The organism is Streptomyces sp. NPDC057616 (assembly GCF_042800575.1).
Taxonomy (GTDB): Bacteria; Actinomycetota; Actinomycetes; order Streptomycetales; family Streptomycetaceae; genus Streptomyces.
Genome location: NZ_JBHVGU010000026.1, coordinates 1 through 57,671 on the forward strand (window position 1 = coordinate 1; position 57,671 = coordinate 57,671).

The 57,671-nt window shown below is 72.3% G+C and carries 45 protein-coding genes and 1 pseudogene (1 of these 46 running past the window's edge); 22 read left to right on the forward strand and 24 right to left on the reverse strand.

Features of this window, described 5'->3' with window-relative positions; all coding sequences use genetic code 11:
- Positions 1 to 483: 483 nt before the first annotated feature.
- Complete coding sequence (locus tag ACFU97_RS29265; RefSeq protein ID WP_384262404.1) at positions 484 to 1,332, reverse strand: hypothetical protein; 849 nt, start codon at positions 1,330 to 1,332, stop codon at positions 484 to 486.
- Positions 1,333 to 1,820: 488 nt separating this feature from the next.
- Here ACFU97_RS29265 and ACFU97_RS29270 point away from each other — a divergent pair, with 488 nt between their 5' ends.
- The 4 genes from ACFU97_RS29270 to ACFU97_RS29285 all read left to right on the forward strand — a co-directional run bounded on the left by ACFU97_RS29270 (position 1,821) and on the right by ACFU97_RS29285 (position 5,401).
- Entirely contained in the window at positions 1,821 to 2,402 is a 582-nt protein-coding gene (locus tag ACFU97_RS29270) for a hypothetical protein (RefSeq protein ID WP_384262406.1), read from the forward strand.
- 249 nt (positions 2,403 to 2,651) lie between these two features.
- Positions 2,652 to 4,316, forward strand: coding sequence for an energy-dependent translational throttle protein EttA (gene ettA, locus ACFU97_RS29275; RefSeq protein ID WP_384262408.1), 1,665 nt, complete (start codon positions 2,652 to 2,654; stop codon positions 4,314 to 4,316).
- 6 nt (positions 4,317 to 4,322) lie between these two features.
- The gene (locus tag ACFU97_RS29280; RefSeq protein ID WP_384262411.1) at positions 4,323 to 4,736 is read left to right on the forward strand and encodes an acyl-CoA thioesterase; all 414 of its coding nucleotides are present in this window, start codon (positions 4,323 to 4,325) and stop codon (positions 4,734 to 4,736) included.
- Positions 4,733 to 5,401 carry a hypothetical protein gene (locus ACFU97_RS29285; RefSeq protein ID WP_384262413.1) on the forward strand — a complete coding sequence of 223 codons (669 nt, stop codon included), beginning with the start codon at positions 4,733 to 4,735 and terminating at the stop codon, positions 5,399 to 5,401. Before ACFU97_RS29280 ends, ACFU97_RS29285 begins: the two co-directional genes overlap by 4 nt.
- 38 nt (positions 5,402 to 5,439) lie before the next feature.
- On the opposite strand, the gene ACFU97_RS29290 is transcribed toward ACFU97_RS29285, so the two are convergent.
- The 4 genes from ACFU97_RS29290 to ACFU97_RS29305 all read right to left on the reverse strand — a co-directional run bounded on the left by ACFU97_RS29290 (position 5,440) and on the right by ACFU97_RS29305 (position 13,033).
- A complete protein-coding gene (locus tag ACFU97_RS29290; protein ID WP_384262415.1) occupies positions 5,440 to 6,417 on the reverse strand; it encodes an ABC transporter ATP-binding protein in 978 nt (325 codons plus the stop codon).
- Positions 6,418 to 6,499: 82 nt separating this feature from the next.
- Complete coding sequence (locus tag ACFU97_RS29295) at positions 6,500 to 9,235, reverse strand: FtsX-like permease family protein (protein WP_384262417.1); 2,736 nt, start codon at positions 9,233 to 9,235, stop codon at positions 6,500 to 6,502.
- A gap of 4 nt (positions 9,236 to 9,239) precedes the next feature.
- Positions 9,240 to 12,482, reverse strand: coding sequence for an FtsX-like permease family protein (locus ACFU97_RS29300; RefSeq protein WP_384262420.1), 3,243 nt, complete (start codon positions 12,480 to 12,482; stop codon positions 9,240 to 9,242).
- 146 nt (positions 12,483 to 12,628) lie between these two features.
- Positions 12,629 to 13,033: a globin gene (locus ACFU97_RS29305; RefSeq protein ID WP_384262422.1), complete on the reverse strand. Its 405-nt coding sequence runs from the start codon at positions 13,031 to 13,033 to the stop codon at positions 12,629 to 12,631.
- A 185-nt stretch (positions 13,034 to 13,218) separates the two neighbouring features.
- On the opposite strand from ACFU97_RS29305, the gene ACFU97_RS29310 reads away from it, so the two are divergent.
- The gene (locus ACFU97_RS29310; protein WP_384262424.1) at positions 13,219 to 14,214 is read left to right on the forward strand and encodes a methyltransferase domain-containing protein; all 996 of its coding nucleotides are present in this window, start codon (positions 13,219 to 13,221) and stop codon (positions 14,212 to 14,214) included.
- A 105-nt stretch (positions 14,215 to 14,319) separates the two neighbouring features.
- Here the strand turns inward: ACFU97_RS29310 and ACFU97_RS29315 are convergent, their stop codons facing one another.
- The 14 genes from ACFU97_RS29315 to ACFU97_RS29380 all read right to left on the reverse strand — a co-directional run bounded on the left by ACFU97_RS29315 (position 14,320) and on the right by ACFU97_RS29380 (position 33,148).
- On the reverse strand, positions 14,320 to 15,657 hold the full coding sequence (locus ACFU97_RS29315; RefSeq protein ID WP_384262427.1) for an FHA domain-containing protein: 1,338 nt from the start codon (positions 15,655 to 15,657) through the stop codon (positions 14,320 to 14,322).
- Between the two features lie 81 nt (positions 15,658 to 15,738).
- Positions 15,739 to 17,085, reverse strand: a complete 1,347-nt coding sequence (locus ACFU97_RS29320) for a VWA domain-containing protein (protein WP_384262429.1) — start codon at positions 17,083 to 17,085, stop codon at positions 15,739 to 15,741.
- Positions 17,086 to 17,184: 99 nt separating this feature from the next.
- On the reverse strand, positions 17,185 to 18,525 hold the full coding sequence (locus ACFU97_RS29325) for a protein phosphatase 2C domain-containing protein (protein WP_384262432.1): 1,341 nt from the start codon (positions 18,523 to 18,525) through the stop codon (positions 17,185 to 17,187).
- 3 nt (positions 18,526 to 18,528) lie between these two features.
- Positions 18,529 to 21,024, reverse strand: a complete 2,496-nt coding sequence (locus ACFU97_RS29330) for a tetratricopeptide repeat protein (RefSeq protein WP_384262435.1) — start codon at positions 21,022 to 21,024, stop codon at positions 18,529 to 18,531.
- 25 nt (positions 21,025 to 21,049) lie between these two features.
- Complete coding sequence (locus tag ACFU97_RS29335) at positions 21,050 to 22,381, reverse strand: hypothetical protein (RefSeq protein WP_384262437.1); 1,332 nt, start codon at positions 22,379 to 22,381, stop codon at positions 21,050 to 21,052.
- 76 nt (positions 22,382 to 22,457) lie between these two features.
- Positions 22,458 to 23,501: a glutamate ABC transporter substrate-binding protein gene (locus ACFU97_RS29340; protein WP_384262439.1), complete on the reverse strand. Its 1,044-nt coding sequence runs from the start codon at positions 23,499 to 23,501 to the stop codon at positions 22,458 to 22,460.
- A gap of 14 nt (positions 23,502 to 23,515) precedes the next feature.
- A complete protein-coding gene (locus tag ACFU97_RS29345; protein WP_384262674.1) occupies positions 23,516 to 24,925 on the reverse strand; it encodes a hypothetical protein in 1,410 nt (469 codons plus the stop codon).
- Between the two features lie 232 nt (positions 24,926 to 25,157).
- Positions 25,158 to 26,129: an N-acetylglucosamine kinase gene (locus ACFU97_RS29350; protein ID WP_384262441.1), complete on the reverse strand. Its 972-nt coding sequence runs from the start codon at positions 26,127 to 26,129 to the stop codon at positions 25,158 to 25,160.
- On the reverse strand, positions 26,120 to 27,385 hold the full coding sequence (locus ACFU97_RS29355; RefSeq protein ID WP_384262443.1) for a 6-phospho-beta-glucosidase: 1,266 nt from the start codon (positions 27,383 to 27,385) through the stop codon (positions 26,120 to 26,122). Before ACFU97_RS29355 ends, ACFU97_RS29350 begins: the two co-directional genes overlap by 10 nt.
- A gap of 6 nt (positions 27,386 to 27,391) precedes the next feature.
- Positions 27,392 to 28,285: a carbohydrate ABC transporter permease gene (locus ACFU97_RS29360; RefSeq protein WP_384262446.1), complete on the reverse strand. Its 894-nt coding sequence runs from the start codon at positions 28,283 to 28,285 to the stop codon at positions 27,392 to 27,394.
- 2 nt (positions 28,286 to 28,287) lie between these two features.
- Positions 28,288 to 29,229 carry a carbohydrate ABC transporter permease gene (locus ACFU97_RS29365; RefSeq protein WP_384262448.1) on the reverse strand — a complete coding sequence of 314 codons (942 nt, stop codon included), beginning with the start codon at positions 29,227 to 29,229 and terminating at the stop codon, positions 28,288 to 28,290.
- Positions 29,229 to 30,590: an ABC transporter substrate-binding protein gene (locus ACFU97_RS29370; protein ID WP_384262450.1), complete on the reverse strand. Its 1,362-nt coding sequence runs from the start codon at positions 30,588 to 30,590 to the stop codon at positions 29,229 to 29,231. The genes ACFU97_RS29365 and ACFU97_RS29370 overlap by 1 nt, the downstream gene beginning before the upstream one ends.
- A 73-nt stretch (positions 30,591 to 30,663) precedes the next feature.
- Complete coding sequence (locus ACFU97_RS29375; protein ID WP_384262452.1) at positions 30,664 to 31,875, reverse strand: ROK family protein; 1,212 nt, start codon at positions 31,873 to 31,875, stop codon at positions 30,664 to 30,666.
- 178 nt (positions 31,876 to 32,053) lie between these two features.
- Positions 32,054 to 33,148: a mechanosensitive ion channel family protein gene (locus tag ACFU97_RS29380; protein ID WP_384262677.1), complete on the reverse strand. Its 1,095-nt coding sequence runs from the start codon at positions 33,146 to 33,148 to the stop codon at positions 32,054 to 32,056.
- Positions 33,149 to 33,466: 318 nt separating this feature from the next.
- Between ACFU97_RS29380 and ACFU97_RS29385 the strand changes: the two genes are divergently transcribed.
- From ACFU97_RS29385 to ACFU97_RS29400, 4 genes are all read left to right on the forward strand, one after another.
- The gene (locus ACFU97_RS29385) at positions 33,467 to 34,003 is read left to right on the forward strand and encodes an HNH endonuclease (RefSeq protein WP_031476758.1); all 537 of its coding nucleotides are present in this window, start codon (positions 33,467 to 33,469) and stop codon (positions 34,001 to 34,003) included.
- Positions 34,004 to 34,313: 310 nt separating this feature from the next.
- Positions 34,314 to 34,547: a hypothetical protein gene (locus ACFU97_RS29390; protein WP_384262455.1), complete on the forward strand. Its 234-nt coding sequence runs from the start codon at positions 34,314 to 34,316 to the stop codon at positions 34,545 to 34,547.
- On the forward strand, positions 34,548 to 36,635 hold the full coding sequence (gene malQ / locus ACFU97_RS29395) for a 4-alpha-glucanotransferase (protein ID WP_384262457.1): 2,088 nt from the start codon (positions 34,548 to 34,550) through the stop codon (positions 36,633 to 36,635).
- A gap of 106 nt (positions 36,636 to 36,741) precedes the next feature.
- Positions 36,742 to 36,993 (forward strand): hypothetical protein, encoded by a 252-nt coding sequence (locus tag ACFU97_RS29400; RefSeq protein ID WP_384262459.1) that lies wholly within the window; start codon positions 36,742 to 36,744, stop codon positions 36,991 to 36,993.
- A 118-nt stretch (positions 36,994 to 37,111) separates the two neighbouring features.
- On the opposite strand, the gene ACFU97_RS29405 is transcribed toward ACFU97_RS29400, so the two are convergent.
- Complete coding sequence (locus ACFU97_RS29405; RefSeq protein ID WP_384262461.1) at positions 37,112 to 37,708, reverse strand: TetR family transcriptional regulator; 597 nt, start codon at positions 37,706 to 37,708, stop codon at positions 37,112 to 37,114.
- A 142-nt stretch (positions 37,709 to 37,850) separates the two neighbouring features.
- Here ACFU97_RS29405 and ACFU97_RS29410 point away from each other — a divergent pair, with 142 nt between their 5' ends.
- The 5 genes from ACFU97_RS29410 to ACFU97_RS29430 all read left to right on the forward strand — a co-directional run bounded on the left by ACFU97_RS29410 (position 37,851) and on the right by ACFU97_RS29430 (position 43,440).
- Positions 37,851 to 39,287, forward strand: coding sequence for an FAD-dependent monooxygenase (locus ACFU97_RS29410; RefSeq protein ID WP_384262464.1), 1,437 nt, complete (start codon positions 37,851 to 37,853; stop codon positions 39,285 to 39,287).
- Between the two features lie 123 nt (positions 39,288 to 39,410).
- Positions 39,411 to 40,403: a DMT family transporter gene (locus ACFU97_RS29415; RefSeq protein WP_384262466.1), complete on the forward strand. Its 993-nt coding sequence runs from the start codon at positions 39,411 to 39,413 to the stop codon at positions 40,401 to 40,403.
- Complete coding sequence (locus ACFU97_RS29420; protein WP_384262468.1) at positions 40,340 to 41,266, forward strand: LysR family transcriptional regulator; 927 nt, start codon at positions 40,340 to 40,342, stop codon at positions 41,264 to 41,266. Before ACFU97_RS29415 ends, ACFU97_RS29420 begins: the two co-directional genes overlap by 64 nt.
- 41 nt (positions 41,267 to 41,307) lie before the next feature.
- Positions 41,308 to 42,603, forward strand: coding sequence for an RNA polymerase subunit sigma-70 (locus tag ACFU97_RS29425; protein ID WP_384262679.1), 1,296 nt, complete (start codon positions 41,308 to 41,310; stop codon positions 42,601 to 42,603).
- 78 nt (positions 42,604 to 42,681) lie between these two features.
- Positions 42,682 to 43,440 (forward strand): SDR family NAD(P)-dependent oxidoreductase, encoded by a 759-nt coding sequence (locus ACFU97_RS29430; RefSeq protein WP_384262470.1) that lies wholly within the window; start codon positions 42,682 to 42,684, stop codon positions 43,438 to 43,440.
- A gap of 72 nt (positions 43,441 to 43,512) precedes the next feature.
- Here ACFU97_RS29430 and pepN read toward each other — a convergent pair whose 3' ends face one another.
- Positions 43,513 to 46,083: an aminopeptidase N gene (pepN, locus tag ACFU97_RS29435; RefSeq protein WP_384262472.1), complete on the reverse strand. Its 2,571-nt coding sequence runs from the start codon at positions 46,081 to 46,083 to the stop codon at positions 43,513 to 43,515.
- Between the two features lie 137 nt (positions 46,084 to 46,220).
- Between pepN and ACFU97_RS29440 the strand changes: the two genes are divergently transcribed.
- A complete protein-coding gene (locus ACFU97_RS29440) occupies positions 46,221 to 46,694 on the forward strand; it encodes a DUF1203 domain-containing protein (RefSeq protein ID WP_384262474.1) in 474 nt (157 codons plus the stop codon).
- Here ACFU97_RS29440 and ACFU97_RS29445 read toward each other — a convergent pair.
- Entirely contained in the window at positions 46,691 to 47,707 is a 1,017-nt protein-coding gene (locus ACFU97_RS29445; protein WP_384262477.1) for an aspartate-semialdehyde dehydrogenase, read from the reverse strand. The genes ACFU97_RS29440 and ACFU97_RS29445 overlap by 4 nt on opposite strands.
- A 224-nt stretch (positions 47,708 to 47,931) precedes the next feature.
- Between ACFU97_RS29445 and ACFU97_RS29450 the strand changes: the two genes are divergently transcribed.
- Positions 47,932 to 48,453, forward strand: a complete 522-nt coding sequence (locus ACFU97_RS29450; RefSeq protein ID WP_384262479.1) for a sigma-70 family RNA polymerase sigma factor — start codon at positions 47,932 to 47,934, stop codon at positions 48,451 to 48,453.
- 1 nt (position 48,454) lies between these two features.
- Positions 48,455 to 49,177 carry a hypothetical protein gene (locus ACFU97_RS29455; protein WP_384262481.1) on the forward strand — a complete coding sequence of 241 codons (723 nt, stop codon included), beginning with the start codon at positions 48,455 to 48,457 and terminating at the stop codon, positions 49,175 to 49,177.
- 79 nt (positions 49,178 to 49,256) lie between these two features.
- Here ACFU97_RS29455 and ACFU97_RS29460 read toward each other — a convergent pair whose 3' ends face one another.
- Together ACFU97_RS29460 and ACFU97_RS29465 are read right to left on the reverse strand one after the other, a co-directional pair.
- A complete protein-coding gene (locus ACFU97_RS29460) occupies positions 49,257 to 52,559 on the reverse strand; it encodes a S8 family serine peptidase (protein WP_384262484.1) in 3,303 nt (1,100 codons plus the stop codon).
- A gap of 162 nt (positions 52,560 to 52,721) precedes the next feature.
- On the reverse strand, positions 52,722 to 53,264 hold the full coding sequence (locus ACFU97_RS29465; RefSeq protein WP_384262486.1) for a CGNR zinc finger domain-containing protein: 543 nt from the start codon (positions 53,262 to 53,264) through the stop codon (positions 52,722 to 52,724).
- A 108-nt stretch (positions 53,265 to 53,372) separates the two neighbouring features.
- On the opposite strand from ACFU97_RS29465, the gene ACFU97_RS29470 reads away from it, so the two are divergent.
- From ACFU97_RS29470 to ACFU97_RS29490, 5 genes and pseudogenes are all read left to right on the forward strand, one after another.
- Positions 53,373 to 53,816, forward strand: a complete 444-nt coding sequence (locus ACFU97_RS29470; protein WP_384262488.1) for a VOC family protein — start codon at positions 53,373 to 53,375, stop codon at positions 53,814 to 53,816.
- Positions 53,816 to 54,706 (forward strand): pyridoxamine 5'-phosphate oxidase family protein, encoded by an 891-nt coding sequence (locus tag ACFU97_RS29475; RefSeq protein WP_384262491.1) that lies wholly within the window; start codon positions 53,816 to 53,818, stop codon positions 54,704 to 54,706. The genes ACFU97_RS29470 and ACFU97_RS29475 overlap by 1 nt, the downstream gene beginning before the upstream one ends.
- 9 nt (positions 54,707 to 54,715) lie before the next feature.
- Entirely contained in the window at positions 54,716 to 55,177 is a 462-nt protein-coding gene (locus ACFU97_RS29480) for an NUDIX hydrolase (RefSeq protein ID WP_384262493.1), read from the forward strand.
- A gap of 261 nt (positions 55,178 to 55,438) precedes the next feature.
- Complete coding sequence (locus tag ACFU97_RS29485; protein WP_384262496.1) at positions 55,439 to 57,199, forward strand: TIGR03767 family metallophosphoesterase; 1,761 nt, start codon at positions 55,439 to 55,441, stop codon at positions 57,197 to 57,199.
- Positions 57,200 to 57,257: 58 nt separating this feature from the next.
- Positions 57,258 to 57,671 (forward strand): annotated as a pseudogene (locus ACFU97_RS29490) (RNA-guided endonuclease InsQ/TnpB family protein); it runs 659 nt beyond the window's last position.

The following is a 57,671-nucleotide window of genomic DNA, read 5'->3' on the forward strand; positions in this document are numbered from 1 at the left end:
CCATGCGCCCAATCCAGGCGCACAGCCAAACCGAGGCAAGCGGTGTCAAGCATCAGGTGAGGCCACAGCGTCAATCATCAACCGAGACAAGACACAAGCGCCTCATCCCGGCGGGATAGGACTTTCCCTACTTCATCAAGGCCCGCGCGCGGCGCGGGCGCGCGCCGCCTCGACGGCGCGGCCTGCCTCTGTCTTCGCCCCGGCTGGCCGCGCCAAGGCGGCGCGCTTGCGAGCTGCGGGCATGGAGTGGGAGACACCCTCTGTGGCTGGGGCGGTCGGCTCCACGGCTTTAGCCACCTCCCCGGTCAGGGTCCCGCGTCGAGCAAGATCAGGGGGCCACTCGCGCTAATTGCGGTCAGGCTCAAAGCCTGCCCGAGTTGCCAACCAGCGTACGGCCCCCTGATCATGCTCGACCCCAGACCGGGCAGGCCACCGGCCAAACCCGCTCCGTCGACCTAATTTTCTGCCTTCCTTGCAGTGGTTTCATTCGGCAATGTAAAGCGGATATGCAAGTACATCATTTACCCGGAGTACCCCACTATCTGTTGGAATACACTGCTCGTCTGACATGTAAGCAATTCTGTATACGGTTTCTATTCTCCGGGGGCGTCCCGGCATTCCGCCGACAGACTTCAATTTCTCAATCGGATGACGCTCATCATTCTCGTCGCCCCACCCATTTGGCATCTCAAACTGGTCTCGCGTCGCTTGCATGACGCGATGCAGTTCACCCTCGGTTCGGTAATCCGCGCCTCCGGCCATAAAATTGGCGACCATTCGAAGGGCTGAGATGCCGGACATGAACCAGCGCATCGGCCACTTCAGTTCCCCCATCTCCTGCACCAGAAAAATGAAGGATCCTACGATGTCATATTCCCATTCGGCGGGATTTTGGGGCGGCGTCGGATCGCTTATCCAAACCGTAACGGCTTGTGGAACCTGAAGCCCTTCGAAATGCTGCTCCAGCGGAACGATGACTGGCGTAGCGATCATCTGCTCGTGTACGTACCACCCGGCATGCTCTCCGTGCCAAAAATCTCCAGCTCGATCCGGGCGAAACGCGTGGAGCTGTCCTGTTTCCCTCAGTGATTCAACGACAGCCTCGATCACGTCATGGTCGTGAGGGGTAGAAGTCTTCGCGCTAGAAGATCTGAGATGCCTTAGACTGAGAAACTTTAGAGATGCCGAGACTTCATTCTCTGACGAACTGGGACCTTGCTGCATTTCGGCGAATTGCCGATAAAGCCCCTCGATAAGCCTTTCGTTTACAACGATATACTCTTTCAATGGTCCCATGTAGCCACCTTCGTTATGGATGGTTTGTATCACCACCCTGCCATGGGCTCTCCCTCTGCGCGCCGGTTTCCTTGAAACCGTTTATGCCCTCCCTCTAGCCCTCAGTACGCGCACGTACGAGTCAGTAGTGACCGTCTGGGTCTGGCTGTCAAGACACCAGGACGCATGACTCATATGGGCGTCGGTCGAACAGCCCTGGAAAGACGGCGCGTGCCACGGCCGTGCCACATCAGGCGGTCAGCCACGGTCAACGACGGTTCGCCGCTGTCGAACCACACCGCTGAGCCGGACCTCTCCGAACCAGGGGGACCTGCACACCCTCGCTTCCTCGCACAGCCGCCCTTACAAGGCGGATGTCCCTCGTCCTGTATGGCGCCGCGGGAGCGTCTCGCCCCGTGTGGCCGGATCGCTCCCTTGTGGGTACTTCGTGTACGTGTCAAACAGTTGAGAGGCGGAGTGATCGGGGGAGGGGACGCTTCATGTCTGCGCTAGGTGACGATCGGGTTGTGCCTTCGGATTGGGCGGTGGAGCGGTTCGGCCAGCATGCCGGCAGGCTTGCCGCGGCAGTTCCGTCGCAGCTGGCCAGGGCTCACGCGCGAGCTCACGCCGTGCACCTGACGGCCCGGTTGAAGAAGCGCAGTCCCTACGGCGCAACCCTGGCCGAGGCGGTGCGCGAGAACCTGGCGGATACGGCGCGGGAGCTGGAGGAAGCCGTGCGGGACGTGCGCGGCTACGAGTACGCCGTCATCAACGACCACGCGCTCTTCCCCTTCAAGTACGCCGACCGTCCGAAGCCGCTTGATCGTGCTCGGTTGGCTGCCAATGCTTCCCCTACACGCCGCCGGATGCTCCTGGGGCACGGTCCGCAGCCTCAAGAAGGGCTGTTCCCCCTCGATGACGACCTGACGACCGAGGAGTACGAGGAGCTGCACGAGACGTTCGAGGCCCTGGGTGCCTCCACGAAGCTCGTCTGTCTCTTCTTCACGGCCGACCCTGAGAACGGCATCCACTCCATCCACTGGGGAGACGCCCACCTCGAACCTGACCGCACCTTCACCTGGCTCTACAGCGAGCAGCTCCCGGTCGCTCCCCAACCGCTTGAGTGACGGCCGAGGCCGGGCGTGACCTGCGTCATGTCGGCGACGGGCGGGTAGCTCCTGGGCCGTCCCTGGGCCGTGCGAGGCCCCTCGGCAGCGACCGACAGCGACAACCAGTGACAGGTCAGCTACCGGGGCGGTCGGCGAACGTCCAGGTCACGGACCCTCAGCCATACGGGTTTCCCCCCAGGGGTGGCGGTCAGGCAAGATGGGGTGTATCTGCCCACTGCCAGATTTCAAGCTGCCGGACGGTTTCTCTTGGCTGAGTTCATTTACACCATGCGCAAGGCGCGCAAGGCGCACGGCGACAAGGTGATTCTCGACGACGTCACCCTGAACTTCCTCCCGGGTGCCAAGATCGGCGTCGTCGGTCCGAACGGTGCCGGTAAGTCGACCGTGCTGAAGATCATGGCGGGGCTGGAGCAGCCGTCCAACGGCGACGCGTTCATCTCGCCCGGTTACAGCGTCGGCATCCTCATGCAGGAACCCACGCTGAACGAGGAGAAGACCGTCCTGGAGAACGTCCAGGAGGGTGTCGCCGAGGTCAAGGGCAAGCTCGACCGGTTCAACGAGATCGCCGAGCTGATGGCCACCGACTACTCCGACGCGCTGCTCGAGGAGATGGGCAAGCTCCAGGAGGACCTCGACCACGCCAACGCCTGGGACCTCGACGCCCAGCTCGAGCAGGCCATGGACGCGCTGGGCTGCCCGCCCGGCGACTGGCCCGTCACCACCCTCTCCGGTGGTGAGAAGCGCCGCGTCGCGCTCTGCAAGCTGCTGCTCGAAGCCCCTGACCTGCTGCTTCTCGACGAGCCCACCAACCACCTCGACGCCGAGTCCGTGAACTGGCTGGAGCAGCACCTGGCCAAGTACGCGGGCACCGTCGTGGCCATCACCCACGACCGGTACTTCCTCGACAACGTGGCCGAGTGGATCCTCGAGCTCGACCGCGGTCGCGCCTACCCCTACGAGGGCAACTACTCCACGTACCTGGAGACCAAGCAGACCCGTCTCAAGGTCGAGGGCCAGAAGGACGCCAAGCGCGCCAAGCGGCTCAAGGAAGAGCTCGAGTGGGTCCGCTCCAACGCCAAGGGGCGGCAGGCCAAGTCCAAGGCCCGTCTGGCGCGGTACGAGGAGATGGCCGCCGAGGCCGAGAAGATGCGGAAGCTGGACTTCGAGGAGATCCAGATCCCGCCGGGCCCGCGGCTCGGCAGCATCGTCGTCGAGGTCAACAACCTCAACAAGGCCTTCGGCGACAAGGTCCTCATCGACGACCTGAGCTTCACGCTGCCGCGCAACGGCATCGTCGGCGTCATCGGCCCGAACGGCGCCGGCAAGACCACCCTCTTCAAGATGATCCAGGGTCTCGAGACCCCGGACTCCGGCGACATCAAGGTCGGCGAGACCGTCAAGATCTCGTACGTCGACCAGAGCCGCGAGAACATCGACCCGAAGAAGACCCTCTGGGCGGTCGTCTCCGACGAGCTCGACTACATCAACGTCGGCCAGGTCGAGATGCCGTCGCGGGCGTACGTCTCCGCGTTCGGCTTCAAGGGACCCGACCAGCAGAAGCCGGCCGGTGTGCTCTCCGGCGGTGAGCGCAACCGCCTCAACCTCGCGCTCACCCTCAAGCAGGGCGGCAACCTGCTGCTCCTCGACGAGCCGACCAACGACCTGGACGTCGAGACCCTCTCCAGCCTGGAGAACGCGCTGCTGGAGTTCCCCGGCTGCGCCGTGGTCGTCTCCCACGACCGGTGGTTCCTGGACCGGGTCGCGACCCACATCCTCGCCTACGAGGGTGACTCCAAGTGGTTCTGGTTCGAGGGCAACTTCGAGTCGTACGAGAAGAACAAGATCGAGCGGCTCGGCCCGGACGCGGCGCGTCCGCACCGTGCCACCTACAAGAAGCTGACCCGGGGCTGATCGATCTTGCGGCACATCTACCGCTGCCCGCTGCGCTGGGCGGACATGGACGCGTACGGCCACGTCAACAACGTGGTCTTCCTCCGCTACCTGGAGGAAGCCCGTATCGACTTCCTGTTCCGCCCGGACAAGGATTTCCAGCAGGGGTCGGTGGTGGCGCGCCACGAGATCGACTACAAGCGCCAGCTGGTCCACCGGCACGCGCCGGTGGACATCGAGCTGTGGGTCACGCAGATCAGGGCGGCGTCCTTCACCGTCTCCTACGAGGTGAAGGACGGCGACGAGGTCTATGTACGGGCGTCGACGGTGATCGTGCCGTTCGACTTCGAGACCCAGCGCCCGCGCCGGATCACCGCGGAGGAACGGGACTTCCTCGAGGAGTACCGGGACGACGACAAGGAGGAGGCCGTCGCGGCATGACGGTGCTCCATCTCGCCGACGAGGGGGAGGCGGCGGATCTCGCGGCCTTCCTCTCCCGGCTGATCCACTACGACCGTTCGGCTGCGGTGCGACTGCAGGCCGCCGGGACCGCGCTCGCCGTCTTCGGGCGGCCGCCCTCCTTCGAGGTGCTGGCCGTCCGCGCGGTGCGGCTCGCGAAGCCGTACGAGAACGGCCTCGACGTCACGCTGGACGTGACCGTCTCCGCCGGTGAACTCCTGGAGTCCGTCGACGAGTCGGCGGCCACGGCGCAGGTGCCGGGTGCGGTGACGGGGCCGCCGTGGGCCGGGGTGCTGCCGCCGCGGGGCGGCTGGCGTGGCGAGCCCGGGCTGCCGGCGCCGGACGCGCTGCGGGCGACGGTGCAAGCGGCTGTCGCCGAATTCCGGTCCCGTACGCAGGAGTTGGCGGAGGAGCGGCGTACCCGCGCCGAACTCGACGCGATCGGGCGGGAGATCTGGTCCCGCACCGTCGGCGACACCCGGCTTCCGGTACGGGCCGCGCACGCGGCGCAGTCCCTGGGGTTCCTGCGGGCCGGAGTGCCCGTGGACCTGTTCTCGTCCGGGGCGTGGCTGCGGCTGCGCACGCCCTTCGGGTCGGTCGCCGTGCGGCGGGCGGGACTCGGGGCGCTGGACGTCAGCGTCCGCTGAGCCCTTGAACCTTTGAGCCTTCGGCGGGTGGCCGGCGGTCAGTCGTGGTCGCTGTCGTCCGGCCATACGGCGATGTGGTCGGGCTCCAGTTCCAGGGCGACCCGGTCGCGCATGCCCAGGGTCTCCGTGTACTCGGCGGGCAGCTGGAGGCGGCCCGCGCGGTCGAGCATGGCGTACTCGCGCGCCACCACCGTCTCGGCACCCGTCACCTCGTCGACCTCGCTGCGCCGCAGGACCTCGGTGGAGGTGCGGCCGTCCCGGATGGCCACCGTACGGCGGACCTCGCCGGCCACCGCCTGGTCGTGGGTGACGATCACGACGGTCGTGCCCAGCTGCTCGTTCGCGGTGCGGAACGCGGCGAAGACCTGTTCCGCGGTGTGGGAGTCGAGTTCGCCGGTGGGTTCGTCCGCGAGCAGGACGGCGGGGTCGTTGGCGAGGGCCACGGCGATGGCCGCGCGCTGCTGCTGACCGCCGGACATCTGGTGCGGGCGGCGGTCCCGGCAGTCGGGGATCTCCAGCAACTCCAGCAGCTGCAGGGCCCGTTCGGTCTGCTCCCGGCGTGACCTCCGCGGGCGGAGGGCCGTGCCCCGGCCGGTGAGCTGCATCGGGAGGGCGACGTTCTGGGCCGCGGTGAGGTAGGGCAGGAGGTTGCGGGAGGTCTGCTGCCAGACGAAGCCGACGGTGGTGCGCCGGTAGGCGAGGCGGTCCTTCGCGGACATGGTGAGCAGGTCGCGGCCGGCCACCCGGGCCGCGCCCGCGGTGGGGGTGTCCAGACCGGCGAGGATGTTCATGAGGGTCGACTTGCCGCTGCCGGACGCGCCGACGAGGGCCATGAGCTCGCCCTTGCGGACCAGGAGGTCGAGGCCCTGGAGGGCCTGCACCTCGATGCCGTCCGTGGTGAAGATGCGGACCAGGCGGTCGCAGGTGATGAGCGCGTCGTGGCCGTAGGAGGGACGAGCACGCCTCTCGGTGGCGCGGTGGGCCAGGTCGGCGAGGGTGGGGTTCGGTGCCGTCATCGGGCGCCTCCTGGGGCTCGGAGCGTGGGCGGTGGCCCTGATGGGGCGGTGGCAGGGCTGCCGGGTGCGGCCGTACGGGGGCTCATCGCGTATCGCCCGCCCTCAGCTCGGCCACGGCTCCCCGGCGGCCCGTCCACCACGCCTGGACCGCCGAGACCCCCACCGTCAGCAGGACGATCGCGGTCGCCGGGACCGCCAGGGACAGCGCGTCCGTGTGCAACGCGGCCTCGCGCGTGGGGGATTGGGCCGTGGCCAGGGCGATGGTCGCCAGGTCGACGCCCGGGGACAGCAGGCGGATCGTGGCCCAGCCCGTCAGGGCGCCGCCCGCCGCCGCGAGGGCCGCCTGGGGGAGGGACTCCAGGACGAGCAGGCGGCGGCTCTGCGGGCGGGTCAGGCCCATGGTGCGCAGACGGGCGAGGAGCGCCGTGCGTTCGGGCGCGGTGCGCAGCAGCGAGAGCAGAAGGGCCAGGACGGCGTAGCCGGCGCCCGCGGCGACCGCCGCCGTGTAGACGCGTTCGGCGCCCGACTGGAGGGGCGAGTCGACGTAGCCCGCGCGTTCCTCGGAGCGCAGCTGTACGTCCGCGGAGGCCGGGGCGGTGCCGCGCAGGGCCCGCGCGTCGAGGTGGCCGCCGGTGAGCAGCAGCGCCGTCGTGCGGGAGGCCGGGCCGTGCAGGCCGGCGCGGTCCACCACCAGGAAGTTGTCGCCGGTCACGGCCGGCGTGCGGTCCCGTACGGCCGCGATGCGCACCGTGATGGTCGTGCCGTCCTCCAGGCGTACCGGGAAGGGCCGGGTGCCGTACGTCCTGGCGGCCGACGGGGAGGCCAGCGCCGGGAGCGCGTCGCGGGCACCGCCTCGCCTCAACTCACCGGCGGAGAAGGCGCCGATGCGGGTCTCGCGCGTCAACTCGGCGTACTGCGCGGGGTCCACGCCCGCCAGCGGCACCGACTCCCGCAGGTCGGTCGGCTTGGCCTGGTACGTGATGCTCACCTGCGTCACCGCCCGCACGCCGGGTGAGCGTCGGATCCGGTCCGCCAGATCCGACGGCAGCGCGCCCGTCGCCTCGATGCGGGCGTCGGCGCCGACCGTGAGGAGGGCCGCCTGGTCACGGGCCTCGCGCACCCCCGCCAGGACCGAGCCGCCGAAGGCCGCCGTGGTGAGGGCGGTCAGCAGGGCGAGGAGCGGCAGGACCGCGGAGGCGGAGGTGCGGCCCGCGCGGGCCAGCGACAGATGGCCGATCGCCCCGCGCAGCCGGGCGGCCGGACGGGCCAGGCCGCGCAGCGGGAAGGGGTAGAGGCGGACCAGCAGCAGGGCCGCGGCCACGCCCACCAACACCGGTGCCAGAGCCGTCAGTTGGTCGTCCGAGGTGCCCTGCCGGCGCAGGGTCACCACCGCGCCCAGGGCCACCACGACCAGGGTGAGCTCCGCGACCGTACGGCGCCGGGAGGGCCGTACCGTGGCCAGGTCTCCGCGGGCGGCGTGCAGCCGCACCACCCGGTGGGCGGCCGCGGCGCGCAGGGGCAGGGCCGCGCAGGCGACCGCCGTGGCCGTCACCGCGGCCGCGATCGCGTAACCGGCGCGCTCGCTCGGGAGCGCGAGCAGGGCCGCGCCCAGGCCCAGCGCTCCCGCGGGCAGCGCCACCACCGCCGTCTCGGCGAACAGACGGCCCGTCAGGCCCCGCAGGGACGCACCGCGTGCGCGCAGCAGCGCGAGTTCGGTGCGGCGGCGGTCGGCGGCGAGGCCGCCCGCCAGCAGCAGGACGACGGCGGCCACGGCCGCGGTGCCGAAGGCGGCGACGGCGACCAGCGGGCGGACGCCGCCGCGGAGTTCGGTGAACACGGCCACCACGTCGTCGAGTCCGGTGCTCACCGTGGTGGACGGATCGGTCGCCGTACGGATCCTGTCCAGGGCCGGGCCCGCTTCCAGGGAGGCGATCGCCGACCTCAGGCGGTCCGCCTGATGGGCCTGGAGCACGGTGGACGAGGGCGCCAACTGCCAGTAGCGCCACAGGTTTCCGGGCGTGCCCAGCAGCGCCGGGGCGGCCTCGGGGGCGAGCAGCAGGGTGGCGCGCCAGTACTTGTCGCGGTCGGGGCCCGGTGCCACGACCACGCTCGGGCTGCGCAGGAGGGGCACGGTGGACCAGTAGGCGCCGCCGGGATCGCGCGGGGCGACGACGCCGGTGACCCGGACGGCGAGCGGGGGGCGTTCCACGCCGGGCACATGGACGACCGAACCGACCTTGAGATGCAGGCTTTCGGCGGTCGCCACGGTCACGGCGGCCTCCACCTCGGCCGTCTCGGCGGTGACCCGGTCGCCGGCGCGCGGCAGGCGTCCTGAGCGGAGCGTCGCGTGCCGCGCCAGCCCCTGCTGCGCCGCGAGGGTGAACTGCGGCGGCAGCGCGCTGAGCCACGGCAGCCAGCGCTCCGGGGCCGGCAGCGAGTCGGCCGTGCGCACCCCGTACGTCGACTGGCCGCGATCGACGGCGAGCGAGCGCGGGACGGCGGCGAGGACCTGCGCGTACTGCGGGCCGAGCGTGCCCGGCCGCAGCGCCTCCTCGCGCTGCTCCCGGGTCATGAGCAGGCCGGGCTGCTCGGCCGACACGTCCAGGCTGGTGCTCGCGGGCCGCGCCCGCTCCACGGCCCGGCGCAGGCCGGCGTCCTCGTACCGGTCGACGGCCCGCGGGAACGCGGCCGCGAGACAGGCGGTCAGCGCCACGAGCACCGCCAGTGCGCAGGCGGCACCGGGCGCGGCGCGCAGCCGCGTCCGGATCCACGGAGCCCGCACCGGGTTCGTCCCGCTCAGCCCTCTCACTCCCCTCATCGCCTCACTCCCCCTGCTCCCGCAGCGACACCGCGGGGTCGCCCCGGCGCAGCGCCGGCACCGCGGTCACGAGCAGCGGCGCCAGGGCCACCGCCGCCAGCAGTACGGCCACGTCCGGAAGGGGGAGTTCGACCCGCACCTCCGGCACCGGCCGGGTGGCCTGCGCGGTCAGCACGATCAGCGGGATCACCGCCCGGGCGAGCACCGTGCCCAGCGCCGCGCCCACCACCAGCGCGAGCGCCACCAGGACGCCCTGCTCGACGGCGATCATGCGGGCCAGCCGGCGGCGCGGGGCGCCCAGGGCGCGCAGCACCGCCAGTTCCGCGCCCCGCTCGCGCAGGGAGCCCGCCGCGCTCACCGCGAAGCCGACCGCGGCCAGCGCGGCCGCGACCCCGGCCGCCGCCGCGAACGCCGCCTCGGGGCCCGCGCCGAACGGGTCGTCCCGCAGCTGCGCGGCCGTCTCGTCCCGCACCAGGACCTGCGACGGATCGAGGTCGGGCAGCGCCCGCAGGGCGGCGGCGACACCGGCGGACTCGCCGGGATCGGTCCGCAGCCACCACTCCGTGGGCGTGACGCTCTCCCCGTGCCGGGCCTCCAGCACGCGGTTCACCGCTCGCAGGTCGACCAGCAGGCCACCGCCGGTCGAGTCGCCGGTCGTCGGCAACTCCCGTACGGCGCCCACGATCCGCACCGGCACGCTCTCCCCGCCGACGGTCACGTCCAGCCGCTGGCCGGTGCGCGCCCCCGCCGACGTGAGGAACCGGTCGGTCGCCACCGCCGTGATCCCGGGCGGAGCCGGCTGCCGGACCTGCATCCGCACCGTCAGCGACGGGCTCGCCCAGGCCTGGTCGGCCGGCACGTACCCGGTGCCGTAGGAGAAGGCCGGCGGACCCGACGAACTCGTGCCGTGCGCCGCCGGGTTGGCCGCCTTGTCCGGCGACGCGACCTGCCCGTCACCGGCCACGGTCCCCTTCCAGCCGCCCGGCAGGGCGATGTTCCGCGCGGTGCCGTCCGCGCCCGTCGCGGTCAACCCGGAGACGCGGAGCCGGTGTTGCTCGGGATGCCTGACCGGCTGCGCCATCACCAGCTGCACGGCGGTGAGGGTCAGCGGCCCGCCGGACACGGGCACGTCCAGCGCGTGGGCCCGCCCGTCGGCGGGCAGCTGACCGGCCGGCACGTCGTACGGCGTCCCGTACGCGTCCTCCAGCGTGAGCGTCACGTCCGCCGTCGTGCCCGCGCCCGCCGAGCTGTCCAGGGCCGCCGTCAGCCGCAGCCGGGCGGTGTGCGCGGGCACCTTCGCCCCGGCCGCCGTGCCCTTCGGGCCGAGCGCCCTGAGCAGCGGCCCCACAGGCTGCGACGCCAGGTCCCGGCGCATCAGCACCGTGTCCGCGGCGTGCGCGGTGTCCACGGCCAGCAGCGTGGCCGTACGGCTGCCGGACAGCGGGAGTTCGGTCCGCAGGACCGGGGCCGCCTGCCGTACGTGGGGGACCGCCGCGTACCGCTCCGTGCGCCCGAGCCCGCCCACCCCCTCGGCGAGGACGCGCACCGGCGCGCCCGCCGCGAAGTCCGCCTGGTCGTCCTGCGAGCGGTTCCAGGAGGCGCCCTGCCCGATGGCGAGCATGCCGAGCGCGACCGCGAGCACCAGCAGCAGCACCGGGCCCGCGCCGCGCATCGGGCGGCGGCTCAGCTGCCAGCCCGCCAGCGCCGCGGTCAGCCCGCGCCCGCCGGCCGCCCGGCGCTCGGCGAGCCGCGCCACCAGGGGCAGCAGCCTGAGGGTCACCGCCGTGCCGGCGAGCAGCGCGAGGGCGGGCGCGGCGACCAGCAGCGGGTCGATGCCGAGGGTGCCCGAGGTGTCGCCGGTCACCGCGCCGGAGGTCTGCCGGCCGAGCTGCCAGTACGCGACCGCGGCCACCGCCAGCAGGCCCAGGTCCGCGCCCGCGCGCACCGGGGCGGGCAGGGAGCGGGCCCGCACCGGCCCGAACCCCTCCACGGTGAGCGCGGGCAGCGTCACCGCCAGCGCACAGCCCAGTGCCACGCACCCGGCCACCAGCCACACCCCGGGCCGCCCCGCGGCCGGCACGTCCAGGCGCAGCCCGATCCGGGCCAGCGCCCCGTGCCCGGCCAGCAGCCGGGTCAGCGGCCCCGACAGCAGGGGCGCGCAGACCAACGCGGGCACCGCGAGGAACAGCGCCTCCAGGGCGGCGAGCGCCCCGACCCGGGCCCGGGAGGCGCCGCGCGCCCGCAACAGCCGTACCTCGCCCGCCCGTTCGGCGCTCAGCAGCCGTGCCACCAGCAGCAGCGCACAGCCGGCCAGCAGCGCCAGCTGCAGGGCGACGATCAGCAGGGTGGAGCGGGAGACCAGCAGCGAGCGCTCGATCCGCCCGAGGACGTCGGGCAGGGCGGTGTCCGCGACCGTGGTACCCCTGAGCGCGGGCTGCTTGCGCAGGGCCGCGCCGCCCGCGCGGGCCGCGTCGCGCAGCTCGCCGATCCGCCCGGTCGTCAGGGACGAGTAGTCGGCCGTCGCCAGCCACGCGGAGGGGCCGGTGCTCACCCGGCCGTCGCCGAGGACTCCGGGGGCGGAGAGCAGCGGGCCGTACGTCGTGAAGCCGATCGTCTTCACGCCCCGGCCGCCCAGGTCGTCCAGCCGCCAGTAGGGCGCGTCCGGGTCGACGGGCCGGTACAGGCCGGTGAGCGTGACGCGCACCTTCGGGCCGTCGAGCCGGTCGGTGAGGGTGAGCCGGGAGCCGGGCCTCAGCCCGAGCCGCCGGGCGGCCGACTGCGGCAGGGCGGCCTCGACGCGGGTGCCGTCCCGGGGTGCGCGTCCCTCCACGATGCGCACCTGCGTCGGGTCCAGCGCCGCGAGATAGGTCAGATCCGGCTCCCCTGACCGCTCGGCGGGCGGCTGCAGCGCGCGCGGAAGGGCGTACGGGCCCGAGCGCAGCAGGCTCCGCACCGTCACCGGCAGCCCGTCGAACGTCCGCCGGGCCCCCTGCCGTACGGCGCTGCCCGCAGCGGCGCGGCCCTCGGCCGGCACGTCGGCCTTGACGATGAGGGCGGCGTCGGCGGCGTTCTGGGTGGAGCGCAGCGAGTGGCGCAGGGCCGCGTCGCCGATCGCGCCCGAGTAGGCGGTGAGCGTGGTGAGGACGGCCGTGGTCAGCAGGACGGTGAGCAGCGCGGCGGTGAGCAGGAGGCGGTGCGCGCGGGCCCGCAGCAGGACGAACCGTGCCACCGCACCGAACGCCGTCACACCCAACCCCCCGTGGTTGTCCAGACCTCCGGGCGATGCTGTCAGAGGGGACGGCTCACGGGTAAGCGCTTGTACGGCGGGCTTGACCGGATCGTGACCGGATTCCGGCGCACCGCGACCGGAATCCGTTCGTCACGTGGTGCGTCTCAGTCAGGGGTGTTGATCATCGACGCGGCGGCGTACGTCAGGTACTTCCACAGCTGCTGCTCGTGCTCCTCGGACAGGCCCAGCTCGTCGACCGCGTCGCGCATGTGCCGCAGCCAGGCGTCGTGCGCCTCGCGGTTCACGGTGAAGGGGACGTGGCGCATCCGCAGCCGGGGGTGGCCGCGGTTGTCGCTGTACGTCGTCGGGCCGCCCCAGTACTGGATCAGGAACAGGGTCAGGCGCTCCTCGGCCGGGCCGAGGTCCTCCTCGGGGTACATGGGCCGCAGGACCGGGTCCTCGGCCACGCCCTCGTAGAAGCGGTGGACCAGGCGGCGGAAGGTCTCCTCCCCGCCGACCTGCTCGTAGAAGGTCTGCTCCTGCACCGTGCCGCGCCGAATCTCATTCACCCGTCCATGCTCTCAGACCGGGGGACCGAGGACTTGAGGCTTAGGGCCCGTCTTCCGGATCAGCTCGGCGTCGCGGGCTCACCTGATCCGAAACCCAGGCCCTGGGTCCCCCGCGGAAGGGACGAAATCCGGATCGGGGCGTTCCGGTGCTCGCCTCGTGCGCCGGGCCGCAGGACAGTGGACGTATGGGCGCGCATGCTCTCGACGAGAGCGACAAGGACCTCGGCGGCCTCGCGGCCTCGGCGCGGGCCGGGCTCGTGCGGGAGATCGAGGCGTCGGGGGCCTGGGCGGACGACCCGGTGTGGCGGGAGGCGTTCGAGGCGGTCCCGCGCCATCTCTTCGTGCCGTACTACTACGTCGCCGTCGTCGGCGGCTACGAGCGGCGCTGGGGCGAGAGCCCCGATCCGCGGGCTCGGGAGACATGGGTGCGCGGCGCCTACGCGGACGCCCCGCTGGCCACCCGGCTGCGCGACGGTGAGCTGCTCTCCTCCAGCAGCCAGCCGTCGCTGATGGCGATGATGCTGGCCGAGCTGCGGGTCGAGGACGGCAACCGGGTCCTGGAGATCGGCGCCGGCACCGGCTACAACGCGGCCCTGCTGGCCCACCGGCTCGGCGACGACGGCCTGGTCACCACCGTCGACCTGGAGCCGGAGATCACCGAGTCCGCCCGGCGGCACCTGGCCGCCGCCGGACACCATCCGGCCGTCGTCAGCGGCGACGGCGCGCGCGGGGTGCCCGAACGCGCCCCCTACGACCGGATCATCGTGACCTGCGCGCTGAGCTCGGTGCCGCGCGCCTGGCTCGCCCAGTGCACCCCGGGCGCCCGCATCCTGGCGCCGTTCGCCACCGGCCTGATCGCCCTGACCGTGCGGGACGCCGGTCATGCGGAGGGGCGCTTCCTGCACACGCCCGCCTACTTCGTCCCGCTGCGCGGCGCGGGCCGCCCCGAGCGGGATCAGGACGACCTCGCCGGGATTCCGCGCCGGGTCAGGGAGCACGAGGGGTTCCGGTTCCTGCTCGCCCTTACCCGCGGCACCCTCGCCCCGCAGGAAGCCCTCACCCTCTGGGAGCGCGAGGAAGAACCCCTGCGCGAGCGCTACGGCATCACGGTCGACGGCCAGCGGCAGTGGGCTTGGCTGGACGATCCGGAGGGGCCGTGCACGTGGCCCCTCCCGGGCTGAGCCGGCAGTTCGGCAGCGCCCTTGAGGGGCGCGGGGAACTGCGCGATCGGCCGCGACGGTGCCGCGGACGGACGACGGCACATCGCGGCACGTCCGGCGGGGCCTCTAGCCGCGGCGGATCGTGATCGTCGTCCAGGCGCCCACGTGCACCCGGTCGCCGTCCTGGAGCGGCACCGGCACGAAGGGCTGGATCGGCTCCTCGGAGTTGTTGACCGTCGTGCCGTTCGTCGAGTTCTGGTCGACGACCGCCCAGCTGCCGTCCGGCTGCTGGACCAGCACCGCGTGCTGGTGCGAGACGCCCGGGTCCTCCGGCGGCACCGCCAGGTCGATGTCCGGGGTGTCGCCGGTGGAGTGGCGGCGGCGCCCGATGGTGATCTGGTTGCCGCTGAGCGTGCGCTGCTGCTCGGGCGAGTACGCGGGCAGGTTCAGGCCCGCGGCCTCGGGGCCGGAGCGCTGCATCATCGCCATGAAGTACTCGCGGTCCGGGCCGATCGTCGCCATCCAGGTGGCCGGGCCGGCGGGCGGCTGCCCGTAGCCCTGGCCGGGCGGCGGGGGCGGGGCCTGGGTCGGGCCCGGCTGCTGCGGGTAGCCGTAGCCACCGCCCTGGCCGGGGCCGCCGGGACCACCGGGGCCGCCCTGACCGCCGGGGCCGCCGGTCGGCGGGGAGATCACCCAGTCGTCGTCACCGCCGCCGAAGGACGGGCCGCCGGGCTGCGGCGGCCGCCCCGTCTCCTGCGGGAAGCCGGGCGGGGCCGGCGGACCGGGCTGGTGGAACGCCTGCGGGGCCCCACCGGGGCCACCGGGACCGCCGGGAGCACCCGGGCCACCGGGACCGCCCTGTCCGCCGGGACCGGCGTGCGGCGTCGGGCCGGGCGGCGGCGGGACCGGGCGCGAGGGGTCCTGGCCGAAGCCGGACGGGTCGCCGAAGGGGCCGCCCGGGCCGGCCGGGTCCGAGCCGTAGGGCGGGCTCGGCGGGATCGGCTCGGCGGGACGGTTCATCTGCGACGGGCGCGAGCCCTGGTACTCGTACGAGTCACCGGCCCCGCCGTACGACGGGCCGGGGCCGCCCGGACCACCGGGACCACCGGGGCCGCCGGGCGGCTGCTGGAAGCGCACCGCGGGGCCGGGCGCCGGCGGGCGCGGGGCGGCGGGGGTGTAGGAGGTCGCCGTGTTCGTCAGGAAGTTCCACCGGCACTCCTCGCAGAACGGCGCGCCGCCCTCACGGGGCGTACGGCACTGCGGGCAGAGCTCCGGCTCGGGGTCCGGCACGGAGGACAGGTGGCCACGGCCGGGCTGCGGGCCCTGGCCGGGCGGCGGGAAGCCGTAGCCGCCGCCGGGCGGGGGCGGCGGAGGGGGCGGAGGCACGGCACCGGCCATGCGGTGACCGCAGACCTCGCACCAGTCGTCGGAACCCGACTGGTGTCCGTTCGGGCAGGTCGGCATGTCGGCGCTTCCCCCTCTCCTTTTCCGGCCGTATGGCCGGGTTTCTCCAACCCCGGGGGGTCGGGCTCGCTCGTTACCAGGTCACTTCTTTACACGAACAGTCTTTGTCGACCGAGTTTCGAGCGTCATCTCGTCGGCCTCCTCGACCTTCGCCTTCAGTCGCACAGTACCGGTCGCGGCGTCGACCACGTCCACCACCTTCGCAAGCAGTTTCGCAGTATCCGCGTTTCCGGAGGCGCTGGCGAGTTGAACGGCCCGGCCCAGTTTGGCCGTTGCTCCGTCGAAATCTCCCGCTTTGCGCAGGTCGAGCCCCTGCTGGATGGCCTGTGCCAGTTCGGCCTGCCCGGTGTAGTGGGCGACCTGCGGGTTGATCGACGTGGAGGCGGCCATGTCGTCGGTCCACACGGCCCGGACGAGGCCCTGGGCGCCGAGGTTCTGCGCGCTGCCGTCGGGCTGCGGGATGACCAGCGAGACCCGGGCGGCCAGCATCTCCTGGCCGATGCCCGCGGAGGGCACCTCGACGCATACGTGGTAGTCACGGGACTCGTCGCCCCAGGAGCCCGTGGGGTAGTCCCCGGCGCGCGGGCCGGCTTCCGTGCGGCGGTCGGTCAACTCCTCGACGGTCGGGGCGACTTGCTTGACGAATTTGATGGCGGTGCCCACCGGGATCCACAGCCTGAGGGTCACGTCGGCGACCTCCTTGCCCATGGCCGTCTCCATCATGTGCGTGAAGTCGGCGGCGAGGCCGGCCGGGTCGGCGACGATGTCGGCCGTGCCCAGCAGCGCGGAGGCGATCCCTGTGACTTCTTTCACTTCCCAGTCGGTGCCCACGCCCCGTGCGTCACAGGTGAACCGTCCGGCACAGGCGTCCAGGGCGGCCTTGAGGTCCTCGGGCGACTCGTGCTCGTTGCGGCCGTCGGTGAGCAGGATGCCGTGGCGGATGGCGACGTCGGCCGAGGCGAGCAGGCGGTCGGCCAGGCGCAGCCAGGTGCCGATGGCCGTGCCGCCGCCCGCGCTGAGCTTGCGCAGCGCCTGCTTGGCCTGCTCGCGGGTGGTGGCGTCGGCGACGGCGAGGCGGCCGCCGCCCGGGTAGACCTCCTTGGCGACGTGGGTGCCGCCGATCACCGCGAAGTGCACGCCGTCGCGCAGGGTGTCGACCGCGGCGGCCGTCGCGTCCCGGGCGTTGCGCATCTTCGTCGGCGGGTAGTCCATCGAGCCGGAGCAGTCGACCATGATCGCCACGGCCGCGGACGGGCCCTGTCCCGGCGCGTAGAGGTGGGGTGCGGCCACGGCGCTGCCGACCGTGCCGCCTCCGGTGGCGGTCACCGTGACGATGGCGTTGACCTCGCGACCGCCCTCCGGCAGGTACTCGTTCTGGTACACGTCCATCGAGAACTGCGGCACGTTGGACTTCGAGAAATTGGCCATGCCTACTCAAATCCCCCTTGAAAACCTCACAGTCGCGAGGTGATTCCTGGAAGTGGACCGGTCCCCTCCGATCCGGGGAGACCGCCCCCGTACGCGGCCTCAGGCCGATCCTGCCCCCTGAGGCACGGCCGGGAACGGGACGACGGCCACTGTTACGTTGTCGTGGCCCCCGCCGTCCAGGGCATGGCCCACCAGGACGCGGGCGCTGTGCAGCGGCCGGGTCGCGGCGTCCGGCGGGACGATCTCGGCCATCTCCTCCGCCGCCTCGGCGTAGTTCCACAACCCGTCCGTGCACACCACCACCACACCAGGCCGGTCCGGCTTGAAGGAAGCGGTGTGCGGCTCCAGCTCGTAGGCGTCCGCGCCGAGCCAGCCGGTGATCGCGTGGGCGCGCTCGTCGGCGTACGCCTCGGCCTCGTTCATCAGGCCCGCGGAGACCATCTGCGCGGCCCAGGAGTCGTCCTCGGTGAGCCGGGCCGGGGGCGAGCTGCGGTCCACCGGGACCCAGTAGACGCGGCTGTCGCCGACCCAGCCGACGACCAGCAGCCCGGGCGTCACGATCGCGCCGACGATCGTGCACGCGGGCGCGTTCTGGTGCGGGCTGTGCTCGCGGGCGGTGGCGGGCTCGTCGGCCAGGGCGTTGACCGCGTGCGAGGCCGTCACGATCGCGTCGTGCATGGCCTGCTGCGGGTGGGTGCCGCGCGGCAGGGCGGTCAGCAGCGACTCGCTCGCGGCCCGGCCGGCGGCGAGCGAGGCGTCGTCGGGGCGGGTCGCCGAGGAGACGCCGTCGCAGACCACGGCCACGGACGCGGGGGAGCCGTCCGGGAGGGTGGCCTGGCCGATGCCGAACGCGTCCTCGTTGCGGTGGTGGCGCAGTCCGCGGTCGCTGACCGCGGCGATCGGTCCCGCCTCCTGCTCCATGTGGTCGCGCTCGCGGGGCTGGGCGTGCCCGCAGTTCTCGCAGTATCCGTCGCTGTCGACCCGGCCCGCGCGGCAGGCCACGCAGAGCTTGGCCGTCCCGGCGGAGCCGGAGAGGTCGGCGATGCGCGGGTCCGGTGCCTGGAGCGGGTACTCGTCGGGCTCCGGCGGCCGGTCGAAGCGCACCCCGGAGGCCGGGGAGACCGGCGAACCCGTGGGCGGCTCCGGCGGCAGCGGGGAGTCGCCCGAGTCCGTGCCGGGCAGGTCCGCCGAGCGGTGCGTGGCCGCCGGGGTGTCGGAGCTGTCCGGCTCGGCGGCGAGCGGCCAGGCCGCACCGCGGTCGCCGCCGTCGGCCGGAGGCGGCACCGAGCCGTTCAGGGCGATCGTCGGGTGGTCGTCCGGCGGCGCGGGCACCGCGGACAGGTCGTATCCGCACGCGCCGCAGAAACGGTCGTCCGACTCGAGCGGCCACTCGCAGCTCGGGCAGTTCGACAGGGCGGCCTGCTGGGGCATCTGCGACATCAACTACACCCACGTCCGGGGGCGGTAACGGTTGGCACGTTCCACCAGGTCGATCCTCTCCTCGCCGCCGGGCGCCAGCCGGGCCAGCGTGCGGTACGAACGCTCCAGGCCGAAGCGGAGGCCCCGCTCGTCCAGATCGCTGCCGAGCAGCACCCGTTGAGCGACGGGCGCGGAACCCTGCCCTCCGGAGAGTATCCAGTCCAGCGCGCAGCCGAGGACCTCGGCCGACAACTGCTCCCGGCGCGCCGGGTCCAGACCGTAGGCGTCCAGCGCCTCCACCTGCCGCGCGGCGGCGGTCAGGTCGTCCAGGAACGCCGTGTCCCCGGCGGTCGCCGTACGGCCGCGCAGCCGCGCCCGCACCGCGGCCACCCGGGCGGCCGTGTAGTGGATCGACGACTCCGGCACCGACTCCAGCGTCCGTACGGCGCTCGGCCGGTCCCCGGTGGCGAGCTGGACGCGGGCCAGGCCGAAGGCGGCGCTGACGTAGCTCGGGTCGGTCGCCCACACCAGGTGGTAGTACTCCGCCGCGTTGTCCAGCTGGCCCAGCACCTCGGCGCACAGGCCGAGCGCCAGCTTGGGCGCGGGCTCGCCCGGGAAGGCGTCGTAGATCGCGTCGAAGGCGAGCGCCGCGCCCTCGTGGTCGCCCGTCACCAGGGCCGCGACGCCCCGGTACCAGACGACCCGCCAGTCGTCGGGCCGCTCCTCCTCCAGGTTGAGCAGCGCCTCCAGCGCGGTGTACGAGTCGCCGTTCTCCAGCCAGGCGCGGATCTGCCGCAGCCGGGTCTCGATCGACGGCGACGGCGCGGCGGCCAGCGCCCCGAGCAGCTCGGCCGGCGCGGTCGTCATCAGGCCCGCGAGGAAGCCGGCGTTCGGGTCCGCGGGGTCGACGCGGGGGACCGGCAGGGCGAGGGCCGCGACGGGGGAGTTGACGGTCTTGACGATCGCCGGGGTGCCGTCGGGCGAGGCGGGCAGCCGGGGCTGCTGCTTCGCCCGGGGCAGCGCCCGCGTCCCCAGCAGCGACACGTCCCCCTCCAGCTTGGGGAACAACTCCGTGTCGGTGACTCTCAGTTCGGGCCCGAACAGCGTCGACAGCGCGGGCCGTGCCCGCCCCGACTGCAGGGAGACGACCTCGCGCAGCACGCCCGTCAGCTGCTCCGCCATCTCCTGCGCGGAGGCGAACCGGCGGGCCGCGTCGGGGTCGGTGGCGCGCACCAGCAGCCGGTAGAAGGACTCGTACCGGCGGAAGACCTCGATGTTGTCCGGGTCGGGCAGGGAGTCCACGAAGACGTTCGTGTAGCCCTGGAAGTCGAAGGTGAGGACCGCGAGCGTGCGGGCGACCGTGTAGAGGTCGGACGCCACCGACGGGCCGACCTCGGCGACCTCGGGCGCCTGGTAGCCCACCGTGCCGTAGATCGCCGACTCCTCGTCGTCCATGCGGCGCACCGCGCCCATGTCGATGAGCTTGAGCTGGTCCTCGGTCTGGATGGCGTTGTCGACCTTGAAGTCGCAGTACAGCAGGTTGCGGCTGTGCAGATGGCCGAGCGCCTCCAGCGCCTCGATGCCGTACGCGCACGCCTGCTCCACCGGCAGCGGATCACGCTTGCCCGCGGCCGTACGGCGCGAGTTGGCGATCTCCTTCAGCGACTTGCCGCCGACGTACTCCATGACGATGTAGCCGTCCAGGGAGCCGGTGCGCTGGTCGAGGTGCTCGACGAAGTTGTAGATCCGCACGATGTTGGAGTGCTCGATCTCGGCCAGGAAGCGCCGCTCGGAGATCGCCGCCGCCATCGCGTCCTGGTCGCCGGTGTCGAGCAGGCCCTTGAGGACCACCCAGCGGTCGGAGACCGCCTTGTCGACGGCGAGGTAGACCCAGCCGAGCCCGCCGTGCGCCAGACAGCCCACGACCTCGTACTGGCCGTGCACCACGTCGCCGGTCTTCAGCTTCGGCACGAAGGAGTACGGGTGGCCGCACTTGGTGCAGAAGCCCTCCGTGCGGCCCGGCCGCTCACCGCGCGCCCGGCCGACCGGCGCACCGCAGTCGGAGCGCGAGCAGAACCGCTTGCGCTCGGGCACCTCCGGGTTCTCCAGGACCATCGCGCGCGGGTCGGGGCGCGGCACGTCCGGCACCTGCACCAGGCCCACGCCCAGCCGGCCTCGGGCGCTGGTGTTGGTGCTGGAGCCGGAGCTGCGCACCGACACGGAGCGGCTGGAGCTGCGGCCCGACAGGGAGCGGGAGAGCCGCCCGGAGACCGAGCGCCGCGACTTCGACGACTGCGAGGACGTACGAGAGCTGCTACGGCTGCTGGAGCGCGAACTGCCGCTGCCGCGCGAACCCTTGTTGCCGCCCGTGATGCCCGTGGCGGGCGAGCTCACCATGCCGTTCTGCGAGACCACCGGCGCCAGGCCGCAGGTGTCGCAGTACAGCTCACCGCCGCCCACGTCCTCGTACGTGCCCTCGCAGTCCGGCCGCTGGCACTGCTGCTGTGCCTGACCACTCATGACGTCACAGCACCCCCTTCGTCACTCACGCTCCCGGCCCCCTGCGGTCGGCGGGTCCGCTCTGACCCGGCACCCGCGGGGTGCTCAGCGCTTCGGCGGCCGCGTGCTGGTAGCGCAGCACGGCCTGTTCGGCGACGCGCAGGTCGCAGGGCGCACTCCACAGCATGCGGCGCGCCGCGTCGTACCGCTCGATCAGGAACGGGTCCTCGGCGAGCCCGTGCCGGGCCACCTTGGCCTTGTACGCGTCGAGGCGGCCGCGCAGCTCCGCGCGGACCGCCAGCGGTGCGGTCACCGCGGTCAGCGACTCGCGGGCCCGCAGCAGTTCGTCCTCCGCCTTCTCCTCCAGGGACTCCAGGAGCGGGGAGAGCCGGTGCCACTGCGCGTGTCTGCGGTACTCGGCGGCCGTCGCCAGCTGCTCCTGGAGCTGGGTCGGCGGACCGCTGACGACCGGCACCTCCGTGGCGGCGATCTTCGCGAGGACCTCCCCGCGCGCGGTGCGCGCCTCGGCGAGCGTGCGGTCCGCGCGGCTGAGCACGTCCCGCAGCCTCACCAGCCGCTGCTCGGCGTCCTGCCGGACGGTGAGCACGGCGTCGATCTCCCGGCGCACCTCCTCCAGGGCGCGCGCCTCGCGGTCGTAGACGGTGGTGTCCGGACGGCCGCCGCCGGGCGCCGAACTGCCCTGTGCGGGCAGCCAGTAGGCGAGCGGGTCGGAGACCACCTGTTCGCGCAGGGAGGTCAGGGTGCGCGTGATGCGCTCGAGGTCGTCGCCGGCCGGGTGCTCCCCGGGGCGCACGCCGACGGAGTGGGCGAGCTTGCGGGTGCGCTGGAGCTCCGCGGCCAGTAAGTCGATCCGCGCGGGCAGCGCCGACCAGACCGCGTCGGCGGCGACGACCATGTCCAGGCTCGTCGCGTACAGCTCGTTCATCACGTCGACCAGGGCGGCCAGCGAGAAGCGCCGGCTGAGCTTGCCCGAACCGCCGTGCAGCGTGGGCGCGTTCGCCGTGGCCATGGCGGAGTCCGCGATGGTCACGGCCTCGCCGCGCAGCAGCTCGGTCAGCTCCACCAGGTCCTCGTGGCTGGACCAGCGGCGGCGGGAGCGGATGTCCCGGGCGGAGCGCAACGCGTCCGTGTAGGCGTCGAAGTAGGTCCACAGCAGCGTGATCGACGCGTCCGCGGCCGTCCAGCGCTCCTTGGTGACGCCGGTGAGCTCCGCGCCCTCCAGGAGCCTGCGGCCCGCGTGGTCCTGCAGGGCGAGGAGCGAGGTCTCGATCGCCTCGTGCTCCGCGCCGAGCCGCGCCAGCGCACGGTCCACCTCGTCCCGGTCCATCACCGGCCCGGCGGGGTCCGTGGCGCCCATCGATCACCTCTCGCTGCTGTCGTGTGCCGTCGTGTGGTCCCTGACGTCCGTTCGCCGGCGTCCGTCCGATGATCGGTCACTTGTAGTGGGCGGTGGGAGGGGTCGCCGACGTCGACTTCTTGTCGCCCTGGTCCATGGTGGGGTGCAGCCACTTCGCGTACGAGGCGGCCCATCCACCGTTCTTGATGTAGTTCTGCAGGGTCCGGTTGACCTGGCGTACCAGATCGTCCGAACCCCGTTTCATCGCCACGCCGTAGTACTCGTCGGTGAACAGGCCGCCCTTCAGTTCGACCGTCGGGTCCTGCGCGGCCTGGCTCGCGGCGAGCGCGCCGTCGGTGACCACCGCGTCGACCTCGCCGAGCTGCAACTTCACCAGGCAGTCGAGCTGGTTGGGGACGACCGTGCCTATGTCGGTGGAGGCGGGGATCCTGCCGCCCTTGTCCGCCTTGAGGTTGTCCAGCGCGGTGGAGCCCTCGGCCGAGCAGACCTTCCGCCCGGCGAGGCTGCCGTCGTAGCCCTTGATCGTCGACTTCTTGGGCGCGAGGACCTGCTGGCCGGTCCTGAAGTAGGGGGCGGAGAAGGCGACGTCCCTCAGGCGGTCGCAGTTGATGGTCATGGTGCGCACCACCATGTCGACCTCGCCGCTCTGGATGGCCGGAATGCGCTGGTTGGTCGGGATGGCCTTGAAGGAGACCGCGTTCGGGTCGCCGAGGAGGTCCTTGGCGATCTGGTGGACGAGGTCGATGTCGAAGCCCTCCAGCGCGCCGGAGGTGTTGTTCGGGTTGAGGTAGCCCCAGCGGTAGCTGTTGGTGTCGACGCCGACGATCAGCCGCCGGTCCTTGCGGGCCTTGATCTTGTCGACGACGTCGGTGCCGCCACCGCCGGACGGCGACAGGCTCTGGTCCTGCGGGGCCAGGCCGTTGTCGCACTTCGTGTCCGCCCTGGCCTGGGTGCCGTGGGCGAGGCGCCGGCCGCCGGTGTCCGGGGCACCGCCCGACTGGGTGTGGGGCAGCAGCAGCACGAAGGCGAGGGCCAGCACGCAGACGGCCGCCATCGCGCCGACCCCGCCCCAGCCCCGCAGCCCGGCTCGCAGACGTCGGGCCAGACGGTGTGCATCCATCTTCACGCCCCCTCTCACCGGTACTCCGACAGCCTGCGCCCGATGCCCAGCACCGCGCCGGCCGCGCCCAGCACGGCCAGGACCGCGGCGCCGTAGGGCAGCCCGGTCAAGGCGTCCTTGCCGTTGCCCGCGGCCTGCTTGAACTCCGCCTGCTCGTGCAGGAGCGCCGTCTGCAGGGCCTTGTCCACGTTGTCGAAGCACACGCTCGTGGGATCCTTGCCGACGCCGATGACCTTGTCACGGGCCTGCTGGTACTCGCCCTTGTCGTTGAGTCCCTGGGCGACGCCGTGCCGGTCCTTCCACGCCTGCATGAAGCTGTTCGCGTCCTTCACGGGCTTCCTGCCCGCCGAGTCGTCCGCGAGGCCGCCGGCCTTGGTCAGCGACGTGGCCAGCCGGCCGATCTGGTCGTCGTAGCCGAACGCGTACGCGTCCACGGGCTTGCCGTTGACGTCCTTGGTGTCCGCGCCGCGGCGGATCAGACTGAGGTTCTCGTCGCTGCGGGCGGTCAGGGACGCGATGCGGGCGTCGTGCAGGACGTTGAGCGAGCGGACGCCGTGGTCGTAGGAGTCGTTCAGCCCGGCGCGGGCGACGGTGTGGCCGACGGCCAGCCAGAGCAGCACCACCGCGGAGGCCGCCGAGGCGGTGACCAGGCCGTGGTTGAGCACCCGGTTGGTGCGCAGGTAGTTGCGGCGCTGGACCCAGGCCAGACCGCCGAGCGCGACGAGGCCGAGGCCGATCGCGGGCCACGGGAAGGACTTCGCGTCGGCGTAGTCGGACTGGAGCCGCTGGTTCTCCTTCTGGTACAGGTCCTCGGCCTTGGGCAGCATCTGCTGCTGCATCTGCTCGTTGGCCGCGCGCAGGTAGGCGCTGCCCACCGGGTAGCCCTGGCGGTTGTTGGCGCGGGCCGTCTCGATCAGGCCCTTGTACTGCGGCAGCAGCGTGTTGAGGTCCTCGATGGTCTTCGCCGAGTCGGAGCCCGCCTTGGAGTTGGAGGCGGCGGTGACCAGCTTCTGCGCGGCCGTGCGGATGTCGTCCTCGTACCGCTTGCGCATCGCCGGCTTCTCCTGCGGGCCCGCGAGATAGCCGCTGGCCGCCGCCGTGTTGGCGTCGGCGAGCGAGCGGTAGATGTCGGCCGCGTCCGAGCTGAGCGGCTGGCTGCTGGTGAGCACGTCGTCGGCGGCCGTCGCGCGGTCGGTCATCTGCCAGGCGGTGACCGCGCCGAACGCGACGACGAGGAGGGCGACGAGCGCGCCGATGATGCGCAGCCGGCCCGGCTCCGTCGTGGCCGCGTCCCGCAGCCGGTCGACGCCTTCGGCGAAGGCCGTGCGGCGGGTCGCGGCGGGCTCGGACGGGACGGTGGGGTTCGGGGGCGGCGGGGGAGCGGGCTGCTGCCCCTGCTGCTGTTGCGGCGGCACGGCCGGCATCGTGGGCACGCCGGATCCCGGTGGCGCCGCACTGCTCTTCGGCGGATGTGTCACTTCGACCTCCCCCATGGTCATCCGTCGCCGCAAGTATCCCTGGCGGGTCCTGCCGGCGGCAGGGCAGGGTTCCGCATCACCCTGCCCATGAATACGCCTGGGGAATCAGTTCGGTTCCGGTCCGGGGCCGACGCCCCGGACCCTTGCTGCGGCCCGGTCGATTATGGCTCGCCGAGGCTCAGGATTCGAAGTGGGCGCGCACCCTTTCGTGCACCTCCGCCGACGCGTCCACCCGGTCCAGGCCCAGCAGCGCCGCGCCCAGCACCGGACTCGCCGTCACCACCCGGGGCACCGCCTTCGGCGCCCGCACGGCCAGCAACTCGCGGATACCGTCGCTGAGTTGGGGATGCTGTGCGGCCAGGACGCCGCCGCCGAGCAGCACCGGGGTCTCCTCCTCCAGCAGGTCGAGGCGGGTCAGGGCCACCGTCGCCATGGTGACCACCTCGTCGGCGAGCCGGTCGACGATCGCGCGGGCGATCGGGTCGCCGCCCGCCGCCGTCGCGAAGAGCACCGGCGTCAGTTCGTGGCGGCGCTCGTGCGGCACCTGTTCCAGGTGCAGCGCCTCGATCAGCGTGAGCATGGTGGGGAGGCCGAAGTGGGCCGGGAGCGTGCGGGCCAGTTCCGTGGGTTCGCCGCGGCCGTCCTCCGCGCGCGCGGCGAACCACAGCGCCTCCTCCGCCAGGCCCCATCCGCCGCCCCAGTCACCGGAGATGCGCCCGATCGCGGGGAAGCGGGCGGTGCGGCCGTCGGGGCGCATGCCGACGCAGTTGATGCCCGCGCCGCAGACGACGGCCACGCCACGCGGCTCGGTGATGCCCGCGCGCAGGATGGCGAAGGTGTCGTTGCGGACCTGGACGGCCGTGCCCCACGCGCGCGCGTGCAGCGCGGCCGCCAGCTGCTCCTCCTCGACGGGGAAGTCGGCGTTGGCCAGGCACGCGGAGACCTGGTCCACGGCGCTCACCCCCGCCGCGGCGAACGCGGTGTCCACCGCCGTGGCGAGGGCGTCCACGGCCGCCTGCACGCCCACCACCGGCGGCCGGAACCCGCCGCCGCGGGCGGTGGCGAGGACGGTCCCGTCGGCCGCCACGACCGCGACGTCGGTCTTGCTGTTGCCCGCGTCGACGGCGAGGACACGTGCGGTCATGCCCACGCGAGATGCTCCCGGTTGTGTGCGATCAGCTGGTCGGTCAGGGCGTCCGCGTACGCGTACTGCCCGATGAGGGGGTGGGCGAGCAGGGCGCGGAAGACCCGGTCGCGGCCGCCGCGCAGCGCCGCCTCCAGGGCCAGGTCCTCGTAGGCCGTCACGTTCGCCATCAGGCCCGCGTACAGCGGGTCGACGGACGGCACCGCCAGCGGGAGCGCTCCCTTCGCGCCCACGGCGGCCTGCACCTCGATGACCGCGTCGTCGGGCAGGAAGGGCAGCGTGCCCCGGTTGTAGGTGTTGACCACCTGGTACGGGCTGCCGCCACCGCCCAGCAGCGCGGCCGCCAGGTCCACCGCGGCCTCCGAGTAGTAGGCGCCGCCGCGCTTGGCGAGCAGCCCCGGCTTCTCGTCGAGCGCCGGGTCGCCGTACATCTTCAGCAACTGCCGTTCCATCTCGGCGACTTCGGCGGCCCGGGAGGGCTTGGTGCGCAGCTCGCGCACGACCTCGTCGTGGGCGTAGAAGTAGCGCAGGTAGTACGAGGGGACCACGCCCAGGCGGTCCAGCAGGGCCCGCGGCAGCCGCAGGTCGCCGGCGATCGTGTCGCCGTGCTCGGCCAGCAGCTTGGGCAGCACGTTCTCGCCCTCGGGGCCCTCCAGGCGTACGCCGGTCTCCCACGTGAGGTGGTTGAGGCCGACGTGGTCGAGGTGCACGTCGGAGGGGGAGACGCCCAGCATCCCGGCGAACTTGCGCTGGAAGCCGATCGCCACGTTGCACAGGCCCACCGCCTTGTGGCCGGCCTGCAGCAGGGCCCGGGTGACGATGCCGACCGGGTTGGTGAAGTCGATGATCCAGGCGTCCGGGTTGGCGCGGTGGACGCGTTCGGCGATGTCCAGGACCACCGGGACGGTGCGCAGCGCCTTGGCCAGGCCGCCCGCGCCGGTGGTCTCCTGGCCGACGCAGCCGCACTCCAGCGGCCAGGTCTCGTCCTGCTCGCGGGCCGCCTGCCCGCCGACGCGCAGCTGCAGCAGCACGGCGTCGGCGCCGTCGGCACCCGCCTCCAGGTCGGAGGTGGTGACGATACGGCCGCCGTGGCCCTGCTTGGCGAAGATGCGGCGGGCGAGGCCGCCGACCAGCTCCAGGCGCTCGGCGGCCGGGTCGACCAGCACCAGCTCCTCGATGGGCAGGGTGTCCCGCAGGCGCGCGAAACCGTCGATGAGTTCGGGGGTGTAGGTCGAGCCTCCGCCGACCACGGTGAGTTTCATACGGGGTTAACCCTTCACTCCGGTGAGCGTGACACCTTCGACGAACGCCTTCTGGGCGAAGAAGAACACGAGGATCACGGGGGCCATGACCAGCACGGTCGCGGCCATGGTGAGGTTCCAGTCGGTGTGGTGCGCGCCCTTGAACGACTCCAGGCCGTAGGACAGGGTCCAGGCGCCGGGGTTCTCCGAGGCGTAGATCTGCGGGCCGAAGTAGTCGTTCCAGGCGTAGAAGAACTGGAACAGGGCCACGGCCGCGATGCCCGGCTTCGCCATCGGCAGGACGACCCTCAGCAGGGTGCGCAGCTCGCTGCAGCCGTCCACCTTCGCCGCGTCCAGGTACTCGTTCGGGATGGTCATCAGGAACTGGCGCAGCAGGAAGATGGAGAACGCGTCGCCGAACGCCATCGGGATGATCAGCGGCCACAGGGTGCCGGCCAGGTCCAGCTGCTTCGCCCAGAACAGGTACATCGGGATGATGACCACCTGGGGCGGCAGCATCATCATCGAGATCACCAGCATGAGCGCCAGATTGCGGCCGGGGAAGCGGAACTTGGCCAGGGCGTACGCCACCGGGATCGAGGAGACGACGGTCAGCACCGTGCCCAGCCCGGCGTAGATCAGCGTGTTCCGCCACCAGGTCAGGAAGCCCGGGGTGTCGAAGACCTTCTTGTAGTTGGACCACTCCCAGGTGTGCGGGATCAGGTCGCGGCTGAGTGCCTGGGTGTCGCTCATCAGCGAGGTCAGGAACACGAACACGAAGGGGAGCACGAAGAAGAGCGCGGCCGCGACGCCGAGGGAGTGGATCGCGACCCACTCCAGCAGCGACCTGCGGCGGGCCGTGCGCTCCGCGGGCGAGACCGGTGCCTTCAACTGCACCGGCTTGTCCAGGACTTGGGCCATGGTCAGTCACCTGCCAGGTTGAGACCGCCCCGGCGCCGCATCAGGAACGCGGTGAACACCATGGACAGGGCGAACAGGACCAGGGCGACGACGCACGCGGAGCCGTAGTCGAAGCGCTGGAAGCCGAGGTTGTAGACGAGCTGGGGGAGGGTCAGGGTCGACTTCTCCGGGTAGCCGGGCTCGAACTGGGTGCCCGCGCCCTGGATCACGCCCGAGGCGACCTTCCCCGCGATGAGCGGCTGCGTGTAGTACTGCATCGTCTGGATCACGCCGGTGACGACGGCGAACATGACGATCGGCGAGATGTTCGGCAGCGTCACGTAGCGGAACCGCTGCCAGGCCGACGCGCCGTCCAGCTCCGCTGCCTCGTACTGCTCGGTGGGCACGTCGAGCAGCGCGGCCATGAAGATGACCATCAGGTCGCCGATGCCCCACAGGGCGAGCAGGGTGAGGGCGGGCTTGGACCACTGGGGGTCGTTGAACCAGCCCGGGGCCGGGACGCCGACCTTCTCCAGGATCGAGTTGACCGGACCCGTACCGGGGTTGAGCAGGAAGGCGAAGGCCATCGTCGCGGCCACCGGCGGAGCCAGGTAGGGCAGGTAGAACAGGGTGCGGAAGACGCCCGTGCCCGTCTTGATCTTGGTGATCAGCAGGCCGACGCCGAGGCCGAACACGACCCGCAGCGTCACCATCACCAGCACCAGCCAGAGGGTGTTGCGCAGGGCCGGCCAGAAGAAGGGGTAGTGCTCGAAGACGTAGGTCCAGTTCTTCGTCCCGCTCCACGTCGGCGGCTTGAAGCCGTCGTAGTGCATGAAGGAGAAGTAGACCGTGGAGATCAGCGGGTACGCGAAGAAGACCGCGAAGCCGATCAGCCAGGGCGACATGAAGGCGAGGGTGCGAAGCGCCGACCTGCGGCGCTTCGACGCCAGGGTGATCGTGGCCATTACTTCGCCTGCGCGATGTCCGTGTCGATCTGCGCGGCCGTCTTCTTCAGGCCCGCCTTGAGGTCGGTGACCTTGCCGCTCTCGTAGTCGTAGCCGAAGTTCTGGATCGTGGTCAGGTAGACGCCGCCGTTGACGGAGGCGGGAGACGTCGTGGAGTTCGGGTTCGCGGCGATGTCCAGGAACGTCTTGAAGCGCGGGTCGTACTTGAGCTTCGGGGACTTCAGGGCGGCCAGCGTCGAGGGGACGTTGTGGATGGCGTTGGAGAAGTTCACCACCGCGTCCGTGTCCGTGGTCATGTACTTCACCAGCTCCCAGGCCGCGTTCTGCTTGTGGCTGTTGGCGGCGATGCCGGTGATGGTGCCGGTGATGTAGCCCTTGCCGTACTGGGCGGCCTGGTCGTCGGGGACGGGCAGCGGGGCCACGCCGATGTCGAACTTGGGCTTGGCGTCCAGGGCCATGCCCAGGCGCCACTCACCGTCCAGCTGCATGGCCACCTGGCCGGTGTGGAAGGGGTGCTTGACGCCCCATTCGTCGCCGAGCTTGGAGCGGTAGGTCTCCAGCTTGCTGAAGCCGCCGAGCTCGTCGACGAGCTTCTTCTGCAGCGTGAACCCGGCCTGGAAGGCGGGGTCGGTGGCGAGCTCGGACTTGCCGGCCTTGTCGAAGTACGTCGGCGAGAACTGCCCGAAGTAGTGTTCGGTGGTGGTCTCCCAGCCGTGGTAGTTCGGCATGAAGCCGAGCTGCTTGTAGCTGCCGCCCTCGTCGATCGTCAGCTTCTTGGCGTCGGCCTCGAACTCGGTCCAGGTCTTGGGCGGGTTCTTGATGCCGGCCTTCGCGAACGCCGTCTTGTTGTAGTACAGGCCGTAGGCGTCGCCCAGCAGCGGGGCGGTGCAGCGGTTGCCGTCGAACTGCGTGTACTCGTTCATCGCCTTCGGGAACGTCGTCTCCGGGTCGATGTCCGCCTTCTTGAAGAAGGGGTTCAGATCGACCAGCGCACCCGAGGAGCAGAACTTGCCGACGTTGTTGGTGGTGAAGGAGGAGATGACGTCCGGGGCCTTGTCGCCGCCTGTGCGCAGCGCCTGGTTGATCTTGTCGTCGGTCATGTTGGCGACGACGTTCACATGGATGTTGGGGTGCGCCTTCTCGAAGCCGGCGATCAGCGTGTTGACGGCCTTCACCTCGTTCGGCGCGCTCCAGGCGTGCCAGAAGTTGATGGTCGTCTCCTTCGAGGCGTCGTCGTCGGCACCGGAGGAGGACTGACCGGTGCAGGCGGTGGCGAGGAGGGCGAGGGAGGCGGACGCGGCGAGGGCGGCGACCGCCTTCCGGGACACTCCGGGTGCGACTTTCCAGGACTTTCCGGGCATGGCAGGGTCTCCCAGGGGCGGGACGGGGTCGGGTGAAGGGGAGGCGCGGGGTTGGGGCCGCGGGGGCAGAGGATCAGCGGGAGGTGTCGAAGACCTCGTCGCGGGTGGCCGCGAGCGCGCTCTCCAGCGCGCCGCGCAGCACGGGATGTTCGGGTACGCCGCCGACCACGAGCCGGGGCCGGGAGGCCGCCAGCTCCTCCAGCTCGGCCTGGACGAGGGCGCGCAGCACCTCGCCGCCCGAGGTGAGGGCGCTGCCGCTGAGGACGACGAGTTCGGGGTCGAGGACGGAGACGAGCGAGGCGAGACCGGTGGCGAGGCGGGTGGCGTACGTCTGGAGCAGCTGCCGGTGCGGGCCGTCGTCGCAGGCGGCCGCGCGGGCGACGAGGGCGGCGGCGGACTCGGCGTACGGCCCGGCCGGGATGTCCTCGATGCCCAGGCTGCGGGCCAGCTTCGGGACGGCCTGCGAGCCCGCGAGTTCCTGGTAGCCACCGCTGTTGGCCTTGGTCACCTGGCGCACCAGGGGTACGCCCGGCACCGGCAGGAAGCCGACCTCGCCGGCGCCGCCGGTCCAGCCGCGGTGCAGGCGCCCGCCGAGGACGAGGGCGGCGCCGAGGCCCCCCTCGTTCCACAGCAGCACGAAGTCCTCGTGCCCGCGGGCCGCGCCCAGCCGCTGCTCGGCGACGGCGGCGAGGTTGACGTCGTTCTCGTACTCGACCGGCATCGGCAGGGCGGCGGCGACCTCGTCGAGCAGGCTCGGGGTGTGCCAGCCCGGCAGGTGGGAGGCGTAGCGCAGGCGGCCGGTGTTCGGGTCGAAGGCGCCGGGGGTGCCGATGACGATCCGGTGGACGTCGTCGCGGGCGAGGCCCGCGGCCTTCACGGCACCGTCGAGGGCGTCCGTGACCTGGCGGACGACGGGCTGGGCGGGCCGCCTGCCCGGGGTGTGCAGTTCGTAGGAGCCCACCGTGCGGCCGGTGACGTCGGCGACGGCGGCGAGGATGCGTTCCGGGGTGACGTCGAGTCCGGCGGCGTACGCGGCGGCCGGGTTGACCTCGTACAGCTGGGCGTTGGGGCCGGGACGTCCCTCGGTGGTGCCGGTGGCGAGGACGAGGCCGGCCGCCTCCAGACGGGCGAGCAGCTGGGAGGCGGTCGGCTTGGACAGGCCGGTGAGCTTGCCGATCCGGGTGCGGGACAGCGGTCCGTGCTCCAGGAGGAGGTCGAGCGCCGCGCGGTCGTTCATGGCGCGCAGGACGCGCGGGGTGCCCGGCGTACCGGCCGTTCCTGCCATGGGGGCGCCACCTGCCTTTCGACTGCCCGAAGCTTCTCATTGATCACTGTTAGGAAAGTTTCCTATTGGCTGGAAAGGAACGTAAGCCCAGGGCGAAGGGGGCGTCAATAGAAACCGCCCCCGAGGCAACAGACTCGTTACCTCGGGGGCGGTGGTGGTACCGGCGGCCGGGCGGCCGCTACTTCGTCGGCGGCCGCTGCTGCACGATCGGGGAGGCCGCCGCGGCCTGCGGGGACTCGGAGTTGGCGAACACCGACGGGGGAGCGACCGCCGCGTTCGGGTCCGGTATCTCCTCCTCCGCAGGAGCCGTCGCGCCGCCCACGATGCGGATGTCCGCCGCGTCGAAGGCGCGCTTGATGCGCCAGCGCAGCTCGCGCTCGACGGTGAGGGACTTGCCGGGCATCGTCTTCGCGGAGACGTGGACCACCATCGAGTCCAGCAGCACGCTGTCCAGGCCGAGGACCTCGATCGGGCTCCACAGGAGCTCGTTCCAGGGCTCCTCCGCGCTCATCTTCTCGGTGACCTCGTCCAGCACCGCCTTCACCCGGTCCAGGTCCTCGGACGCCTTCACGGTCACGTCGACGCCGGCCGTCGCCCAGCCCTGGGAGAGGTTGCCGATGCGCTTGACCTCGCCGTTGCGGACGTACCAGATCTCGCCGCCCGCGCCGCGCAGCTTGGTCACGCGCAGGCCCACCTCGATCACCTCGCCGGAGGCGACGCCCGCGTCGATGGAGTCGCCGACGCCGTACTGGTCCTCGAGGATCATGAAGACGCCGGAGAGGAAGTCCGTGACGAGGTTGCGGGCGCCGAAGCCGATCGCCACGCCCGCGACACCGGCCGAGGCCAGCAGCGGCGCCAGGTTGATCTGGAACGTGCCGAGGATCATCAGCGCCGCGGTGCCGAGGATCAGGAAGGACGCGACCGAGCGCAGCACGGAGCCGATCGCCTGCGAGCGCTGGCGGCGACGCTCGTTGTTGACCAGCAGCCCGCCGAGCGCGGTGCCCTCCGCGGCCTGGGCGGTGCGGGTCATGCGGTCGATCAGCTTGGTGATCGACCGCTGCACGATCACCCGCAGCACGATCGCGATCACCGCGATCAGCAGCACTCTGAGCCCGATCGCCAGCCACGTGGACCAGTTCTGCTCGACCCAGCTCGCGGCGTTGGTCGCGCCTTCCTGGGCGTCCTGGAGCGTGGGAACCGTCGGTGTCGTCGACTGCGAGGGGGTCGGTGACGGCGACGAACCGGCGGCCAGTAGGACGGCGGGCAGGGACACGGCGAGAACCTCCAGGTGCAGCGATCCGCTCCACCGGCAGATGGTCAAGGTCACGAAAAGGTCACCGGGGGTGCGGGAGCACCACACTAGCGGTGCAGCGTGTGTGGATCCTTGCCGTCTTCTGGGGAGAGACGGTGCTCACGTGGGGATGAACAGGTGGGATGAAGAGTTCGCCGTCCTGGAGATGAATGAGATGTGGTCGAAAACACTCCCAGCCCGTTACCGGGACATGGTGGCGCTTCCACCAGGCCAGAGGGGAGACTGACTGCAGATCGTCCCGGCGCGAGCCACGCGCCGCCGACGCACAAGGAGGCATCCGTGCCGCATGTCCTGGTCCTCAACGCGTCGTACGAGCCACTCGGCGTCGTACCGCTCCGCCGCGCGCTCGTCCTCGTCCTCGAGAACAAGGCAGTCTGCCTCGAGGAGTCCGGCGCCTTCATGCACAGCGCAACCGTCACAGTCCCCGCACCCAGCGTGGTCCGGCTCAAGCGATTCGTCCGGGTTCCCTATCGGGGGCCCGTTCCTCTCACCCGGCGGGCGCTCTTCGCGCGCGACGGGGGCCGGTGCATGTACTGCGGTGGCGTCGCAACCAGCGTCGACCATGTCATTCCGCGCAGCCGCGGGGGCAAGCACGTATGGGACAACGTGGTGGCGTCCTGCCGCCGCTGCAACCACGTGAAGGCCGACCGACACCTCTTCGAGATCGGCTGGCGGCTGCGCCACAAACCCGCCCCTCCCACCGGCCTGGCCTGGCGCATCATCGGCACAGGTCATAGGGACCCGCGCTGGCTGCCCTACTTGCAGCCGTACGGCGCGGAGGACGCCATGGCCCGGATCGACGGCATTTCCGCCTGACGTCCGGGCCTTCGCACACCCGTGGCCCAGGGCATGCGGCACCCGGCGCCCGGTTCCGGGGGACCCCGTGTCCCCCGGGGCCCGACGCCGCGCGGGCGGCCGGCCGTGCGGTGCGGCCGGTCCGTGATGCGTCCGGCCGCCCGGTGCGCGGGGGCATCCGCACAAAGATCCGAGCCTGGCGCGTGCGACCGGCGCAGGATGTGCGGCGCAGAATGTGATGAGAGGCACGATGTTCCGTCCCGTACGTCTGCCCTCGCGCGGACGGGGTAGGGCTGCGGTAACCGTCGCCGTACTCGAGAAGGAGGCCACAGTGGCCGCATCGGCACATCTTCTGCTCTCGGCCCTTTCCAAACGCGAGGAGTTCGCCGACTACGAACCGCACCTGTGCGCGTTCAGCGCGGAGGGCACCTGCGTCGAGACCCCGCTGACCAGTGAACCGCCCCTGCCGGACGCCGAGCCCCTGACCAGCGAACCGCCGCTCGCCGACGCCACGCCCCTGACCAGTGAGGCGGTGGGCCTCGAGCCGGAGACCACGAGGCCCTAGATGACAGAGCAGGGGCCGGCCGAACCGCCCTCCGAGGACCTGACCCGGCTCGCCGGACTGCACGGCGTCGCCACCTCCTACAGCCCCTCCCCGGACCGCACGGTCGCGGCCTCCGCCACCGCCGTCACCCTCGCCCTCGCCGCCCTCGGCGTCGACGCCGCCACCCCCGGAGCCGTCCGCGCCGCACTCGCCGGCCGCGAGCTGGAGCTGAGCCAGCGGCTGCTGCCCCCGACGGTGGTCATCTGGAGCGGCGGCACGTCCTCCGCGCTCAAGGCCCTCCCGGCCGGCACCCGGCTGCACGTCGAGACCGAAGAGGGCGAGACACACACCTCGGTCGACGAACTCCCGCCCGGTGTCCACCGGTTGACGGCCACCGCGCCCGACGGCCGCGCCGCCGAGGTCCACCTGGTCGTCGCCCCGGCCCGGCTGCCCACGCCCACCACGCGCTCGCACGGCCTGCTCGTCCAGCTCTACTCCCTGCTCTCGCAGCGGTCCTGGGGCATGGGTGACCTCGGTGACCTCGCCGAGCTCGGCGCCTGGGCCGGGCGCGCGCTCGGCGCGGGGTTCGTCCAGGTCAACCCGCTGCACGCGGCCGTACCCGGCGCCCCCACCGACCCCTCGCCCTACCGCCCCTCCTCCCGCCGCTTCCCCGACCCGGTGCACCTGCGCGTCGAGGACGTCCCCGAGTACGCCTACGTCGAGGACCCCGCGCGGCTGCGGCCACCGGCCGCACGCGCGGCCGAACTGCGCACCGCGGTCCTGGAGAAGGGCGCGCTGATCGACCGGGACGCGGTGTGGGAGCTCAAGCGCCAGGCGCTGGAGCTGATCCGCGAGGTGGAGCTCGGGCCCGGGCGGCGCGCCGCCTACGCCGACTTCCTCGCCGAGCAGGGCCAGGCCCTGGAGGACCACGCCACCTGGTACGCCCTGGCCGAGGTGCACGGCTCCGACTGGAGCACCTGGCCGCTGGAGCTGCGCGACCCCCGCTCGGCCGGTACGGCCCGGGCCCGCGGCGAGCTGATGGACCGGGTCGACTTCCACTGCCGCCTCGCCTGGCTCACCGACACCCAGCTCACCGAGGCGCAGCGGGCCGCGCGCGAGGCCGGGATGCCGATCGGGATCGTGCACGACCTCGCGGTCGGCGTGCACCCGCAGGGCGCCGACGCCTGGGCGCAGCAGGAGTACTTCGCGGCCGGGATGTCGGTGGGCGCCCCGCCGGACGCCTTCAACGCGCGCGGCCAGGACTGGGGCCTGCCGCCCTGGCGCCCCGACCGCCTCGCCGAGTCCGGCTACGCCCCCTACCGCCGCCTGCTGCGGGCGCTGTTCCGCTACGCGGGCGCCTTGCGCATCGACCACGTCATGGGCCTGTTCCGGCTCTGGTGGGTGCCCCAGGGCCACCCGCCCACCGAGGGCACCTACGTCCGCTACGACGCCGAGGCCATGCTCGCGATCCTCGTGCTGGAGGCCTCCCGCGCCGGATCGATCGTCATCGGCGAGGACCTGGGCACGGTCGAGCCCGGTGTGCGCGAGAAGCTGCGCGAGCGCGGGGTGCTCGGCACCTCGGTCCTGTGGTTCGAGCGGGACTGGGAGGGCGACGGCCGTCCGCTGCCGCCGGAGAGCTGGCGCGCCGACTGCCTCGCCACCGCCACCACCCACGACCTGCCGTCCACCGCGGCACGCCTGACCGGCGAGCACGTCGAGCTGCGCCACCGCCTGGACCTGCTGACCCGCCCGCTGGAGGAGGAACGCGCGGAGGCGGCGGCCGACGCGGGGGAGTGGCTGGCCCTGCTCGGCCGCCTCGGCCTGCTGCACGGCACGGGCGGCGGCCACGCCGTGTCGGAGGAGGAGGCGCAGATCCAGGCCGTGCACCGGTTCCTGCTGCGCACCCCGTCCCGCATGGTCGGCGTCTGGCTGCCCGACACCGTCGGCGACCGCCGGCCCCAGAACCTGCCCGGGACCTGGGACCAGTACCCGAACTGGCGGCTGCCGGTCGCGGACGCCGAGGGCCGCCCGGTGACCCTGGAGGAACTGGCGCGCTCGCCCCGGCTGCACGCGCTGCTGGACGTGCTGCGGACGGCGCCGCGGGAGTAGCGGCGAGCGGGGAGGGCAGGGCGCGGGAGCGGGAGGGGCGGGGCGCGGACTCCCGTACGGCACCCCGGACGAGCGCCCCGGATCGGCGTTGGATACTTTTGTGACCGTGGACAAGAAGAACGCCCTGCGCGCCGGCGCCCTGGCTGCCGGTACGACGCTGATGATGCTGCTCATGTCGTCCCCCGCGCTCGCGCTGACCCGCGACGACGGCGACGACCCCGGCAACGGCCTGAGCGTCGCCGAGACGCTCGGCCTCTACGTGCTGATCCCGCTCGGCCTGTTCGCGGTCATCGCGGGCCTGGTCTTCGTCCTGGACAGGTCCAAGGACCGGGAGCCGAAGGCCAAGGCGAAGGCCTGACCCGCTGCTTTTCGAGGGCGTCGCCCCCGCGCCGTGACGGCGGGGACGGCGCCCTCGCCGTGTCTCCTGGCCCTGGGACGTCACCGGGGCCCGCGGTGTCTTCGGGACTCCGGCGTCCTCAGGGGCTCGGCGCCGTGAGGTAGCGCTGGAGCGTCGGCGCCAGCCACGCCACGATCTCCTCGCGGGTGAGCGCCACGGTCGGCGGCAGCCGCAGCACGTAGCGCGTGAGGGCCAGCCCCAGCAGCTGCGCGGCGGCGAGCCCGGCCCGCGCGGGGGCCTGCTCCGGATCGGGGCACACCGTGAAGGCCACCGGGACCAGCTGGTCCCGGAAGACACCCTGCATCCGCTCGGCCCCGGCCCGGTTGGTCGCCCCGACCCGCAGCAGGGCCGTCAGCACCTCGTTCTCCTCCCACATGCCGAGGAAGTGCTCCACGAGCGCCCGGCCGACGTCCTGCCGGGGCAGCGCGGCCGCGTCCGGCATCGACAGGTCGATGGAGACCGCCGCCGCGAACAGGCCCTCCTTGTTGCCGTAGTAGCGCATCACCATCGACGGGTCGATGGCCGCGTCCTTGGCGATCGCGCGGATGGTGGCGCGCTCGTAGCCGTCGGCGGCGAAGCGCTCGCGGGCCGCGGCGAGGATCGCGTCACGGGTGACGTCGGAGCGCCGGCGCGCCCCGGAACCGGACTCTGTGCTGCTGCTGTCGCTGACCTTCACCTCACCAAGCGTAGGCCAACATATGTTGGCCAACAAGTGTTGACTCTGCTCTCGAGGCGGCTCTACGGTGGTCAACGCACGTTGGCAAACAGTCGTAGGCAAACAGTCGTAGGCCAACAAGCGTTGGCAACCGGAGGTCATCATGCAGACCCAGCACTCCGTGATCGTCGTCGGCGCGGGCCCCGCCGGTCTTCTGCTGGCCGGCGACCTCGCCACCGCGGGCGTTCCCGTCACCCTCGTCGAGAAGCGCCCGCACCGGATCAGCAACCTCTCCCGCGCCTTCGTCCTGCACGCCCGCACCCTCGAGCAGCTCGACGCCCGCGACCTCGCCGACGGCCTGGAGAAGGCCGGCCGCCCGCTCGACAGCCTCCGCCTCTTCGGCCGCCTGAGCATCGAACTCGGCACGCTGCCCTCCCGCTACAACCACCTCCTCGTCATCCCGCAGTACGAGGTCGAGAAGGCCCTCGAGCTGCGGGCCGTCGAGGCCGGGGTGGAGTTCCGCCACGAGACCGAGCTGACCGGCCTGGCCCAGGACGCCGACGGCGTGACCGTCGAGCTCCGCACGGCCGGCGGGGCGGCGGAGAGCCTGCGCGCGGACTACGTCGTCGGGACCGACGGCATGCGCAGCGCCGTGCGCGAGGCGATCGGGCTGCCCTTCCCCGGCCACTCCGTCATCCGCTCCGTCGTCCTCGCGGACGTACGGCTGGCCGAGGAGCCGGAGAACCTGCTGACGGTCAACGCCGCCGGCGACGCCTTCGCCTTCCTCGCGCCCTTCGGCGACGGCTACCACCGGGTCATCGCCTGGAACCGCGCCCGCAACGTCCCGGACAGCGAACCCCTCGACCTCGACGAGGTCAAGGAGGTCACCCGGCTCGCCCTCGGCCGCGACTTCGGGATGCACGACGCCCGCTGGATGTCCCGCTTCCACAGCGACGAACGCCAGGCCCCCGCCTACCGCGTGGGCCGGGTCTTCCTCGCCGGGGACGCCGCGCACGTCCACACCCCGGCCGGCGGCCAGGGCATGAACACCGGGCTCCAGGACTCGGCCAACCTGAGCTGGAAGCTGGCCGCCGTCGTCCAGGGGCACGCGGACCCGGCGCTGCTCGACAGCTACCAGGCCGAGCGGCACCCCGTCGGCAAGGCCGTGCTGCGCAGCAGCGGCGGCATCGTGCGCCTCGCGATGGCCAAGCGCCCCTGGACGCTTGCACTGCGGGCCGCGCTCACCACCTTCCTGAACACCGTCGGCCCGGCCCGGCGCAAGGCGGTCGGCGGGATCACCGGCATCGGCCACCGCTATCCCGCCCCGCGCGGCGCCCACCGCCTCACCGGCACCCGCGTCCCGGACGTCGCCCTGGAGAGCGGCCGTCTCCACGAGGCCCTGCGCGGCGGCCGGTTCGTGCTGATCACCCCGGAGGCGTACGAGGACGGCGGTGCCCGCGAGGGCCGGCTGGCCGTGCAGCGCTGGGCGAGCGAGCGGCACACCACCGTCCTGGTACGCCCCGACGGATACGTGGCCTGGGCGTCGGACGCGGCGGACGGTGCCGCGATCGAGGCGGCGGTCGCCGCCCACGTCGGCTGACGGCCCCGTCCGCCAATCGTTCAGTGCAACTGAAAATACCGGTCGAAAACTTTCGATGGACGTGACGGGTGCGGCGCTGCGACGGTGGAGCGACAGGGACCACCGACCAGCGAAAGGACCTGCGTGACCGCCGTCCTCGAAAGGACCACCCGCACCACCCCGATCCCGAAGGCAGCCGCCCTCGGGATCACCCTTGCCGCCCTCGCCACCGTCGTGTGGTCCGGCAGCTTCGTCACCTCCCGCGCCCTGCACGACAGCGTGCCGCCGGTGCAACAGGCCTTCTGGCGCTGGCTGGTGGCGCTCGTGGCGGTCGCGCCGTTCGGGGCCCGGCAGGCGTGGCGGCAGCGGAGGGCGATCCGGCGCCATGCCGGCTTCGTGCTCCTCGCCTCGCTCCTCGGCGTGACCGTCTACAACACCCTCGTCAACCAGGCCGGGACGACGACGCCCGCCGCCACCATGGGCATGATCATGGCCGCTTCGCCGGTGCTGATGGCGGTGTCCGAGCGGATGGCGGGCGTACGGCTGGGGACCCGCCGGGCCGCCGGGCTGATGACGGCCTTCGGGGGAGTGGTGCTGCTGACGGGCGGCGGCGCGGGCTTCTCCTCCGGCGACCTGTGGATGACCGCCGCCGCCTGCTGCTTCGGCAGCTACAGCGCGCTGCTGCGCCGCAGGCCGGCCGAACTCGGCGGCACCGCCTTCCTGTTCACCACGTTCCTGCTCGGCACCGCCCTGCTGCTGCCCGCCCAGGCCGTCAGCCTCACCGTCCAGGGCGGCTTCACACCCACCCCCGGCACCGTCCTGCCGCTCCTGTACGTCGGCGTGGCCTCCTCCGCCGTCGCCTTCTTCGCCTGGAACAAGGCGATCGCCCTGGTCGGCGCGGCCCGCGCCGGAGCGGTCTACCACCTCCAGCCCGTCTGCGTCGCCCTGCTGTCCTGGGCGGTCCTCGGCGAGCGGGTCGACCCGCGGCAGGTCCTGTGCATGGCGCTGATCCTCGGCGGGGTGGCGCTGGGCGCCGCCGGACAGGCGGCCGCCCCGGCCGGTAGGTTGCCGCCATGGCCGAGTGGGACATCCGGAAACTGCAGATCCTGCGCACGCTCGGGGAGCGGGGCACGGTGACCGCGACGGCAAAGGCGCTGCGGATGACGCCGTCGGCGGTCTCGCAGCAGCTGACCAATCTGGCCAGGCAGCTCGGGGTGCCCCTGCTGGAGGCGGACGGGCGGCGGGTGCGGCTGACCGACGCGGCGCGGCTGGTGCTGCGGCACGCGCAGGCGGTGTTCGAGCAACTGGAGCGCGCCGACGCCGAGTTGGCGGCCTACGTCCACGGCGAGGTGGGCGAGGTGCGGGTCGGCGCCTTCTCCACCGCCGTGCCCGCCCTCGTCGTACCGGCCGTGCGGGCGCTGCGGGCCGCGCACCCCGGCGTGAACGTGCGGGTGCGGGAGGCGGAGGCCGGGGAGGCGTACGAGCTGCTGGCCGCCGGGGACGTCGACCTCGCGCTGTCCCTCGCCGCCCAGGCCCCGACGGCGGCCGACCCGCGCTTCACCCGTGTCCCGCTGCTCGCCGACCCCCTCGACGTCGTCCTGCCCCGCGACCACGCCCTCGCCGCCGTTGACGGGCTGCGCCTCGCCGACCTCGCGGAGGAGCCGTGGATCTTCGGCGGCAGCGGGCCCTGGTCGGACATCACCCGCACAGCCTGCGAGGCGGCCGGGTTCAGCCCCGTGCAGGCACACTCGGCGGCCGGGTGGACGGCGATCCTGGCGATGGTGGAGGCCGGGATGGGCGTCGCGCTGGTGCCGCGCACGGCGATGGTGCGCCGGGACGGTGTGGCGATGCGGGAGCTGACGGCGGACCGGCCGCGGCGGCATGTGGTGGCGGCCGTACGCAAGGGCGCCGGGGAGGGGGCGGCGGTGGGCAGGGTGCTGACGGCGCTGCGGACCGCCGCCGAGGAAATCTCCGGTCCCTCCGGCACGCGCCCGCGATAGCGTCGCACCGTTCCCGCGTGACGCAATTCCCGGAGGTGCCCGTGGTCGCCGACGTCTGCGCCGTCTGTGGAAAGCCCTTGCCCGGCCGGAAGGGGCGCACCGGCCGCAGTTCCGTGTACTGCTCGGCCGCCTGCCGGCAGAAGGCCTACCGGGAGCGGCAGCGGGGCGGGCCGAGTGTGCAGGGGCTGATCGAGGACATCGGCCGGCGGGTGGCGGAGCTGGTGCCGCAGCCGGCCTCGGTCCTGTACTCCGGGGTGACCGAACTGTCGGCCGAGGTCGCTCGGTTGCGGCGTATCGCCCGGGTCGCCCGGGACAGCGCCGGCGATTCCGTCACGCAGGCCGCCGTGACGGAAGCCCCCGTCCTCACCGAGGCCGACTTCGCCGCCCTCACCGAGTCCCACCGCCGGGAGATCCAGGTCCACTGCTACCGCATGACCGGCTCCTACGACGACGCCGAGGACCTCGTGCAGGAGACGTTCCTGCGGGCCTGGCGCGCCCGGGACGCCTTCGAGGGGCGGGCCGGGACCCGCACCTGGCTGTACCGCATCGCCACCAACGCCTGCCTGGACTTCCAGCGCCGCGCCGCCCGCCGCCCGCAGCGCTACGAGCCGATCCCCGGCATGAACCACGGCACCGGCGAGGCCCCCGACCGCCTGACCTGGCTGCAGCCCTACCCCGACGACCAGCTGCCCTCGGCCGAGGAGCAGCCGGAGGCCGCCGCCGTCTCCCGCGAGACGCTGGAGCTGGTCTTCCTCGCCGCCCTCCAGCACCTCCCGCCCCGCCAGCGGGCCGTGCTGGTGCTGCGGGACGTCCTCGGCCTGACCGCCGCCGAGACCGCCGAGGCCCTCGGCCTGACGGTGGCCTCGGCCAACAGCGCCCTCCAGCGGGCCCGGCCCACCCTGCGCGACCACCTGCCGCGGCAGCGCGCCGACTGGACCGCCACGGAGCCGACGGAGGCCCAGCGCGCCGCCCTGCAGCGGTACATGGCGGCCGCCGAGGGACTCGACTTCGCCGCGATGACCGAGCTGCTCGGCAAGGACGTGCGGCTCACCATGCCGCCCAACCCCTTTTGGTTCGCGGGCCGGGACGCCCTGCTGGAGTTCCTGCGCCCCACGCTCGACCCGGCGTCCCCGATGTTCCTCGGCCACTGGCGCCACCTGCCCGCCCGCGCCAACGGGCAGCTCGCGGCGGGGGGTTACGTCCGCAGGCCCGGCACGAACGTCTACCGCGCCCAGGTCCTGGACGTCCTGCGCTTCGACGCCGAGGACCGCGTCGAGGAGATCACGTCCTTCGAGCCGCACCTCTTCCCCGCGTTCGGGCTGCCGCTGCGGCTGTGAACCGGCGACCGATGAGTGATCGCGGCCGCGTGCGTCCGTATGACCGACTCGTACGGAACGGCTCTGAAGGAGATCATCATGCAGCTCAACGGCAAGACCGCGATCGTGTACGGCGCCGGCGGCTCCATCGGCGGTGCGGTCGCCCGCGCCTTCGCCGCCGAGGGCGCCCGGGTGCACCTCGTCGGACGCACCCGGAAGACGCTGGAGGCGGCGGCCGCCGGCCTCGCGAACGCCGAGGTGGCCGTCGTCGACGCCCTCGACGAGGCGGCCGTGGAGAAGCACCTGGAGCAGGTCGGCGACGTCGACGTCTCCTTCAACCTCGTCACCCGCGGCGACGTGCAGGGCGCCCCGCTCACCGACATGGCCGTGGACGACTTCATGCGACCCGTGGTCAACGGCCTCCGCGCCAACTTCATCACCGCCCGCGGCGCCGCGCGCCGGATGGCCGCGCGCGGCTCCGGTGTGATCCTCACCCTCAACAGCGGCTCCGCGCACGGCAGTCCGATGATGGGCGGCACCGGACCGGCCGACGGGGCGATCGACACCCTGGTGCGCAACCTCGCGATGGAGTGCGGGCCGCAGGGCGTGCGGGCCGTGGGCCTGTGGGCGGCCGGCGTGCCCGAGACGTTCACCGTGGAGAAGCTCTCCGCGGTCAACCCGGCGATCGACGAGTCCGCCGTCCAGGGCATCATCGCGGGCCTCGCCGGTATGCGCATGACCCGCCGCAACCCCACGCTCGCCGACGTGGCGGCCACGGCGGTGTTCCTCGCCTCCGACCACGCGGCCGGCATCACCGGCACCTTCGTCAACGTCACCGGCGGCATGATCGCGCGCTGACCGCCGCGGCCCGGCCGCGGGAACGCGAAAGGGCGCCCGGTGGGTACCGGGCGCCCTCCGTCGTCCGGGCGGCTACGCCTGCGCGTCGGCCGCCTGCGCCTTCAGCGCGCGCTCCACGCCCGAGCGGGACTCGGAGACCAGGCGGCGCAGGGCCGCGCCGGGCTCGGCGGAGGCCAGCCAGGCGTCCGTGCGCTCCAGCGTCTCCTGGGAGACCTGGACCGCCGGGTAGAGGCCGATCGCGATCTGCTGGGCGATCTCGTGCGAACGGGAGTCCCAGACGTCCTTGACGACCTCGAAGTACTTCTCGGCGTACGGCGCGAGCAGCTCGCGCTGGTCGGTCTGGACGAAGCCGCCGATGACGGCCTCCTGGACGGCGTTCGGCAGCTTGTCGGACTCGACGACCGAGGCCCACACCTCCGCCTTCGCCTCCGCGGTCGGGCGGGCGGCGCGGGCGCTGGCGGCGTGCCGCTCACCGGCGGCCGTCCGGTCCCGCTCGTACTCGCCGGCGATCTCCGACTCGTCGTAGCGGCCGACCGCCGCGAGCCGCTGCACCAGCGCCCAGCGCAGCTCGGTGTCGACGGCCAGGCCCTCGATCGTCTGCGAGCCGTCCAGCAGCGCCTCCAGCAGGTCCAGCTGCTCCGGCGTACGGGCCGTCGCCGCGAACGCCCGCGCCCAGGCGAGCTGGTGGTCGCTGCCCGCCGCGGCCGCGCGCAGATGGGCCAGCGTGGCGTCGGTCCAGCGGGTGAGCAGGGCCTCGCGGGCGGCCGGGTCGGCGTACAGGTCGATCGCGAGCTTGACCTGGCGGTGCAGCGACTGCACGACACCGATGTCGGACTCCTTGCCGACGCCCGACAGGACCAGCGAGAGGTAGTCGCGGGTGGCGAGCTCCGCGTCCCGGGTCATGTCCCAGGCCGAGGCCCAGCACAGGGCGCGCGGCAGCGAGGACTCGAAGTCGCCGAGGTGCTCGGTGACGAAGGCCAGCGACTGCTCGTCCAGGCGGACCTTGGCGTACGACAGGTCGTCGTCGTTGAGCAGCACCACGGCCGGGCGGGGCCGGCCGACCAGCCGCGGCACGGCCGTCAGCTCGCCGTCGACGTCCAGCTCGACGCGGTCGGCGCGCACCAGCTTGCCGCTGTCGGCGTCGAGCTCGTACAGGCCGACGGCGATGCGGTGCGGGCGCAGCGTGGGCTCGCCCTGGGCGCCGGCCGGGAGTGCCGGGGCCTCCTGGCGGATGGCGAAGGAGGTGATGACGCCGTCGGCGTCCGTCTCGATCTCCGGGCGCAGGACGTTGATGCCCGCCGTCTGGAGCCACTTCTTCGACCAGGTCTTCAGGTCGCGGCCGGAGGTCTCCTCCAGCGCGCCGAGCAGGTCGGACAGGCGCGTGTTGCCGAAGGCGTGGCGCTTGAAGTACGCCTGCACGCCCGCGAAGAACTCGTCCATGCCGACGTAGGCGACGAGCTGCTTGAGGACCGAGGCGCCCTTGGCGTAGGTGATGCCGTCGAAGTTGACGAGCACGTCGTCCAGGTCGCGGATCTCGGCCATGATCGGGTGGGTGGAGGGCAGCTGGTCCTGCCGGTAGGCCCACGTCTTCATGGAGTTGGCGAAGGTGGTCCACGAGTGCGGCCAGCGCGACGCGGGGGAGTACGCCTGGCACGCGATGGACGTGTAGGTGGCGAACGACTCGTTCAGCCACAGGTCGTTCCACCACTCCATGGTGACCAGGTCGCCGAACCACATGTGGGCCAGCTCGTGCAGGATGGTCTCGGCGCGCAGCTCGTACGACGCGTCCGTCACCTTGGAGCGGAAGACGTACTGGTCGCGGATGGTGACCGCGCCCGCGTTCTCCATGGCGCCGGCGTTGAACTCCGGCACGAAGAGCTGGTCGTACTTCTCGAAGGGGTACGCGTAGTCGAACTTCTCCTGGAACCACTCGAAGCCCTGCCGGGTGACCTCGAAGATCGCGTCCGAGTCCAGGTACTCCGCGAGCGAGGGGCGGCAGTAGATGCCCAGCGGCACGCTCTGCCCGTCCTTCTCGTACACGCTGTGCACGGAGTGGTACGGGCCGACGATCAGCGCGGTGATGTAGCTGGAGATCCGCGGGGTCGGCGCGAACCGCCAGACGTCGTCCTTGGGCTCGGGCGTCGGGGAGTTGGAGATGACGGTCCAGCCGGTCGGCGCCTTCACCGTGAACTGGAAGGTCGCCTTCAGGTCCGGCTGCTCGAAGGAGGCGAAGACGCGGCGGGCGTCCGGGACCTCGAACTGGGTGTAGAGGTAGGCCTGTTCGTCGACAGGGTCGACGAAGCGGTGCAGGCCCTCACCGGTGTTGGTGTAGGCGCAGTCGGCGACGACCCGCAGGACGTTGGTGCCCTCGAGCAGTCCCGGAAGGGCGATGCGGGAGTCGGCGAAGACCTCGGCGGGGTCGAGCGCGTCGCCGTTGAGCGTCACCTCGTGGACCGCCGGGGCCACCAGGTCGATGAAGGACTCGGCGCCGGATTCGGCCACCGCGAAGCGCACCGTGGTCACGGACCGGTAGGTGCCGCCCTCCTGCGCGCCGGAGAGGTCGAGATCGATCTCGTACGAGTCAACGGAGAGCAGCTTCGCCCGCTGCTGTGCCTCTTCGCGGGTCAGGTTTGTGCCAGGCACCGGGTCATCTCCTCGTCAATGTGTCGGTTGCGCCATCCTTCCATGTGGCGGGGCCGATGGACCGAGGGCTATCCCTCGAGAAGTGCCTGTCCGTTTCCCGCCGGTCATCCGGCAGGGCGCGCGCCAGCCTGGGACGCATGACGACCTACACGGCACGACCCATCGCACCGTCCGTCCTCGAGGAGCTGCGCACCGCCGACGACGCGGGCCGCCCGGCTGCCCCCTGCACCGACGACGAGGGGGGTGCCCCGCTGCGCTGCTGCCTGCGCCGCAGCGAGCCGGGGGAGCGGATCGCCCTCGTGTCGTACGCGCCACTGCGCCGCTGGGCCGCCGAGACGGGCGCGCGGCCTGGTGCCTACGACGAGCAGGGCCCCGTCTTCATCCACGCGGACCACTGCCCAGGCCCGGACGGCGGCGCGGGCTACCCCTTCGCGAACGCCCACCGCACGCTCCGCCGCTACTCGGCCGACGGCCACATCCTGGGCGGCGCCCTGGTCCCCGCCCCGGACGACGAGGCCTTCCACCAGGCCTTCGACGACCCGTCCGTGACACTGATCCACGTCCGGGCCGTCGAGTACGGCTGTTTTCTCTACGAGGTCAGGCGGGCCTAGCCCTTCAGCTCCTCCGCCACCAGCTCCGCGATCTGCACCGCGTTCAGGGCCGCGCCCTTGCGGAGGTTGTCGTTGCTGATGAACAGGGCGAGGCCGTTGTCGACGGTCTCGTCCTTGCGGATGCGGCCGACGTAGGACGGGTCCTGGCCGGCGGCCTGCAGGGGGGTCGGGATGTCGGAGAGCTCGACGCCCGGGGCGTCCTTCAGCAGCTCCGTCGCGCGCTCCGGGGAGATCGGGCGGGCGAAGCGGGCGTTGACCTGGAGGGAGTGGCCGGAGAAGACCGGGACACGCACGCACGTGCCGGAGACCTTGAGCTCCGGGATCTCCAGGATCTTGCGGGACTCGTTGCGGAGCTTCTGCTCCTCGTCCGTCTCGTTCAGGCCGTCGTCGACGAGGTTGCCGGCGAAGGGCAGCACGTTGAAGGCGATGGGGCGCTTGTAGACGCCGGGCTCCGGGAAGTCGACCGCCGAGCCGTCGTGCGTCAGCTTGTCCGCGTCGGCGACGACCTTCTGCGTCTGGCCGTGCAGCTCCGCCACGCCCGCGAGCCCCGAGCCGGACACCGCCTGGTACGTGGCGACGATCAGCGCCTCCAGGCCCGCCTCGGCGTGCAGCGCCTTCAGGACCGGCATCGCGGCCATCGTCGTGCAGTTCGGGTTGGCGATGATGCCCTTGGGGCGGTTCGCGATCGCGTGCGGGTTCACCTCGGAGACGACCAGCGGGACCTCGGGGTCCTTGCGCCAGGCGGAGGAGTTGTCGATCACGACCGGACCCTGCGAGGCGACCTTTTCGGCCAGCGCCTTCGAGGTCGCGCCGCCCGCGGAGAACAGGACGATGTCCAGGCCGGTGTAGTCGGCGGTCGCCGCGTCCTCCACCGTCACGCCGTCCAGCTCCGTCCCCGCCGAGCGGGCCGAGGCGAACAGGCGCAGCTCGGTGACCGGGAAGTTCCGCTCCTTGAGGATCCTGCGCATGACCGTGCCGACCTGTCCGGTGGCTCCGACGATTCCGACCCTCACGGTGACTCCCTCTGCGTGTTCGTGCCTGGTGCGGCTTCTGCGTGTCTGCGGCGTTTCCATGATGCGGCCGACCCGGGTCCGCCTGTCCAATTCTTTGCACTCCATGCCCGAGGAGTGGGATGCCCAGGGGTGTGACGTCCGCCTCTGGACAAGTTTCCCGCCGTCCGCCGAACGTTTCCGTGCGCTGCGACGTCGTAGAGGAAACGCGGTGAGGGGGGTGGCTTGTGCTGCGCAGAAAGGCCCGCCGTGCACCGGAGGACGACGATCCTCTGGACACGGCTCAGGAACGCCGGGTGCGGGCGGTGCTCGCGCTGGGCGGGGTGCCGCAGGCGGACCTGCCGGACGGGGTGCAGCAGGTGCGGTTGCGGCTGCTGGAGCGGGCGGCGAAGGGGTACGAGGCGCCGCGCGACGTCTCCGCCTGGGCGGCCGTCGTCGCCTCCAACCTGGCCATGGACTGGCACCGCGCCAAGCGCCGCCAGGAGCGGATCGGTGAGCGGCTGGCCTCGCTGCGGCAGCTGGAGCACCCCTCGGGCGAGGACACCAGCGTGCTCTCCCTCGCCGTCGCCCAGGGCCTCGACGAGCTGCCCGACGCCCAGCGCCAGGTCCTCGTCCTGCGGTTCTACGCCGATCTGCCGGTCCGCTCGATCGCCGAGGAACTCGGCGTCCCGGAGGGCACGGTCAAGAGCCGGCTGCACACGGCGGTACGGGCCCTGCGCGCCCGCCTGCACGAGGACGAGGTGGTGTGACATGGCCGCGGAACACAACGGCACCGACGCGCTCATGGCCGCGCTCACCGGCGAGGAGCTGTCCGACGAGGCCCGCGCGGACGCCGCCTTCATGACCGGGCACCGCGCGGCCGAGGCCGACCTGGCCCTGCTGCGGGAGCAGCTCGCGCTCATCGGGGACGCGCTGGCCGCCCAGGCGCCGCCGCGGCCGGAGCCCGCGCCCGTACGGGCACCCCGGGACCGGCACCGGGTGCGCAGGTTCGCCTTCGCCGCCGTGACCGTGGCCGCCGTAGGCGGGATGCTGGCGGGGATGGCGTGGCTGGTGGCACAGAACGGCGGCAGCGGATCCGCGTCCTCCGCGAGCGGCGACGCGAAGGCGGCGCCGTCGGCGGCCGCGGACGGCTCCTCCCTCGCGAGCCCCGCCCGCCTCGCCTGCATGCGCCTGGTCGCGGAGGGCGACGTCACGGACGTGAAGCCCGTGCCCGCGGTCACCGGGCAGGAGCGGGTCACCCTGCACGTGACGCGCTCGTACAAGCCGGCCAGGAGCCCGAAGGAGGTGGTCTTCGTGCTCGAGCAGGGCCTCGTCGAGAAGGCCCTGCACAAGGGCGACCGCATCCTGGTGGCCCTGCCGGAGCACTCGGCCGTCGCGGACCGGGTGGTCGTCGGCGCACAGGAGATCACCCGCGAGCGCGCCGGGCTGGTCCGCGCGCTGCCCGAGGCGGCCGGCCTGCGCTGCGGCGGATGAATCGGCCGCGGACGAGAGCAGCCGCCGACGAGAAAGGGCGGGCGCCCGTAGGACGCCCGCCCTGACCGCCGTGGGACCGCTACGGCGTGACCTTCTCGATCTGCACGCTGCCGGTGCCCGCGACCGTGCCGCGGGAGTTCACCAGCTGGACCCGGCCGAAGAACTCACGGCCCTCCGGGGCGGCCGCCGCGGCGGTGACGCTGCCGGAGACGGTCGCCGAGTCGCCCGTGCCGAGCTTGACCGGCGCCGTCTCGTCGACGCTGACGGTGCCGAGCGACGAGGAGAAGAAGACGTCCCGGTAGTCGTACGCCGTGGAGCCCGACGGCACCGAGTAACCCGCGACCTCGATGGTGTACGTGCCGGCGGCGGGCGAGGCGATGGAGACCGCCTCCTCCGAGTCGCCGTCGGCGGACTGGCCGACGACCGTGCCGGCCGCGTTCTTGACCGTCAGGTCGAGGTCGGCGGCCGTGTCCGAGACGTTGCCGATGGCGACGTCCAGCGACTTGGCGCCCGCGGGCACCTCGACCGTGGTGGTCTGCGTCTCCCCCTCCTTGACGGACGGGCGCGCCGACTTGGCGGAGCCGAGCGGGCCGCCGACCAGGTGGCCGTCGAGGGCGGCGAAGGCGTTGGTCGCCTTCCAGGAGACGGCGGCCGGGGTGCCGACCTTGGCCTCGGGGACCGTCACGGTCTCCGGGTCGAAGGCCGCGCCGTAGACGGCGACGTCCAGCTTGTAGGGGTTGTCGAGCAGCGGCGAGGTGCGGCGCGACTCGACCTCGATCTCCCACACGCCGGGCTGCGGGTCGGCGTACGAGCGCACGTCGGGCTTGCAGCCGTTGGTGTTCGGGTAGTTGCTGTAGCAGTACGGGGTGCCGGTGTCCTCGACCGGGACGCCGTAGGGGTGGATCGAGATGAAGCGGGTCTGGCTCTTGTCCTTCAGCCCGCCGATCGCGACCTCCAGCGACTTGGCGCCCTCGGGCACGGTCAGGAAGTACGACCGCGTGCTGTTGCGTTGCACCGTGTTCGACGCGGAGTAGGTGTACTTCACCGGCGTCGAGACCACCACGGTGGTGAGGATCTGCTTGTCGACCCCCTCCGTCCTCGGGTCGTCGACCTCGAGGATCGCGCTCTTGAGGCCCGCGGAGCGGGGAGCCGCCTGCACCTTGACGGTGACCGGCTGGTTCAGGGGCAGCCGCACCTCGTCGGAGCCGACGATGCGGAAGGTGTCACCGGCGTTGTTCGCGACATGCAGCTCGTGCCACAGCGCCCGGTCCGGACCGGAGGTGCGGGTGATCGTGACGTCGTACGTCTTCTTCTGCCCGGCCTTGAGGCCGCCCTCGCGGTCGTAGAGGCCGGTGCCGAAGCCCGGCGTCTTCAGGGCGAAGTCGATCGCGGTGTCGACCGGCGCCTTGACCGTGTAGTCATGGGCGCTCGCGCCGTCGCGGATCGCGTCCCAGGCGTCGACGATGTCGATGAGACCCGCACCCTCCTCGTAGGCCTGCACACCCTTGATGTGGTCGGCGGTCGAGGTGAGGGCGGTGCGCAGCGTGGCCGGCGTCAGGTCGATGTGCTTCTGCTTGGCGGCGCTCAGCAGCAGCGCGGACGCGCCGGTGGCCTGCGGGGAGGCCATCGAGGTGCCCTGCAGCATGGAGTAGCCGGCCGGCAGCGAGTAGCCCGCCTCGGCGACCGGGGAGCCCGGCAGCCAGGTCTGCGTGGAGTTGATCGAGGCACCCGGCGCGGACAGGGTGGGCGTGAAGCCGCCGTCCTCACGCGGGCCGCGCGAGGAGAAGGGCATCATCGCGTACTTCTTCTCCACGGCCGAGCCGTAGTTGGAGGCCCAGGTCTCGCGGGAGATGGTCGCGCCGACCGAGATCACCTTGTCGGCCAGGCCCGGGTCGCCGATGGTGTTGGCACCGGGGCCGGAGTTGCCGGCCGAGATGACCAGCTGCACGCCGTAGGTGTCGATGAGGCGCGTGTAGAGCTCGGCGCGCGCGTTGTTGCCGTCGTTGAGGGCCGGCAGGCCGCCGATCGACATGTTGACGATGTCGACGCCGCGGTTGACGACGAGGTCGATCATGCCCTCGGTGAGCGCGACGTTGGTGCAGCCGCCGGTCCAGGTGCAGGCACGGGAGGAGACGAGCTTCGCGCCCGGGGCCGCGCCGTTCATCCGGCCGCCGAACAGGCCGTGCGCGGAGGTGATGCCGGCGACGTGCGTGCCGTGCTCGGACTCGATGACGCCGATGTTGACGAAGTCGGCCTTCTTGCCCACCCAGTCGCCGCCGTAGGGGTCCATCGGCACGTCCTTGCGGATCTGCACGACGAACGGCTGGCGCTCCACCACGTCGGTCTTCGGGTCGTCGGTGCCGAAGTAGCCGACCTGGTACCCGTCCTTGTACGGCTTCATCGGCTCGTCGTCGCCGAAGTCGAAGTTGTTGTCGAGGTCGACGCGGACGGTCCCGGCGGCGGGGTCGTAGAGGACGCCCCACTTGTCGGTGGTGTCGCCGTCGCGGTTCGCGTCGCCCTTGGCGTCGCCGCCCGCGGTGACGGACTCGCTGAACGTGCTGACCTGGTACGACCCGGCGGGCGCCGTCCAGGTCCGGCCGCCGTAGGTGAAGCTGGGGCCGGAGACGGAGGTCACCATCGGCCGCCAGGTGGCGTCGCCGTCGACGATCGGGTCGGTCGCCGTGACCCAGTCGACGATCTTCCGCTCGCCGGTGGTGGTCTTCTGCAGGGCGGGGTGGCCGAGGTCGACACCGGAGTCGAGGATGCCGATGGTGACCCCACGGCCGTCCGACTTCGGGTGGTCCTTCACGAAGTCGACGGCGCCCGTCTCGAAGGACGGGTTGTAGGGGTTCTCGGCCGGGGTGTTCTTGTTCGGGCCGGAGTAACCCGCGCTTCCCGAGCCGGACCTGGCGGATCCGCCGGTCACGCTCGGGTCGTCCAGAGGTATCTCCTTGCGCAGGTCGATGCCGTGCACGGAGGAGAGCTTCGCGGCGGCGGCGATGGCCGACTCCGCCCTGGCGGTGGGGACGGTCGCGCGGACGTAGCCGAGCTTGTCGTAGGTCCGGCCCACCGAGCCGCCCTTGACCGCGTCCAGTTCGCCGGCGACCTGCTCGGTCTGCCCCGGCGCGGTGGCGATCATCATCGTGACGTTCTTGGCGCCGTCGGCCTTGGCCTCGGCGAGCAGGTCCGCGTCGTCGGAACCGAGCTTGTGCTGCGCGGACTTGACGGTGGCGTCGGCGGGCGCGGTGGCGGACGGACCGTCGGCGGAGAAGGCCAGGGGTATCGGCCCGGCCGCGGAGAGCGCGGTGACGAGACCGGCGGCCACGGCTATGCGGGCCACGCGTCTCGCGCCGGGTATCGGGTCGCGCTGGGGGTGGGTCATCGGCATCCCTCGTACGTGAAGATTTCTGTGCCGGACGAGCGCAGCTTTACCCAAGGGACGCTTGTTTGGGAAGTGTTGACCGAAACGAGGGGCGGGTATGGGGAAAACCCCCGATGCCCTTTAGTCGGATGAGTCACCAATAGCGGCAAATGGTGCGGCGGTTCACGATTCCTTCGAGCGCGCGTAATGCCGCGACGCCTTGGCCCGGTTGCCGCAGGAGGCCATGGAGCACCAGCGGCGGGTGCCGTTGCGCGAGGTGTCGTAGAAGTGCAGCACGCATCCGTGCCCTGCGCAGGCGCGGATGCGGTCGGGGGCGGCGGAGAGCAGCTCCAGATAGCCGCGGGCGGCGAGCCAGGCCGGACCCCAGGACGGGTCGCGGAACTCGGGCGCCTCGCCGGGGCCGTCGGCGGTGAGGGTGGCCCGGATGCGCCCGTGCGCGAGGACGGCGTCGACGGCGTCCGCCCCTTCGGCGAGTGATCCGTCCACGGCCTTCTTCAGCGCGTCGCGTGCCTCCCGCGTGTGCCGCAGGGTCGCCGCGTCGGCCGGGAACCGCCCCTCGAGCCCGTTCGCCGCGAGCCACACGGTGAGCCCGTCGAGGCCGTCGAGCAGATCCTGCGTGACCCCCTCCCGGTTCCAGCGCGTGTTGAGCAGGTCGAGCGCGAGCGGCTCGCCCGTGAGGGGGCGCGGGTCGGCGGTGGCGGGCATGGGGGGCTCCTTCCGGGCTAACCACTGAAGACTACGTGGCCGGTTGACGTTCCTCGATTCTAACCGCTAATCTTGATAACGACGGTTACAACGGACTGGGGGAGACCCATGACCCTGAACACCGGGCACATCGGCCTGAACGTCACCGACCTCGACCGCTCGCTCGCCTTCTACCGCGACGTCCTGGGCTTCGTGCTGGTCGCCGAGGGCAAGGAGGAGGACCGGCGGTACGCGTTCCTCGGCGACGGCGAGCGGCTCGTCCTCACCCTCTGGCAGCAGGCGGAGCAGCCGTACGCCGGCGGCCGCGCGGGCCTGCACCACCTGGCCCTGGAGGCGGAGTCGGTCGAGCGGGTCAGGGAGTACGAGCAGGCGCTGCGGGCGTACGGCGTCGACTTCGCCTACGAGGGCGTGGTGGCCCACCGCGAGGGCGCGGCGTCCGGCGGCATCTTCTTCCACGACCCCGACGGCACCCGGCTGGAGATCTCGGTGCCCAGCGGCGCGGACGGCGCGCCCGCACCCCACGAGTCCGCTCCGACCTGCGGGTTCTTCTGATGACGGACGTCTTCCACGCGGGTTCGCGGGCGCTGCAGGACCGGGCCGGTGTGCGCGAGGTGGCCGATCACGTGGGCCGGGCGATCGGCGCGGGGATCAAGCCCGTGGCGGCCGCCTTCCTGGAGCTCCAGCCGCTGCTGGTGCTCGGCGCGGCCGATCCGTCCACGGGCGCGGTCTGGGCGTCGCCGCTGGCCGGGGCGCCGGGCTTCGTGCGCGCGACGGGCCCGCAGCAGGTGTCCGTGACGGGCGGTGTCGGCCCCGCCGACCCCCTGGCCGAGGCGCTCGCGACCGAGGGCACCCCGGTCGCCACGATCGCCCTCGACCCCGGCACCCGCCGCCGTATGCGCCTCAACGGCCGCCTCCGCCCGACGGCGCGCGGCTTCGCGGTGACGGCGGAACGGGTCTTCGCGAACTGCCCCAAGTACATCCAGCGGAGACAGTCGTACGAGGTGCTGGCGGACAGCGAACCGGGCCCGACCACCAGGAGCCGTGAACTCTCCGCCCGGCAGCGGGAGTTCGTCGAGTCGGCGGACACCTTCTTCGTCGCGACCGTGCACGAGGGGCGGGTCGAGGTGAGCCACAAGGGCGGCAATCCCGGATTCGTGCGGACCGGTTCCGCGACGGAGCTGAGCTGGCGGGACTACCCGGGCAACTCCATGTTCCTGACCCTGGGCAACATCGCCTCCGACCCCCGGGCGGGCCTGCTGTTCCTGGACTGGGAGACGGGCGCGGTGCTGCAGCTGACGGGCGAGGCGCGCACGGAGTTCGACGAGGACGGCGAGGCGCGGGTGCGGTTCGTGGTGACGCGGGCCGTGCAGACGCCGTCCGCGGTGCCGCTGCGCTGGTCGGCGCCGGAATACTCGCCTGCCAATCCCGCCCGGGCGCACTAACTTCCTTCTGTGCGCCGAAAATTGAGGGTGGCGGCCTACGCCATGTGCATCCGCGACGAGAAGATCCTGCTGGCCCGCTGGCTCGACGACGAGGGCCGCCCCGAGTGGACCCTGCCCGGCGGCGGCATGGAGCACGGTGAGCACCCTTACGACACCGTGCTGCGCGAGGTGGAGGAGGAGACCGGGTACCTCGTGGAGATCACCGGCCTGCTCGGTGTGGACTCGATCAGCCGCACCTTCACCCGCGGCTTCGGCCGCAGGACCGACCACCACGGCGTACGCCTCGTCTACGAGGCTCGCGTGATCGCCGGCGAACTGCGCCCCGAGATCGGCGGCTCCACGGACCTGGCCGCCTGGCACCCCCTCACGGAGGTGCCCGCCCTCAACCGCGTCGGCCTGGTCGACGTGGGCCTGAGACTGTGGCAAGAGCGGCCGGTGACGGGGCGGGTGACGGCCCCGGCCGACGAGTGACGGGTGCCACTTCTCAGGGCCCTGAACTGCCTTGCGTACCCCGAAAGATGAACACGGAGTGACCGCCCCCCGGCCGCGCGACGAGCGGTCGGGGGCGTGCCGGGTGCGCCAAGATCCACGTACGGTGATCGGTGTTGCGCGTTGCCGTCTCGTTCACGCGCAGGTCATTCCCGGTGCCAAGCATCCAGAGCGAGCGGGATGTTCGCGACAGCGATCGCCCGCGACCACTGCCGACGCGTTCGCACTCGGGGAGATCGCGCCATGTCGCGCATACGCTCTGTCGCCGCCACCATCCCGGCGGTCAACCGCCGCACCGTCCTCGCCGCCACCGGCGCGGCGGCCGTCTCCGCGGGCGTCGGGTACGCCCTGCGGCCGACCGACAGCCACGCCGCCACCGACGCCGGCACGGAGGCGACCCGGGTGGTGGCGCAGTCGCGCCGGGCCCCGGCCGCGCCTCTCGCGCCCTACACCAAGGGCACCACCCTCGCCGGCGTCGCCGCCCCGCGCTCCGGCTCCGGCTACCGCCGCCTCGGCGACGGCCCGGGCTGGACCCGGGTGGTGCGCAGCGACCTGGCCGCGCCCCGGACGGGCCGGGCCGGCCGCCGTACCGCGCTCGCCGCGTTCGTGCAGCTCACCGACCTGCACCTGATCGACGCCCAGCACCCGATGCGCCTGGAGTACCTGCGCTCCACCGACCAGCACGCCTGGCGCCCGCACGAGGCGCTGACCGTGCAGGGCGCGATCTCGCTGGTCGAGCGGATCAACGCGCTGCGCGGCGCCCCCGTCACCGGCTCCGCGCTGCACTTCGCGATGACCACCGGCGACAACACGGACAACAACGCCAAGTCCGAGCTGGAGTGGTTCCTGAAGATCATGAGCGGGGGGCGCATCACGCCCAACACCGGGGACCCGCGCCACTACGAGGGCGTGCAGAACAGCGGCCTCAAGACCTACTGGCAGCCCGACTCCACCGTGCGCGACGGCGACAAGCAGCTCGGCTTCCCGCACCTCCAGGGCTACCTGGCGGCCGCGATCCGCGAGGTGCGCAGCCCCGGCCTGAACCTGCCCTGGTACTCCACGGTCGGCAACCACGACGCCATGCCGCTCGGCTGCTACGGCCACGGCGACTCCTGGCTCGCCGAGTACGCGGTCGGCGGCAAGAAGCTGATGTCGCTGTCCGCGTCCGAGGCGGCGAAGCTGCAGAACCACATCAAGAGCGGCAACGACCCGAAGGGCCTCGCCTTCCGCGACCTGCTGAAGGCCCACGCGCGCGACATGCGCTCGGTCACGCCCGACCCGCGGCGGGCGCCGTACACCCCGGCCGACTACCTCAAGGCCCACCTGGACCCGGCGTACAGCGGTCTCGGTCCGGTCGGCCACGGCTACTCCAGCGCCAACCTCGAGGCGGGCACGCAGTACTACGCCTTCCGTATCGCCGACGACGTGGTGGGCATCAGCCTCGACACCACCGACCCGGGCGGCCACTACGAGGGCTCCATCGGGACGGCCCAGCTGAACTGGCTGGACAAGCAGCTCAAGGACAACAAGGACTCCTACGTCGTCGTCTTCAGCCACCACACCAGCAAGACGATGACGAACACGAGCCACGTGGACCCGGCCCGCCCGAACGAGCGCCGGCACGACGGACAGGAGGTCCTCGCCACCCTCGGCCGCCACCGCAACGTCCTGGCCTGGGTGAACGGCCACATCCACCGCAACGACATCACCGCGCACTCGTCGACCGCCGGCGGCTCCTTCTGGGAGATCTCCACGGCCTCGCACGTGGACTACCCGCAGCTCGCCCGGGTCGTCGAGCTGGCGGACAACAAGGACGGCACGATCTCCCTTTTCACCACGCTCGTCGAGTCCGCGGCCCCGCACCGCACCGACTTCTCGGACCTCACGCAGACGGGTCTCGCGGCCCTGTACCGCGAGGTGTCCTACAACGCGCCGGGTGCCAGCACGAGCCTGGGCGGCGACGCCAACGACCGCAACACGGAGCTGGTGCTGAAGAAGGGCTGAGGTCAGCTGTGAAGCGGGTCGGCGAGGGCGGGCATGCCGGTACACGTACCGGCTCCGCGTGTCGTCGACGGCCCGCAGGGCGTTGCTGGCGGAGTGGGACCGCTGCCGCTGGATCTGGAACGGTGCGTTGCGCGTTCCCAGAAGGCCCACCGAGAGGGGGAGAAATGCGGCCCCGCCCGGTTGGACAAGATGCTGACTGAGTCCCGCTCGGTGATGCTGTGGCTGGCTGAGGGTTCCGGCGGTACCGCAGCAGCAGCTCATCCGTGACTTCGGCAAGTCACGCGCCAAGGCGCTCAAGGACATCAAGGACGGTCTGTCGCAGAGGCAGCGGGCCGGCGTTCCCGGATACAAGAAGAGGCGCGAGGCCGACCCGACGCTGAACTACACCAAGCGCGGCTTCCGATTGAAGGACGGCCGTCTGCATCTCGCTGGCGGCATCGTGCTGACGGTGGTGTGGTCGCGGGACCCGCCC

Excerpts from the sequence above, each read along its gene's own strand:
- ACFU97_RS29285 (WP_384262413.1), top strand. The coding sequence starts at position 4,733 with ATGACGGTGCTCCATCTCGCCGACGAGGGGGAGGCGGCGGATCTCGCG.
- ACFU97_RS29290 (WP_384262415.1), bottom strand. The coding sequence starts at position 6,417 with ATGACGGCACCGAACCCCACCCTCGCCGACCTGGCCCACCGCGCCACC.
- ACFU97_RS29295 (WP_384262417.1), bottom strand. The coding sequence starts at position 9,235 with ATGAGGGGAGTGAGAGGGCTGAGCGGGACGAACCCGGTGCGGGCTCCG.
- ACFU97_RS29310 (WP_384262424.1), top strand. The coding sequence starts at position 13,219 with ATGGGCGCGCATGCTCTCGACGAGAGCGACAAGGACCTCGGCGGCCTC.
- ACFU97_RS29315 (WP_384262427.1), bottom strand. The coding sequence starts at position 15,657 with ATGCCGACCTGCCCGAACGGACACCAGTCGGGTTCCGACGACTGGTGC.
- ACFU97_RS29320 (WP_384262429.1), bottom strand. The coding sequence starts at position 17,085 with ATGGCCAATTTCTCGAAGTCCAACGTGCCGCAGTTCTCGATGGACGTG.
- ACFU97_RS29325 (WP_384262432.1), bottom strand. The coding sequence starts at position 18,525 with ATGTCGCAGATGCCCCAGCAGGCCGCCCTGTCGAACTGCCCGAGCTGC.
- ACFU97_RS29330 (WP_384262435.1), bottom strand. The coding sequence starts at position 21,024 with ATGAGTGGTCAGGCACAGCAGCAGTGCCAGCGGCCGGACTGCGAGGGC.
- ACFU97_RS29335 (WP_384262437.1), bottom strand. The coding sequence starts at position 22,381 with ATGGGCGCCACGGACCCCGCCGGGCCGGTGATGGACCGGGACGAGGTG.
- ACFU97_RS29340 (WP_384262439.1), bottom strand. The coding sequence starts at position 23,501 with ATGGATGCACACCGTCTGGCCCGACGTCTGCGAGCCGGGCTGCGGGGC.
- ACFU97_RS29345 (WP_384262674.1), bottom strand. The coding sequence starts at position 24,925 with ATGCCGGCCGTGCCGCCGCAACAGCAGCAGGGGCAGCAGCCCGCTCCC.
- ACFU97_RS29355 (WP_384262443.1), bottom strand. The coding sequence starts at position 27,385 with ATGAAACTCACCGTGGTCGGCGGAGGCTCGACCTACACCCCCGAACTC.
- ACFU97_RS29360 (WP_384262446.1), bottom strand. The coding sequence starts at position 28,285 with ATGGCCCAAGTCCTGGACAAGCCGGTGCAGTTGAAGGCACCGGTCTCG.
- ACFU97_RS29365 (WP_384262448.1), bottom strand. The coding sequence starts at position 29,229 with ATGGCCACGATCACCCTGGCGTCGAAGCGCCGCAGGTCGGCGCTTCGC.
- ACFU97_RS29370 (WP_384262450.1), bottom strand. The coding sequence starts at position 30,590 with ATGCCCGGAAAGTCCTGGAAAGTCGCACCCGGAGTGTCCCGGAAGGCG.
- ACFU97_RS29375 (WP_384262452.1), bottom strand. The coding sequence starts at position 31,875 with ATGGCAGGAACGGCCGGTACGCCGGGCACCCCGCGCGTCCTGCGCGCC.
- malQ (WP_384262457.1), top strand. The coding sequence starts at position 34,548 with ATGACAGAGCAGGGGCCGGCCGAACCGCCCTCCGAGGACCTGACCCGG.
- ACFU97_RS29410 (WP_384262464.1), top strand. The coding sequence starts at position 37,851 with ATGCAGACCCAGCACTCCGTGATCGTCGTCGGCGCGGGCCCCGCCGGT.
- ACFU97_RS29420 (WP_384262468.1), top strand. The coding sequence starts at position 40,340 with ATGGCCGAGTGGGACATCCGGAAACTGCAGATCCTGCGCACGCTCGGG.
- ACFU97_RS29430 (WP_384262470.1), top strand. The coding sequence starts at position 42,682 with ATGCAGCTCAACGGCAAGACCGCGATCGTGTACGGCGCCGGCGGCTCC.
- ACFU97_RS29440 (WP_384262474.1), top strand. The coding sequence starts at position 46,221 with ATGACGACCTACACGGCACGACCCATCGCACCGTCCGTCCTCGAGGAG.
- ACFU97_RS29455 (WP_384262481.1), top strand. The coding sequence starts at position 48,455 with ATGGCCGCGGAACACAACGGCACCGACGCGCTCATGGCCGCGCTCACC.
- ACFU97_RS29460 (WP_384262484.1), bottom strand. The coding sequence starts at position 52,559 with ATGACCCACCCCCAGCGCGACCCGATACCCGGCGCGAGACGCGTGGCC.
- ACFU97_RS29465 (WP_384262486.1), bottom strand. The coding sequence starts at position 53,264 with ATGCCCGCCACCGCCGACCCGCGCCCCCTCACGGGCGAGCCGCTCGCG.
- ACFU97_RS29470 (WP_384262488.1), top strand. The coding sequence starts at position 53,373 with ATGACCCTGAACACCGGGCACATCGGCCTGAACGTCACCGACCTCGAC.
- ACFU97_RS29475 (WP_384262491.1), top strand. The coding sequence starts at position 53,816 with ATGACGGACGTCTTCCACGCGGGTTCGCGGGCGCTGCAGGACCGGGCC.
- ACFU97_RS29485 (WP_384262496.1), top strand. The coding sequence starts at position 55,439 with ATGTCGCGCATACGCTCTGTCGCCGCCACCATCCCGGCGGTCAACCGC.